The 45,173-nt window shown below is 64.8% G+C and carries 39 protein-coding genes and 1 pseudogene; 16 read left to right on the forward strand and 24 right to left on the reverse strand.

Annotation, left to right across the window (positions count from 1 at the left end; all coding sequences use genetic code 11):
• Positions 1-194 precede the first annotated feature (194 nt).
• The 5 genes from ABWP89_RS14870 to ABWP89_RS14890 all read right to left on the reverse strand — a co-directional run bounded on the left by ABWP89_RS14870 (position 195) and on the right by ABWP89_RS14890 (position 9,610).
• Entirely contained in the window at positions 195-608 is a 414-nt protein-coding gene (locus ABWP89_RS14870; RefSeq protein WP_353230255.1) for a hypothetical protein, read from the reverse strand.
• A gap of 67 nt (positions 609-675) precedes the next feature.
• Positions 676-1,953: a glycosyltransferase gene (locus ABWP89_RS14875; protein WP_353230256.1), complete on the reverse strand. Its 1,278-nt coding sequence runs from the start codon at positions 1,951-1,953 to the stop codon at positions 676-678.
• Positions 1,954-2,077: 124 nt separating this feature from the next.
• Positions 2,078-6,376 (reverse strand): translocation/assembly module TamB domain-containing protein, encoded by a 4,299-nt coding sequence (locus ABWP89_RS14880; protein ID WP_353230257.1) that lies wholly within the window; start codon positions 6,374-6,376, stop codon positions 2,078-2,080.
• Positions 6,376-8,673: an autotransporter assembly complex protein TamA gene (locus tag ABWP89_RS14885; protein WP_353230258.1), complete on the reverse strand. Its 2,298-nt coding sequence runs from the start codon at positions 8,671-8,673 to the stop codon at positions 6,376-6,378. The genes ABWP89_RS14880 and ABWP89_RS14885 overlap by 1 nt, the downstream gene beginning before the upstream one ends.
• A 46-nt stretch (positions 8,674-8,719) precedes the next feature.
• A complete protein-coding gene (locus ABWP89_RS14890; RefSeq protein ID WP_353230259.1) occupies positions 8,720-9,610 on the reverse strand; it encodes an arginyltransferase in 891 nt (296 codons plus the stop codon).
• Between the two features lie 462 nt (positions 9,611-10,072).
• On the opposite strand from ABWP89_RS14890, the gene ABWP89_RS14895 reads away from it, so the two are divergent.
• The 3 genes from ABWP89_RS14895 to ABWP89_RS14905 are packed head-to-tail and all read left to right on the forward strand — an operon-like array spanning position 10,073 to position 14,291.
• Positions 10,073-11,287 (forward strand): hypothetical protein, encoded by a 1,215-nt coding sequence (locus tag ABWP89_RS14895; RefSeq protein ID WP_353230261.1) that lies wholly within the window; start codon positions 10,073-10,075, stop codon positions 11,285-11,287.
• Positions 11,284-11,916 carry a cupredoxin domain-containing protein gene (locus ABWP89_RS14900; RefSeq protein ID WP_353230262.1) on the forward strand — a complete coding sequence of 211 codons (633 nt, stop codon included), beginning with the start codon at positions 11,284-11,286 and terminating at the stop codon, positions 11,914-11,916. Before ABWP89_RS14895 ends, ABWP89_RS14900 begins: the two co-directional genes overlap by 4 nt.
• The gene (locus ABWP89_RS14905; protein WP_353230263.1) at positions 11,916-14,291 is read left to right on the forward strand and encodes a putative bifunctional diguanylate cyclase/phosphodiesterase; all 2,376 of its coding nucleotides are present in this window, start codon (positions 11,916-11,918) and stop codon (positions 14,289-14,291) included. The genes ABWP89_RS14900 and ABWP89_RS14905 overlap by 1 nt, the downstream gene beginning before the upstream one ends.
• Positions 14,292-14,508: 217 nt before the next feature.
• On the opposite strand, the gene ABWP89_RS14910 is transcribed toward ABWP89_RS14905, so the two are convergent.
• The 8 genes from ABWP89_RS14910 to ABWP89_RS14945 all read right to left on the reverse strand — a co-directional run bounded on the left by ABWP89_RS14910 (position 14,509) and on the right by ABWP89_RS14945 (position 21,638).
• Positions 14,509-15,417 carry an OmpA family protein gene (locus ABWP89_RS14910; protein WP_353230297.1) on the reverse strand — a complete coding sequence of 303 codons (909 nt, stop codon included), beginning with the start codon at positions 15,415-15,417 and terminating at the stop codon, positions 14,509-14,511.
• A 369-nt stretch (positions 15,418-15,786) separates the two neighbouring features.
• Complete coding sequence (locus ABWP89_RS14915; protein ID WP_353230264.1) at positions 15,787-16,494, reverse strand: hypothetical protein; 708 nt, start codon at positions 16,492-16,494, stop codon at positions 15,787-15,789.
• Positions 16,495-16,508: 14 nt separating this feature from the next.
• Entirely contained in the window at positions 16,509-17,765 is a 1,257-nt protein-coding gene (locus ABWP89_RS14920) for a hypothetical protein (RefSeq protein WP_353230266.1), read from the reverse strand.
• A gap of 10 nt (positions 17,766-17,775) precedes the next feature.
• Positions 17,776-19,074: a hypothetical protein gene (locus ABWP89_RS14925; RefSeq protein WP_353230267.1), complete on the reverse strand. Its 1,299-nt coding sequence runs from the start codon at positions 19,072-19,074 to the stop codon at positions 17,776-17,778.
• Positions 19,075-19,312: 238 nt separating this feature from the next.
• Positions 19,313-19,606: an addiction module antidote protein gene (locus tag ABWP89_RS14930; protein ID WP_353230269.1), complete on the reverse strand. Its 294-nt coding sequence runs from the start codon at positions 19,604-19,606 to the stop codon at positions 19,313-19,315.
• 5 nt (positions 19,607-19,611) lie between these two features.
• A complete protein-coding gene (locus ABWP89_RS14935) occupies positions 19,612-19,914 on the reverse strand; it encodes a type II toxin-antitoxin system RelE/ParE family toxin (RefSeq protein WP_353230270.1) in 303 nt (100 codons plus the stop codon).
• 53 nt (positions 19,915-19,967) lie between these two features.
• Positions 19,968-21,209, reverse strand: a complete 1,242-nt coding sequence (locus tag ABWP89_RS14940; protein ID WP_353230271.1) for a threonine ammonia-lyase — start codon at positions 21,207-21,209, stop codon at positions 19,968-19,970.
• Between the two features lie 9 nt (positions 21,210-21,218).
• The gene (locus ABWP89_RS14945) at positions 21,219-21,638 is read right to left on the reverse strand and encodes a VanZ family protein (protein ID WP_353230273.1); all 420 of its coding nucleotides are present in this window, start codon (positions 21,636-21,638) and stop codon (positions 21,219-21,221) included.
• Between the two features lie 158 nt (positions 21,639-21,796).
• Between ABWP89_RS14945 and ABWP89_RS14950 the strand changes: the two genes are divergently transcribed.
• Both ABWP89_RS14950 and ABWP89_RS14955 read left to right on the forward strand, forming a co-directional pair.
• Entirely contained in the window at positions 21,797-22,708 is a 912-nt protein-coding gene (locus ABWP89_RS14950; RefSeq protein ID WP_353230274.1) for an NAD(P)-dependent oxidoreductase, read from the forward strand.
• Positions 22,705-24,429, forward strand: a complete 1,725-nt coding sequence (locus ABWP89_RS14955) for an amidohydrolase (protein ID WP_502915301.1) — start codon at positions 22,705-22,707, stop codon at positions 24,427-24,429. Before ABWP89_RS14950 ends, ABWP89_RS14955 begins: the two co-directional genes overlap by 4 nt.
• Positions 24,430-24,603: 174 nt before the next feature.
• On the opposite strand, the gene tatC is transcribed toward ABWP89_RS14955, so the two are convergent.
• The 9 genes from tatC to ABWP89_RS15000 form a co-directional block, all read right to left on the reverse strand.
• Entirely contained in the window at positions 24,604-25,383 is a 780-nt protein-coding gene (tatC, locus tag ABWP89_RS14960; RefSeq protein ID WP_353230275.1) for a twin-arginine translocase subunit TatC, read from the reverse strand.
• A complete protein-coding gene (gene tatB / locus ABWP89_RS14965) occupies positions 25,380-25,826 on the reverse strand; it encodes a Sec-independent protein translocase protein TatB (RefSeq protein ID WP_353230276.1) in 447 nt (148 codons plus the stop codon). Before tatB ends, tatC begins: the two co-directional genes overlap by 4 nt.
• A gap of 35 nt (positions 25,827-25,861) precedes the next feature.
• The gene (locus ABWP89_RS14970; RefSeq protein ID WP_353230277.1) at positions 25,862-26,128 is read right to left on the reverse strand and encodes a Sec-independent protein translocase subunit TatA; all 267 of its coding nucleotides are present in this window, start codon (positions 26,126-26,128) and stop codon (positions 25,862-25,864) included.
• A gap of 95 nt (positions 26,129-26,223) precedes the next feature.
• On the reverse strand, positions 26,224-26,790 hold the full coding sequence (gene scpB / locus ABWP89_RS14975) for an SMC-Scp complex subunit ScpB (RefSeq protein ID WP_353230278.1): 567 nt from the start codon (positions 26,788-26,790) through the stop codon (positions 26,224-26,226).
• The gene (locus ABWP89_RS14980) at positions 26,787-27,560 is read right to left on the reverse strand and encodes a segregation and condensation protein A (RefSeq protein WP_353230300.1); all 774 of its coding nucleotides are present in this window, start codon (positions 27,558-27,560) and stop codon (positions 26,787-26,789) included. Before ABWP89_RS14980 ends, scpB begins: the two co-directional genes overlap by 4 nt.
• 35 nt (positions 27,561-27,595) lie before the next feature.
• The gene (gene nagZ / locus ABWP89_RS14985; protein ID WP_353230279.1) at positions 27,596-28,633 is read right to left on the reverse strand and encodes a beta-N-acetylhexosaminidase; all 1,038 of its coding nucleotides are present in this window, start codon (positions 28,631-28,633) and stop codon (positions 27,596-27,598) included.
• Between the two features lie 25 nt (positions 28,634-28,658).
• A complete protein-coding gene (locus ABWP89_RS14990; RefSeq protein WP_353230280.1) occupies positions 28,659-29,444 on the reverse strand; it encodes an SPOR domain-containing protein in 786 nt (261 codons plus the stop codon).
• A gap of 61 nt (positions 29,445-29,505) precedes the next feature.
• Positions 29,506-31,296 carry an arginine--tRNA ligase gene (gene argS, locus ABWP89_RS14995; RefSeq protein WP_353230301.1) on the reverse strand — a complete coding sequence of 597 codons (1,791 nt, stop codon included), beginning with the start codon at positions 31,294-31,296 and terminating at the stop codon, positions 29,506-29,508.
• A gap of 123 nt (positions 31,297-31,419) precedes the next feature.
• Positions 31,420-32,091 carry a hypothetical protein gene (locus ABWP89_RS15000; RefSeq protein ID WP_353230281.1) on the reverse strand — a complete coding sequence of 224 codons (672 nt, stop codon included), beginning with the start codon at positions 32,089-32,091 and terminating at the stop codon, positions 31,420-31,422.
• Positions 32,092-32,291: 200 nt separating this feature from the next.
• Between ABWP89_RS15000 and ispH the strand changes: the two genes are divergently transcribed.
• The 4 genes from ispH to ABWP89_RS15020 all read left to right on the forward strand — a co-directional run bounded on the left by ispH (position 32,292) and on the right by ABWP89_RS15020 (position 35,037).
• The gene (gene ispH / locus ABWP89_RS15005; protein ID WP_353230282.1) at positions 32,292-33,278 is read left to right on the forward strand and encodes a 4-hydroxy-3-methylbut-2-enyl diphosphate reductase; all 987 of its coding nucleotides are present in this window, start codon (positions 32,292-32,294) and stop codon (positions 33,276-33,278) included.
• A 13-nt stretch (positions 33,279-33,291) separates the two neighbouring features.
• Positions 33,292-34,320: a homoserine kinase gene (gene thrB, locus ABWP89_RS15010; protein WP_353230283.1), complete on the forward strand. Its 1,029-nt coding sequence runs from the start codon at positions 33,292-33,294 to the stop codon at positions 34,318-34,320.
• Positions 34,317-34,748, forward strand: coding sequence for a ribonuclease HI (gene rnhA, locus ABWP89_RS15015; protein ID WP_353230284.1), 432 nt, complete (start codon positions 34,317-34,319; stop codon positions 34,746-34,748). The genes thrB and rnhA overlap by 4 nt, the downstream gene beginning before the upstream one ends.
• An 85-nt stretch (positions 34,749-34,833) precedes the next feature.
• Positions 34,834-35,037 (forward strand): hypothetical protein, encoded by a 204-nt coding sequence (locus ABWP89_RS15020; protein WP_353230285.1) that lies wholly within the window; start codon positions 34,834-34,836, stop codon positions 35,035-35,037.
• Positions 35,038-35,098: 61 nt separating this feature from the next.
• Here ABWP89_RS15020 and ABWP89_RS15025 read toward each other — a convergent pair whose 3' ends face one another.
• On the reverse strand, positions 35,099-36,223 hold the full coding sequence (locus ABWP89_RS15025) for an NAD(P)/FAD-dependent oxidoreductase (protein WP_353230286.1): 1,125 nt from the start codon (positions 36,221-36,223) through the stop codon (positions 35,099-35,101).
• 24 nt (positions 36,224-36,247) lie between these two features.
• Positions 36,248-37,243: an alpha/beta hydrolase gene (locus ABWP89_RS15030; RefSeq protein WP_353230288.1), complete on the reverse strand. Its 996-nt coding sequence runs from the start codon at positions 37,241-37,243 to the stop codon at positions 36,248-36,250.
• An 81-nt stretch (positions 37,244-37,324) separates the two neighbouring features.
• On the opposite strand from ABWP89_RS15030, the pseudogene ABWP89_RS15035 reads away from it, so the two are divergent.
• The 7 genes and pseudogenes from ABWP89_RS15035 to ABWP89_RS15065 all read left to right on the forward strand — a co-directional run.
• Positions 37,325-37,792: pseudogene (locus ABWP89_RS15035) on the forward strand (A24 family peptidase); the annotation flags it as partial.
• A 305-nt stretch (positions 37,793-38,097) separates the two neighbouring features.
• On the forward strand, positions 38,098-39,180 hold the full coding sequence (cpaB, locus tag ABWP89_RS15040; RefSeq protein ID WP_353230289.1) for a Flp pilus assembly protein CpaB: 1,083 nt from the start codon (positions 38,098-38,100) through the stop codon (positions 39,178-39,180).
• Between the two features lies 1 nt (position 39,181).
• Positions 39,182-40,960 (forward strand): type II and III secretion system protein family protein, encoded by a 1,779-nt coding sequence (locus ABWP89_RS15045; RefSeq protein WP_353230291.1) that lies wholly within the window; start codon positions 39,182-39,184, stop codon positions 40,958-40,960.
• A 14-nt stretch (positions 40,961-40,974) separates the two neighbouring features.
• A complete protein-coding gene (locus ABWP89_RS15050; protein WP_353230292.1) occupies positions 40,975-41,646 on the forward strand; it encodes a CpaD family pilus assembly protein in 672 nt (223 codons plus the stop codon).
• 44 nt (positions 41,647-41,690) lie between these two features.
• A complete protein-coding gene (locus tag ABWP89_RS15055) occupies positions 41,691-43,034 on the forward strand; it encodes a pilus assembly protein CpaE (protein ID WP_353230293.1) in 1,344 nt (447 codons plus the stop codon).
• 80 nt (positions 43,035-43,114) lie between these two features.
• Positions 43,115-44,086, forward strand: coding sequence for a type II secretion system F family protein (locus tag ABWP89_RS15060; RefSeq protein WP_353230295.1), 972 nt, complete (start codon positions 43,115-43,117; stop codon positions 44,084-44,086).
• A 10-nt stretch (positions 44,087-44,096) separates the two neighbouring features.
• Entirely contained in the window at positions 44,097-45,119 is a 1,023-nt protein-coding gene (locus tag ABWP89_RS15065) for a type II secretion system F family protein (protein ID WP_353230296.1), read from the forward strand.
• The last annotated feature ends 54 nt before the right edge of the window (positions 45,120-45,173 follow it).

A 45,173-nucleotide genomic window follows, 5' to 3' on the forward strand; every position in this document is an offset into this window, starting at 1 on the left:
ACAAACGACCAGCCTTGGCACGATCCAGCTTGACACCAATACACGGTTGCTGAGCCTGTCGAAGGATGCGCGCAAACGCCCGCTACAGGCGTTGCAAATCCCCCAGACCAACCGTCGCGCGTGTCCTTCGACAGGCTCAGGATGAGCGAGGTTTTTCTCTATCCCTCGCCCCATTGGCCCCAACCCAACGCGCTTCAATACCCCGCCAGCGCCGCTGCGGTGGTCGCCGCCAGCGCCCAATTGATCAGCAGCGCAGCCACCGTGGCGATTTTCCATCCGGTTGCTGCATGGGCCATCCCGGCCGCAAACGCCTTGTTGCCAATCCACAGGCTGACCAGGACGGTGGCGCCGATAGTCACGAGCAGTGGAAAACCCGACAAGACCGCCACCAACGTGACCATGGCAAAGCTGTGCCCGACCCACGCGGCCACCAGCCAGACGATCGGAATCGGCCGGTACGACCCTTCGGGCAGAAACGACCCGAGTGCGGATGCCCGCACACCGATTTGCGGATCGGCACCATGGTTATGCGCCCATTGCGGTGTCGCGACCAACGGCATGGGATCATCGTGGTCATCGTCATCGTCGCTGATGGGTCGCCCGGTCATCCCGGCCACCATATCGGCCGCGCCCGCAATGGCAAAGTGTTTGCCGCAGTTGGCCCAACGGCCGGGTTTACCCCACTCGCTGCCCGGCCAGCACCGGCACCGCGCCGCCACGCCGGAACCACCTGGCGCGGTCCCGACGGCGACGCGATGCAGCGAGCGCGCGGGGATAGACGTCGTTGAACAGCGTGGCGAAGGTCTGGTCCCAGGAAAAATGCGCGGTGACATGGGCGCGGGCGCGTGCGCCAATCGCCGCCGCGCCGCGCTGCCAGACTGATACGACCGCGCGCGCCATGGCCGCCACATCGTCCAGCGCGACCAGTTCGCCCAGGCCCGGCGGCACGCGCTGCACCATCGCGCCGCTGGCAAAGCCGACCACCGGCAGCCCGCAGGCCTGCGCCTCCAGCACTGACAGCCCGAATGTTTCATCGGCCATGGCCGACACATAGATGTCCGCCGATGCCAGCAGACGCGCCAGTTCCACCCGGTCGGCGCAATAGCCGGGCAGCACCACCGGCAGCCCGCGCGCGTCATCCGCCAGCGAATCGCGCAATTTGCCATCACCGATCAGCACCATCGACGCGCCAACGTCCGCCGGCAGCGCGCGGAACATCGCCAGCAGCCGGTCCGCGCGCTTTTCATTGTCCAATCGCCCGGCATACATCAGCAGTGGTCCCGTGCCGGGCAGGCCAAGTTCGGCGCGCAAGCCGGGAACCCGACGCCCGGGATGGAATGTTGCGGCATCCACCCCCAGCGACAGCACATCGACATGCCGCACGCCATAGTCGGTCAGCACGCTGCGCATATCCGGCCCCAGCGTATAGACGCGGTCAAATTCGCGATAGGTCATCTCCGCATAGCTGGCCGACAGCCGGCGCAGGCCGCGCGCGACAAAATCGCCGAACAGCGATGCGCCCACGCGGTAAACGTGCGTGTTGGGAAAATCGGTGTGATACCCGGCCACCAGCGCGGTATCGGGATGCGCGCGGCGATAATTGATCGCGGTCCAGGGCAGCACCCACGGGCATTGCGATTCGATGATCTGCGGCCGGTAGCGTTCCAGCACCTCACGCACTGCCGAGGTGCGCGTGATAAAGCGGTAATTGGGGCTGCCCCGCACTTGTTCGGCGCCGATTTCAACCCACACATGGCGGCCATTTTCAATCACGCGATCGATGGGCCCAGGCACGATCTGCACCAGCCGGCAATCACCATGGGCCAGCACATAGTCACGCTTTTGCCGCAGATAGGTGCCGATGCCACCACCCCCCACCGGCGCATAGCTTTGCGTCAGGTCACACAGGGGGCGCCCGGAATCGGCAAAGTGTGCGGCGTTGATGGCAATCACCGTGACAGTTCAAGCGCACTGCCATGACAGGATGGTGAAACAGTGATGACGCAGATTGTAATTTTTGGTGTCAGGTTAGGCGCTTGGTGACAGGTCCACGCGGTTTCCCCTGCTCCGGCGCCAATCAATAATCCTTGCTGTATTTCAGGCTGATCGATTCGTCATAAACCGTGGAAATCGTGCCCAGCAGCGACAGCCACCGCGTCAGCCGGAATTCGATCGAGCTGGCGCTGTAACCGTGCCCGTCGGTGACCAGTTCGATATAGAATTTGCGCCCGAGGTATTTGCCCACCGCCAGCGCGGTCCCGCGTCCGATCGTCGGATCGGCGCTGAGCACGCGCAACCGGTCCAGCCCGATCGCGCCGCGCAATTTGTTGATCGGGTCCAGCCCGCCACCGCCGCGCAAGGCCGCCAGCGCGGCGGCCAGCTGCACCGCCTCTGGCGCGGAAATCTGCGCGATCGAACTGCCGAACAAAAGCCGGCTGAGCAATTCCTCTTCGGGCAGCGACGGGACCGAGGCAAACGTGATCTGCGGGCGCAGCGCCGATCCGCCGATGCTGATGGTGGCCGAAATATCGTTGGCATCGCCGTTGGCGACAATATCCAGCTGCGGGTCGATCGGCATTTCGCCGTTGAAACGGATACGGCCGCGCGTCAGGTCAAAGCGTTTGCCGGCAAATTCATAACTGCCGCGGATCACATCGGCGCTGCCGAACACTTGCGGATTGGTGGTGTCGCCGCGCACCCGCACATCGGCCTGCCATTCGCTTTCCAGCCCCATCCCGCGCACATCGATCCGGTTGGCCCCGGTGGCGTCGATCAGCAATTTCCACGGGACACCGCGCGCCGGCGGCGGCGCGACATCGGCGGCCAGGTTGCGTTCGGTCACTGCGATCACCGGCAGGCTTTGGCTGGCGCTGGTCCGCCCCAGCACATAACGCGCCTTGTCGATATGCAGCCGCCCGGCGACAGTGCCGCCGTGGCCGTCCGACACGATCCGCATCGGCCCGGTAATGGTCGCGGCCATGTCGGGACGGTTGATCAGTTCGGCGTTGGTCGCGCCCAGCCGCAGGTCGATTTTGGGCAAGGCGCTGGATGCATCGCTGAAATCGATCGTACCACTGCCGGCGATCCGCCCGTTGCCGCTGGTGGTGCCCGAAACATGCGCCAGCGACAGGCGCGCGCCGTTGAAGGTGCCGACCAGATCGACGCCGCGGATGTCCGAGCCACTGATGGCGCTTTGCGCGCGCAACGCATGGCTGACCACCGCCCCGGTCAGCACCGGGCGGTCGATTGATCCCGACATGTCGGCCGCCACGCCGATCGGCCCGGTCAGGTCAAACGCATCGATCGCCGCCAGCCGCCACAGCGCGTCGGCCGGCCCGGCATAGCGCAATTGCCCTTTCAACGCGCCGCCGCGCAACCGTTCGATCAGCGTGCCGCCGCGCGGCAGATCGGTCACCAGCGCCTGCAGCCGCATGCGCGGCCCGCCGCCACCAGCCGCCCCCGGCCCTTCGCGCGCCACCGCGCGCAATTGCAGCGCCGCGGCATCCAGCCCGGCAACCACGGCCAGATCCAGCGGGCGCGAGGTCAGCACCAGGCCAGAACGGGTCAGCCCCAGCACCGACAGTTCGGCATGGCCCTGCGGCGCGCCGCTGTGATCGTTGCGATAATCGATCACGCCAGAGGCAAAGCCGCCCAGCCCCAGATCGGCATAGATGATATCCAGCGCCGACAGCGGCATGCGCGACACCGCCACATGCCATTCGCTGGCCCCGACATCGGCGTTCAGGCCGCCGCTGCCAAACCGGCCGCTGGCGATGATCGCCCCGCTGCCGAAATTGATCTGGCTGGGTTCCAGTTGCCACCCATCGGCGGTGCGGTTCGCAATCGCACGGCGCGGCATGGTGATGGCATTGCCGGCATAATCGCCCGCCACAAACGCGATCACGCGATCGGGGGTAAACGCCGCCGTGCCCTGCAACGCCAGCTGGCTGCCGCGCCGCCCCGCCATCGACGCGGTGATCGATCCTGATCCGTTGACCACCGTCGCATTGGCCAGCAGGCGCCCGATAAACAGCCCGCCCACGCCCACGCCCTGCGCCTGCAGCGCAGCATCGATGGTGGTGTTGGCGCGCGAAAACCGTGCCTTTGCCGTCAGCGTCGCCAGCGCCACCGCAATCGGCCGATCGCCGCCAAACCGCGCGGCGCGGGCGTTGATCGTGCTGTCAATCGCCTGGCCATCGGGCCCGGCGGCCAGGTGGATCGACCCATCCAGGCCCCCGCCCGCCAGCGTCAGATCACCATCCAGCCCCGCCGATCCCAGCGTCAGTGCGCCCGTCAACCGCGTATCATAGACCCGCACATCGGACAGCATGACCCGGGTCGGATCGGCCGTGCCCGCCGGCACCGCAAAATCCACCGTCGCCACGATCGGCCCCAACCGCGAATCCCCCGTCGCGCCCAGCCGATACCCGCCCGGCGTGCTGTCCAGCACCAGTGCCAGCGCCTTTACCCCGATCGCCGGCACCGGGTTTTCGAACAGCGCGGTGGCATGGGTGGCGTTGCGGTCGATATTCGCGGCGGCCGTAAACGCGCCATAATCGGCATGGCGACCGTTGGTGGTCAGGGTAAACCGCCCGTCATGCGCCAGACTGGCCTTTGCCAGCAGCGTGACGCGGTTTGACACGATGCGCATATCGGGCAGATCGAGCGCGCGCAGTGCGCCCCAATGCAGGCTGCCCGATACCCGCGCACTGTCGCCAGCCACATTGACCAACCCGGCATTGGCAAAATGGCCAAGCGTGCCGGCATAATTGACTGCCAGCGTCCACGGCACACCGGCCCCGGTGGCCACCACGCCCTTGGCAGTCATGTCGACCACCCCCAGTTGCGGCACCATGACCTGGTGCGCATCGACCCGCCCGGCCAGCGCGACATCGCCGCGCCACAGATCGCTTTTCAGTGCCAGGTTGCCGGTCAGGCCTTTGCCGGTTACGCGCCAGCCATCGCCCGACAGATGCGTGCCGACCAGCCGCAGACCACCGGTCAGCCGCGCGCCGTTCAGCCGCTGGTCCAGCCAGGGCGTGGCAGTATCAACACGCACGACGCTGGCGTTCAGCGGCACATCGACCCGCCCGTCGTGCCAGTGTGCCAGGCCCGCGGTATGCAGCCCGTCAAACCGCGCGCCCGTGGTGGCCAGCCGGGTGAGCGCGAGATCATGGCGGATCGCCAGATCGGCAAACGCCCCGTCGATCTGAGCGGTCAGCACCCCCGGCCCCGGCTGCACCACCGCGCGCCATTGGGCGGGCAGGAATTCCGGCCGCACCAGCCGCAGCGTGGCGGTGACCCCATCAGCGCGGTTGCGCGCCAGATCGATTGCACCTGTGGCATCGAGCGACGCCATCGCATTGGCCAGGTGATAGCGCCCGTCGATCACGCTGTTGGCAAAGGTGCCAGCGTAGGTCACCGCCAGCCGATCGCCCAGCAGTTGCGCCGGCAGGTTGGCCGACAGCGGGCCGGTAAAGGCGCCAGCGGGCCGCAGCAGCGCCGCCACGCGGTATTGCCCGGCCGCCAGATCGATCAGCCCGCCCGCCACCCGGCGCCCGTCGGCGCTGGCCAGCAACCAGCCATGCCACCCGGAAAACCGCCCTGCCCCGCCAATCTGCGCCAACACACTGCGGCGGATGCCGGTCAGGCCGGACAACAGCCCGCCCGCTGGCGCGCGGTAATCCAGATCGAGCGCAAAACGGTCGCGGTCGGGTGCGCTGTCAAGATGCAGCGACAGCTTGTCGCGCCCACCCAGCCGCCCGTCACAAGACAGCACCACCCGGCCCTGATGCACCAGGGCATGTGCGGTCAGGTCGATGCGCCGCCGTGCGCCCGCCAGACCCGGCGCCACGGTCAGGCCATCAACCGCCAGACGATCCAGCCGGATATCGAAATCGGGCAGGATCGGCGCACGCGGATCACCGGGGTTAAGGTGGGGCGCGCGCAGCAACAGCCCGCGGTGCAGCGCCAGATTGCGGATATCCAGCCCGCCGCCACTGCGCCCGGACGCGTCGAACAACAGCCGCCACGACGCCATCGGCCGCCAGTCCAGATCGACATCGGGCACATTCATAAACCGGCCGGCCGGATCGGACAGCACGACATCGTGCAGTTGCGCCCCTGTAAACAGCGATCCATCGATCCGCCCGATCGTGATCACCAGCCCGCTTTGCAATTTCAGCGCGGCGATGCGGTCGGTCACCAGCCGATGACCCAGCGACGAATCGAGCACCATGACCGCGACCGCCAGCAGCAGCGCCAGCCCCAGCGCGGCCAGCGCGGCCATCCGCAACAGCGGCGCAACCGCCATGCCCCTTGCGCGCGGTGCTGGCGGCACTGGCGGCACTGCCGGATTGGTGACCGGATCGGGCATCAGAATGCCTGCCCCAGCGCGATATAGACACCGATGCGGCTATCGCCCGGCGACCGGTTGAGCGGTGTGCCGATGTCGAACCTGATCGGACCAAAGTTGGTTTTGTACCGTATGCCGATGCCCGCGCCGATTTTTGCGCCGCGCATGGTCGGGTTGGGGGTGGTGCCGACCATCCCCGCATCGACAAACGGCACCACGCTCAATCCACCATCAAACAGCCCGGTGCGTACGCGCGCCTCCAGCGAAAATTCAGCCAGCGATCGCCCGCCGATCGGGGTGTTGGTGGCATCGCGCGGGCCAACCCCCTGATAGGCAAAGCCGCGGATCGACGCGCCACCGCCCGCGTACAGCCGCTGCGACGGCGCAATATTGCCGATGGTGGTACCGCTGATCGATGCCAGCCGCAGCCGCCCGGCCACGACCACCGCATCCCCGATCGGGCGATAGGCGCTGGCATCCAGTTGCGTGGTCACATAGGATGATCGCGGCCCGCCCTGGATCGATATTGCCGGCGATACCGCCACGCCGATGCGAAAGCCACGGACCGGATCAAGCAGATTGTTGCTGCCATCAAAGGCCAGTTTCAGCGGCAGCGCGCCGATAAAATAGGTGGTGAACGGTGTGCCCGGCGCAGCGCTGGCCAGCAATTCACGCGTGGCGATAATCTGCACCCCGAACGAATAGGCCCATTTTTTCTGGAACAGCAGCGTGCTTTGCTTGTCCAGGCTGGCGATGGCCGACAGCGTGCGCGCCGAATAGGCATCGGTGGTCTTGCTTTGCGCATAAAGATCGGCGTTGGCCGCCTGGTCGCGCGCCAGAAAATTGCTGCGGCGAAAGGTCGTGCCGATCAGCTGCTGACGCGTGCCCAGCGCGGCGCGCACGCGTACCATCCCTTCGGGCGGGAAAAAGTTGCGGTCTTCCCAACTGCCGTCGATTTCAAAGCCCTGCCCGGCCGATTGGCCGATTTGCGCGGTCAGGTTATGTTGCGGGCCTTTGGTCAGCCGCACATCCAGATCGGCCACCCCGGGCGCGGTGGCAGTGGGCGCGCGCACTTCGCGCGGGGTGATCACCACCCCGCCGATGATCCCGGTCGACAGCACCGCCTGGCGGAAATCATCGACCAGCCAGCGGTCAAACAGTTTCCCGCTGCGAAACCGCGCCATCCGTTGCAGATGGCGCGCGTTGAGGAATTTGGGCAGCGAGCTGGTGACCTGCCCGAACAGATAGGTGCCGCCGGTGGTCACCGGCAGCGCCAGATCGGCACCGTGGGTGTCATGATCGATCGCCAGCGCGGGATCACCCACCGTGGCAAAGGCATGGCCGATCGCGCCCAGTTGATCCGCCAGCCGGCCGCGCGCCGCCAGAATCGAATCGGTATTGGCCGGGTCGCCCACTTTCAGCGCAAATGCGGTCATCAGCGCGGCATGATCGGGGCTTTGCGCGACATCGCCCAGCGCCATGGTGGCAATCCGGTACCGCGTGCCGGGGATGATTTCAAACCGCACCGGCCCCGCGCGCGGCGCTGCGCCCGTGCCGGTGCCGGCGCCCGTAGCGGATGCAGCGGCCGCGGCAGTCGACAGCATGATCAGGTTCTGGCTGACCTCTGCATCGTAATAGCCGTAAAGCCGCAGGATCTGTTGCAGCACCGCCACATCGTCATGCGCGCGGCGCGACAGCTGCGCCAGGTTGTCATCACCCCGCCCCAGCGCGCGCAGCGACGACAGGCCTTCAAACCGGTCGGCCAGATCCTCGCTTTCGGGAAAGGCGGCGTCGGGGGGCAGCACCAGATCGATACCGCTGCCAACATGCCGCACCACCACATCCGGGCCCAGCAGTCGCGCCGCGCCGCCGCGCGGCATTGCCACATCCAGTGCCGTGCCGGCATCGCGCGCGGCGCTGGCCACCCCGGCGATATCGGGATCGGGGGTGAGCGGCGTGATCGGCGGTATATCGAACTGGTCGGGCCACGCGATGGTCAGCCCGCGCCAGCCCGCTGGCGCGGCATCACCCGCCGTTGCGCCCGCGACTGCCCACGCAACCAGGCCGGCAGGCGGATCAAGCGTGGTGACATCGGGCAGGCCCTGTGCCGGCGGCGCTGACCGCGCGGCATCGGTATCCAGCGCCCAGTGTTCGGGATCGGCCAGCGCGCTGTCGGGAATCAGATCACTCAACCCCGGTTCGGTCGCGCGGGGGGGCGCAGGCGCGGTTACCGGCACGGTTGCCGGCGGGGGCGCTGTGCCGGTCTGCTGCTGTGCCAGCACCGGCGCGGGCAGCAACAGCAGGCCGGCCATAACCATGCCCAATCCATCACTCCACCACCGGCCATGACCGTTCAGACGCGGATCACCCGGGCAGATAGACCGCGTTGGCCAGCCCGTCCTTGCCGCTGTCGCCGGGTCCGGCCACGACGACGCCGTCATCCCCCACCGCAGCGCCACCGCCAAACATGGCGCGGGTGCCGGGCATGGCAACGGTGCGGTCGATGGCAGTGGCCTGTTCGGCGGGGTCAAAACGTTCCCAGCCAGCCGCGCCCAGCCGTTCCAGCGGGCGGAAGCGCACCTTGTATTGCATGCACGCCGATCCTTCGACCCAATAGCCCAGATAGACATGGGGCAGGCCGATGCGCGTTGCATGCGCGATGTGATCCAGAATGATAGACGTGCCAAGCCCGGTCCGTGTCGGATGGTGGGGATCATAGAAACTGTAAACCATCGACAACCCGTCACCCTGATGGTCGGTCAGGCATGCGCCGACCAGCCGCCCCGGTGTGCCATCGGCATTGGGTTCACGATATTCAACCACATAGCTCTTAACCGGGGTATGTTCCACCATGTCGGCAAAATCGATTTCATCCATCGATGCCATGCCGCCGCCGGGGTGCCGATCGGCCAGATAGGTCTGCAACAATTCGTACTGTTCGGGCGTCGACCACGGTTTGCACACCGATACGATCAGATCGGCATTGCGCTTTGCAGTGCGGCGCTGGCTGGCCGAAATGCGGAATTCGTGCGCCACCACGCGCACCGACACGCACGCGGTGCAGCCCAGGCAGCTGGGGCGATAGGCCACCGTCTGGCTGCGGCGAAACCCGATCCGGCTGAGCGCATCGTTCAGCTCATCCGCGTTGGTGCCCTTCAGCTCGGTAAACACCTTGCGTTCGGTCCGCCCCGGCAAATAGGGGCACGGGCCGGGGCTGGTGACGAAAAAGCGGGGGAAACGAACCGGTGCGCTCACGAGACGACCACTGCCCTTTGTTGCGGCCGGTTGCCCGACCTGACCATATGCGATGACCACCACACGCCATGATCATGCCGCAACGCCCGAACCGGTAAAAGCGGATTAACCACGATTTTCCGACAAAGACAAATTTTGTCGCACCACGCGGGCCTGGCGCATGCGCAGGTGTCCCGCATCAGGACCGCGCCGGCGCAAAAGTTAACGGCATGCCGGACCATTGGCAACGTGCCGCCACCAGCATGGGCGCTGACGGTGGTGGTCCGGCTGGACAGTGCGATCATGGGCGCGCAACATCCTCGCCCCAAATCGCTGGGGTAGTCCCGCCGACATGACCTTTCGGGCAGAATCGATCGGGCGAATTTGCCGGAAAATTAACCACTTCCGGGGTATGTTTGCGTGATGGCGCTGGGGTGTGGATACAATCGCAGACGGGCGGTTTGCGGGCTGGTGGCGGCGACGATGATCGCCGCCGCGCCCGCGTGCGCACGCGATATTGACCTGCTGTCACCCGCGACGATCTCTGCCTCGGCCGATCTGCGCATGGTCGCCACCAGTGGCGAACAACCGTGGAGCACCGGCCAGTTCGGCAAGCTGCGTTATGGTGACGAGGTTGGCCCGCGCGTGGGCAATGCGGATCTGGTGTGGCGGCCGCAGTTCGGCTGGGCGGCGTCGGCAACGGTCGTGGCGTCATACGTGGGGGGGCCGCACGGCGAACCGGGGATCAGCGAGGCATTCTTTACAATCCGGCCGCGGCTGGCCGGCACCACCCGCGCCGTGGCCCGGATCGGGCTGATGTGGGCACCGTCAAGCCTGGAACATACCGGCGCAGACTGGCATGTGGCGGATACCATCACGCCGTCGGCCATCAACAGCTGGATCGGGGAGGAAGTGCGGCCGCTCGCCGCCGAAGCAAAGCTCTCGTTCGATCTGGCCGGCGGACGCATCGAAACCACCGCCGCGCTGTTTACCGCCAACGACACCGCCGGTACGCTGCTGGCGTTGCGCGGCTGGGCGCTGCACGATCGCAAGACGCTGGTCGGCCGCGGGCAATTGCTGCCCCCGCTGTCGGCGGATGTGAGCTTGATCCAGCCAGAGTACACGCATCCGACAGCCTATCTGAGCCAGGGTTTTGCCCGGCACCCCGGCACGTATCTGAAGCTCGGCTGGGCGCCGGCAGCGCCGGTGCGGTTCGAAGTGTTCCATTACGAAAACCACGGCAATCCAGACGACGCCAACGCCGAACGCGAATGGGGCTGGCGCACCCGGTTCGACCAGATCGCGTTCGAAGCGCGGATCGGCGATGCCACGCGCCTGCGGGCGCAGGCGTTGACGGGGCGCACCCGGATGGGATTCGCCGATGATAGCGGGCGCCGCTGGGTCGATTGCTATTTTCGTTCGGCCTTCGGGTTGTTGAGCCACGATTTCAAACATGGCGGTATCGCCCTGCGGGGTGAGGCCTTTGCGACGCGACAGGCGGGCACGCTGGTCTTGGCCGACGATGGCGAAACCGGCTGGGCAACCACCTTCGCTGCGCACCGCACTCTTAACAGCCACGTGTCGCTGTGGGTTGAGGCGCTGCATGTCGACAGCGATCGGGCAGCGCGGCAGCGCGCGGGGCAGGACCCGCATCAGCATCAGGACCAGTTGCAACTGGTAATGCGGGGGACCTGGTGAAAAATACAAGGACTGTGCTGGCGTGCGCGACCGCACTGGTTGCCATGGCGGTGGCCACACACGCCCGCGCCGGGACGCTGGCGGTTACCGTGGTGGACAGCGGCGGCCATCCCGTGCGCGATGCGGTGGTGGTGGCCGAATTGCCCGGCAAACACGCGCCCGTGGTGCAGCACAGCTATACCATGTTGCAAAAGGACATCGCCTTTCATCCGTTTGTGCTGGTGGTGCCGGTGGGGGCCACCGTCAGCTTTCCCAATGCCGATAACACCCGCCACCAGGTCTATTCTTTTTCGGCGCCCAGACCGTTTGAATTAAAGCTGTTTGCGCGCGACGAAACGCGTTCGGTGCGGTTTGACCGGCCCGGCGTGGTCGCACTGGGGTGCAATATCCATGATGCGATGAGCGCGTTCGTGTTCGTGGCCGACAATGCCTGGACCGCGCGCACCGATGATGCGGGTGTGGCAATGCTGCCCGACCTGCCGAATGTCGCCGGGCACATCACGGTCTGGCACCCCTATCAACGCAGCCCCGACAACCGCGTCGATATCGCCATCGCCGCCGGTGCGCGCACCGCAACGACGACGCTGCACCTGCGTATGCCACCCATGCATACGATGGGCGGATATTGATGGGGTCGCGTCCCGCCATCCAGGTCCGCCACCTTGTCGCGCGCGGCGAAGCGGTGTTGCGCGGGCTGACCCGGTCACTGGGCACGCGGCTGGCGCTGCAATTCGCAGCACTGTTCACGGCGGCGATGGTGGCGGTGGCAGTGGCATTGTCGCTGCTGGTGGCCAGTTCGCTGTCGCAACAGGTGGAACGCGACCTGGCGACATCGGGCGCGGTGTTTGACCGGCTGTGGCAACAGCGCGCCGACGAACTTTCCGCCACCGGCGCCACGCTGGCGCGCGATTTCGGGTTCCGTTCCGCGGTGGCCACCGGCGATGAGGCGACGCTCCATTCCGCGCTCGACAACGTGCGCCTGCGCGCGCGCGTGTCGGATGCGTTTATCGTCGGCACCGACGCCCGCGTTCATGGCCTGCGCGATGGCGCCATGCGCGATGATGCCGCACGTTTGTGGAACGCGCTTGACGAAGGGCATACCGGTGGCGTGGCGGTGCTGGGCGGGCGGATGCGGCAGCTGGTGGTGGCGCCCATTCTGTCGCCACAGCTGACCGGCTGGCTGGTGCTGGCATCCGATATCGACCAGCGCCGGATGGAAGGGCTGGAACAATTGTCGGCCATCCCGCTGAAGGCCGGCGTGATGGTGCGCCATGCCGGGCGCTGGAATGCCGTCGCCGGCCGCGCACTGATGGCCGCATCGGCCGGCACCATGCCCGAACCGGGCCGCCTGTTCACGCTGCCCGGCGCCGATGGCGGCGCGCTGGCGCTGGCGCGGCCGATCCCCACGCTGGGCGATGATCAACAGGCGATGCTGCTGCTGGCCTATCCCAAACGCCTGGCCTATGCGCAGCAGGACCGGCTGGTGGCCGCGCTGATCGTGCTCACACTGGTGGGGCTGCTGGCGGTGGCGCTGGTCACCTGGCGGTCGGCCGGGCGCATCATTCGGCCGCTGGTCCAGCTCGACCTGGCCGCCGCGCGCATTGCCGAAGGGGCGAATGAGCGTGTTGCGGTGGCCGGCGATGATGAACTGGCCCGGCTGGGCCGCACGTTCAACCGCATGGCCGGCGAGATCGAGGAACGCGAACGGCGGATCACGCACCTGGCGTTCAACGATCCGCTGACCGGCCTGCCCAACCGGGCGATGTTCCACGAACAGCTGGCACGGCAACTGGGCAGCCGCGATGGCGGGATGATCGCCGTCCACTGCCTCGATCTCGACAATTTCAAATCGGTCAACGACACGCTGGGGCACCCCGCAGGCGACGAACTGCTGGTGATGACCGCACAACGGCTGACGGTGGCGGCGCATGGCCATTTCGTCGCGCGGCTCAGCGGTGATGAATTCGTGGTGATCCAGCAGCTCGATGCCGATTCCGCCGCGGTCGACCGGCTGGCGCGCGGGCTGGTCGCGGCGCTGTCACACGCGGTGACGATCGCCAGCCAGCCGGTGCAGACCTCCACCAGCCTGGGCATCGCCATCTATCCGCAGGACGGCGCCGAAACCAGCACGCTGATGCGCAACGCCGATCTGGCACTGTACCGCGCCAAGGAAAATGGCCGCGGCACCTTCGCCTATTTCGAAGAGGCGCTGAACGAGCGTGCGCAATTGCGCAGCCGGCTGGAGGCCGATCTGCGCGTGGCCATCCGCGATGGGCAGTTCGTGCTGTATTACCAGCCGCTGTTCGACCTTGCCACCGGCGCGATTGCGTCGTTCGAAGCGCTGATCCGCTGGCAACACCCGACCCGCGGCATGGTCCCGCCGATCGAATTCATCCCGTTCGCCGAAGAAACCGGTCTGATCGTGCCAATCGGGGAATGGGCGATGCGCGACGCGTGCCGCCAGGCCGTGCACTGGCCCGACGGCGTGCGCGTGGCGGTCAATGTGTCGTCAATCCAGTTTCGCCATCCATCGCTGGTGGACATGGTGTTGAGCGCACTGGCGCACAGCGGCCTGCAGCCCGACCGGCTGGAAATCGAGCTGACCGAATCGATCTTCCTGGAATCAGAAGAAACCACGCTGGCCAACCTTTACCGCCTGCGCAGCCTGGGCGTGCGCATCGCGCTCGACGATTTCGGCACCGGCTATTCCTCGCTCAGCTATCTGCAAAGCTTTCCGTTCGACAAGCTGAAGATCGACCAGAGCTTTATCCGCAACCTGTTCGCCCGCCAGGGCGCCAGCGCAGTGGTGCGCGCGATCATCGATCTGGCCGCCGCACTGGGCATGGAAACCACCGCCGAAGGCGTCGAGGATTTCGCCCAGCTGGAAGAACTGAAACTGCAAGGCTGTTCCACGGTGCAGGGATATCTGTTCTCACGACCCATTGATGCAGCGGCGGCGCAGGCGTTGCTGAACACCAACACGGGCCTGCGCAACTACGCCTGAACCATCCTTTTCGTGCCTGGCAGATGTGGCCCGGTTTTGCCGACAACGCGTCGCGCCTTTGGCAGCTTATGCCGCTGGCACGACACCGCCCGCGGTGCCACTCAATTTGGTGGTCTCACGCAAGGATGCAGTCCAGCAGCGTCACCGTAATCGACCGTAATCGCATATCTATGACCTAATCAGGGCAAATTCGGGGTACCTTGATTGGGTTTGAATTCTAGTGTTCGATGGACTCGACCCGGACTCGGCGCTCGTTGAGACGTATGGCAATGCGATCGTTGATCTCTGACGTAACCTTGCTCCGATTCGCATCCACTGTCGGAGTCTGGCTCTTCGATCCCGGATCGGCGCTTCCCTTGGTGCGATCGACCCTGGTCGAGATGTGAACGCGTGGAACCCGCTCGGCCACGAACTCTTTCTGTTCGGTCTGGAACCCCCGCATACAGCGTACCCGCGCTGCAGCATCGGACGTACGGCAAACATCGACCACCTGATCCTGCAGCCAGTATGCAATGGCATCCGGCCGAGAGGCGAGCAGGAACTCGACACGCCGGTTCCAGCCCATGTTAGTGTCGCTTGTGTTGGGATAGAGCGGCACACTCTTGCCGAAACCTATCGTCCACAGCGGCGTTGGTCTCGTCTTGGCATTCTCTAGGATGCGGGCCACGGCGCGCGCTCGCTCGATTGACAGGTTGTGATTGTAGACCTCGCCGCCACGGCTGTCTGCGTGACCTGCAATAAACATGCTGACGTCGGGCACGTCCCCATCAACCATCGCCGCCATGGCCTGAATGATCGGGATCGCCGATGGTTTGACTTCGCTCGAGGCCGTATCGAAGAAGGTATTTTCGGGGAACACGATCCGCAGCACGGGGATATCGTAATTGAAATCGGACGGCATGAATCGCCTTGGAACGACGTAGCTGTGGAACTCAGGCTCGGGGTAGATCCCGAACGACTGTGCAAGTCGCTTAAGGCGCGAAAAACGCGTCTGGTGTTCGAGTGCGAGCGCTTCCTCGTCTGACAGGTAGCGGATGTTCTGCGCTGATGCGGAGATCGTAGGCAGCAGCACCAGCAGGCATGCCGCCACGAGCCGCAGTCTGGCATAGCCTTCAGCTAGCCACATATGCACTGCGCACTTCCTGCCTGAGCATTTGTACTTCCGACGACTCGGCATTGAGCAGTTCGATCACGTACCAGCCTTGCACTCCTTCGGATTGCGTCACCTTGTACGTCACGCTTGCTCGCGTTGTAGGTCCGGTAACCTGCACGCTGCAAGTCCGCGCGTTGTAGCCTGTCCCAAGCTCTTCGAACCCGCTAACCGACATGATCCTTGCTAGTCGGGCAGGGTCGGGCCGGACATCTGCTGGTACGGCCAGTTGACGCATAATACCGGGCCCGGTTTGCTCGCACGGCGGGGTCATGTTGAATTGCGAGCATCCGCATAGCAGCAATGCTGCGCCACCACCAACAACCAGCAAGCCGGGCCGCAACATCATATCACAACGTGGTCCGAATTGATTTTCTGCTTCTTGAAGGCATCGCTGGTCACCCAGGTATCGCCATCGAGGCAAGCGATATCCGTTCCGTCGGACACGACCTGCCTATCCACGCCATAGACCACTCGGCTGCGGCGGCAGACCAGTTCGCGCGAAGATTCGAATGATGCTTTGACGACCTTTGGCGCGTCGGCAGCGGCCTGACGCGACAGTATCTGTTCTTTCGGATACCAACTGTCACCCACTCGGCACTGGTTGTCGCGGCGGCATTCGAGCGATCCCTTGTCCGTCATCAGCACGCTCCCGTCGCCCGCTGGCATGACTGCCAGTTGCGCGCTCGCGCCCTGATCGGTTGACCAGCTGGATTCCTGGAGCTTGTTTGTATTAAGCGCGGCAAGCTGGGCGTCACGGATGCGTGCCTTGTCCTTGTCGCTCGCCCCCTTCATGATCAGGGCACAAACGACACCACCTGCCGCAAGCCCGACGAGCGCACCATCCCTGCCCTTGATCGCCGCGCCAAGTCCTCCACCAATGAGCATCGCGATTAGGCATTTGCCGATCGCCTTCTCGACATGAGTCTTGCCCGACAGCTTCTGGCCCTGGGCATTGTATGTCGCCTGAGCAAGCGCATGCTGGGACGCGATCGGGTTGAGTAATGTAGCGCTGATGACGAGCGCGCCCGCCAACTTCCATTTCTGCAGCATGGTATCCCCCTGACCTAGTTCGAACGCTTGGCGGTAAAACTGATGTCGCCGCTGTCGCCGACGTAGATGATCGGATCGTAGATCCGGGCCTTTAGCGTCTGACCATCGTCCTTGCCGGAGATCAGGCGCATCCCGCCAAACGGTCCGTCGATCAGTGGCTGAGGCTGCATTCCCGGTGCCGTGCGCCAGCGCTGTCCCAACGAGCCTTCAGGATCGCCGGTCAGTTCGCAGCCGTCGGAAGAGCAGGCGAACTGCCCAGCAATCGGCGTGCGGCGGATGCCCTTGGAACCCGTGTAGGAAATCCATGCACCAACCAGCGAACCATCGGCTGCGGTCGGCAGCCGCAGTTCCATCGGGCTCATAACCTCGCGCGAAAGCGGGAGCTGGCCAGTGTAGTTGGTGATCCGCACCGGAGCCTTTGACAGCGAATCCGGCGTAAATGCACCGACGTGGCGCAGGTCCGCACCGCTGCTCAGGAACCAGGCGTCAAGGAACGCACGCTGGGTATCGCCGATGGTGCGTCCAGCCGGCACGAGATAAAGTTCCGACATCCCCAGATTGGTCTGCGCCGTCTGCGCCTGTTCAAAGCCCGCCTTGCGAGCTTGCGCGTAATCCTCGGGGACCGTCGCAAAAGCGCCACCCGGATCGGCAAAGACGATCAGCCTGCGAATGTGGTCCGTGGCCGCTGCGCCCGAGCCAATCACCTTGAACGTGCGCGCAAATCCCGAGTTGTTGAAGCTGTCGCCACCCTTGCCTGCGCCATTGCCTGCCACTTGGGCGACCATGAGAACCGCCTTGGTGATGAAGTTTCTGCTCGCCTCCTTCAGTTTGGATGCCATGTCCGACCCGAAGTAGGCCTCGGTCACGCCGTCCTTGCTCTTGCGATCTGCCAGCTCATCCTTCGACATCGCAGGAAGGCATCCCGAGAAAATCGGATTGAGCCCCCCGGTCTGCGCATTGGCAACCGCGATAGTCAGATGCTCGCGCGGGGCCATCGCACCAGACCCCAACGCACGTTCCGCATCGGCAAGTCCGATCACGGCGGCAAACAGGTCGGCATTCTCGGTCCTGAAGCTCTCGGGTTTGGACGGTTTGATCGAATTCTGGTCGATCACCAGCACTGTCTCACGCAACGCGGGCTTCAGACCGGAAATGGCGCAGAAGTCGTCGAGCTTCACGGCCTGGCCCGCACCGCCTCCCTCGGTGATTGGCGCGGTATCGGTGCAGGCACCCAGCAGCGCCACGGCTGCAACAATCAACAGTTTGCGCATGTCCATTACCTCAAATGTCGTATCCAAGCGCGATCTGGAGCGAGGCATATTCATCCCCGGTCAGCATGATATGATCCGATATCGGAAGCAAAATGTCATGCGCACCGCCAGGATAGCGGAATATCCGACCCTTTGCCCGCGACCCCATTTCCTGCAAGAGTGCCTGACGGTACTCGATCAGCACGCCCACCATCTCCTGATCCTTGTTCACGATCCGGTCAGCCCACTCGCGAAGTTCACCGAAGCGCGGGCCGCGCGCCGATGCATCCTGGTTCACCGCAGCCTTGATGTCTGCGCTCAGGCCATGGGCCAGATCCTGCTGGACAAGCGTGCGCTGCTTCTTGAGCGCTTCCATCCGCTCGCTTGTCTTGCGCAGCTTTTGGTCCTGTTCTGCGAACGTCGGATTTGGGTCGTGCATCACATAGGCAACCAGCAGGCCGACGATGTAGGCAACGACATTGCCGAGCAGCATGAAGATAATGCCGCCAAACATTGACGGCGCGGCCACGCCGAGGATCGACGCTTCCACAATGTATTCGCGCAGGTAGTAGTATCTCGCGCCTCCAACCATCAGGAGTGCAATTGACAGGAGCACGGACCCGATGGCCAGGCGACGTAGCGCATCGTTGCGACGATTCTCCACTCCAGACTCAGCGCTCTCCTGCGGTCGAAACAAGAAGGCCCACTGGCGGAAGACCACGCCATGGATGTGCGCCGAAAAGCCCACTGCCAGACCGACCGCCACAGTCGCACCCGTCGCCAGAAACGGGCTTGTAATGTATGGAACCTTCATGAAGCTTTCGAAGTTGATGAAGGCTTCAAGCAGAACGATGCCCAGAAGCGCAAAAACATAGAGCCATTTTTTCGTACGGACCGGTTCGCGCCCCATCTTGCTGCGCAGGCTCTTATAACTCTCAAGCGTCTGCTCGTGGTCAACGACTTCGGCCTTGTGCTTGTCGCTGAAGGCTGCCGCCTTTTCGATCGAGGCGTTTACTGTCTTCTGCCGCGCAGAATCGCACACGTTTTCGAGATAGATGCCCGAAGCATTGCCATTGTCACGGCTGTCCGCCTCGAAGGCATTCTTCATTTCCGCAATGGCCGCCACTCGCGAAGCGGCAATGCTCTTAGCGAACCAGGCCGCCATTCCCTGGGTCAACAGACCGGGTTGACGTGCGTTATAGAGATTGCCGGCACCGGTAAGCCCGATCACTTCGGCCGTCGCTTCCGCCTTGGCAGATCCGAGAAGAGCCGTCAGCAGGGGGCTGCCGTCGGATACGTTCAGATTTACATAATCCACAACCGTTTTCATTGCCGCCCAATCTCGAATCGTGCGCGTCGACCGCATTCACAACCATTGCGGAAGATTTTGCTTTTGTGAATACATTCCGAAATTTAAGTGTTGCCGCTCATTTGCCTCGCTTGCGCGCCTTATGCGGAGCGAACTCAGGTCCCTAATTTGCTCCAATTTGGAATTAAAGTGATGGTGTGGACGGCGCTCCAACCGGAAATTACAGTGCCACCGCACGTAAACCCACCTTAATGCCAGCCTAAGCCGCCAGCTTCGGCTTTACGCTGAGCGTGACATTGAGCGCGTCCAGCACAGACAGCAGCGTGGAAAGCGTGGGATTGGCGCCAGCTCCCACCGCTTTGTAAAGGGAGCCCCGCGACAGCCCCGCGCTCTTTGCAGTTTCCGTCATTCCCTTGGCACGGGCTATCGTCGCGAGCGCGTGCGTTACATCCCCAACCTCGCCCGTTTCAAATGCAGCCGCAAGATATTCGACAATATCCGCGTCGGTAACAAGATGGGCGGCAATGTCAAAATCCATGATTTTCTCTGCCATGGCCTTTACTCCGCTTTCTTTGCCAGTTCTTTTGCCATTGCGATGTCGCGGGACTGGCTGTCCTTATCACCCCCGCACAGCAACAGGACCAATTCCTGCCCGCGCACGCTGTAATAAAGCCGATACCCAGGCCCATGGGGGATGCGTAAATCGCTAACCCCGTCCCCGACTGGTTTCGCATCGCCAAAATTGCCAAGCTTAAGCCGCCCCAGCCGGATCAATATCCGCTTTTGCGCCATGCTGTCGCGCAAACCGGAAAACCACTTGTTGAAGGTTTCGGTCTGCCTGAGCTTTATCACATGTCCCATATATGGGACATGTTTCGGACTGTCAACGCGCAACTGTGATTTCGGCGCGCCCCCTACCCCAGCTCAACCTGTTCCACCGCATACCCGCGCGCGCGCAGCGCCTCCACCAGCCGGTCGATCTGTTCGCGGTCGCGGGCTTCGCATTCGATTTCCGCGGTCAGGCCTTTGGCCGGCAGCGAGGTGAAGATGCGCTGGTGCCATACCTCCAGGATGTTGACCTGGTGGCGGTTGAATTCCTCCACCACCTTGAACAGCGCGCCGGGGCGGTCCTGCAGCACGATGCGCAACCGGCCCAGCCGGCCCGATCGTGCCAGATCGCGCAGCAGCACATTGGCCAGCAGGCGCGTATCGATATTGCCGCCGCACAGCACCACGCCGACTTTGCGCCCGGCAAACAGATCGCGGTTGGCCATCACCGCGGCCAGGCCGGCGGCGCCGGCGCCCTCCACCACGGTCTTTTCGATCTGCAGCAGCAGCGATACCGCCTGTTCCAGCGCGGCTTCATCCACCAGCACGATATCATCGATTAGCCCGGCCAGCGCGGCAGAGGTAAATACGCCAGGTTCGCGCACGGCGATGCCCTCGGCCAGGGTATCGCCGCCGCAGGGCAGATCCTGGTGTTTCAGCTTGTTGTACATCGATGGGTACAGCAGCGCTTCCACCCCGATCAGGCCGATCGCGGGGTTGATCCCGCGTGCCGCGGTGCCCATCCCGGTCAGCAGCCCGCCGCCGCCGATCGGCACCACCAGCATATCCAGATCGGGCACATCCTCCAGCATTTCCAGCGCCACGGTGCCCTGGCCGGCGGCCACCAGCGGATCATCAAACGGGTGAACGAAGGTCAGCCCCAGGTCCGTTTCCAGCATGCGGGCATGGGCATAAGCCTCATCAAAACTTTCACCCTCCAGCACCACTTTGCCGCCGACGCTTTCGGTCTGGGTGATCTTGATGGTCGGCGTGGTCTTTGGCATCACGATGGTGACCGGCACGCCCAGCCGCGTGCCGTGATACGACAGGCCCTGCGCATGGTTGCCGGCCGACGCCGCAATCACGCCGCGTGCGCGCTGTTCATCCGACAGGTGCAGCAATGCGTTCAACGCTCCGCGTTCTTTGTACGCCGCGGTGAATTGCAGGTTTTCGAATTTCAGCCAGATTTCGGCGCCGGTAATCGCGCTCAACGTCTTGCTGTGCAGCGTGGGTGTGCGCACGACATGGCCGGCAATCCGCGCGGCCGCGCCGCGCACATCGTCAAGGGTCAGACCCGGGGTGGTGGCCGAAAGGGCAGATGTTGTCATGGCAGGGCCCTAATCGAAAGTTGTGGCAAAGCAAACGCCCTTCGCCGTGATCACAAGCTGGTCACCCCGCCACCACCGCAACAGCAGCGTGACCGCCACGATCGCCAGCGTATCTGCGATCCAGTCGCGGATGTCGCAATCGCGATGCAGCGCGGGGATCGATTGCGCCACCTCGATCAGCGCGCCGAGAAACGACAGGCGTTCGGCAATGCGCCAGGCGGGCGTGCCGGGAAAGGCAAATTTGGCCAGCACGGTCAGCGTGGCAAACGCCAGCATATGTGCAAACTTGTCGCCAAGCCAGTCGATCGGCAGCGCCGGCGGATGCTGCAACAGCGCCATGGTCAGCGCAAGCGCCAGTGTCAGCCAGAACAGCGCGCTGAAAACCGTGGCCCGCGCGGCTGACCGGGGGGTGGATCGGGTTTGTATCATGCCGTCGGCGCTAGCGCCCCAACCCGCTGCGAACAAGCCCGCTTCAGCCCATCGAAACAGGCTGGCAGAGACCGGCAAACCGGAAGTTTTTTGTTGTCGCATCGCTTTTGCAAAAAACCGGTTCCCACTTTTTAGCGCGATGCTCTAGACCCGGTGCCATGACACAACCACAATCCGTATCGTTTATCGGCCTTGGCGTGATGGGATCACAAATGGCGCGCCATCTGGGCCGCGCCGGCCACCGCCTGACCATTTACAACCGCACGCGCGCGCGCGCCGATGCCTGGCAGGCCGCCAATCCCGGGCTGGCCACCCGCGTCGCCGCCAGTCCGGCCGAAGCTGCGGAGGGCGCCGATGTGGTGATCACCTGCGTCGGCAACGATGATGATCTGGCCGAAGTCGTGCTGGGCCCCAATGGCGCGTTTGCCACGCTGCGCCGCGGCGGGGTGTATATCGATCACACCACGGTATCGGCGCGGATTGCCCGCCAGATCGCGGTCGAGGGCCGCGACAAGGAACTGTTGTGCGTCGATGCCCCGGTCACCGGCGGGCAATCGGGGGCAGAGGCCGGCACGTTGTCGATCATGTGCGGCGGCAGCGAAGCGGCGGTAGAGGCCGCGCGCGCGATCCTGGGCGCCTATGCCAAACGGGTGGTGCATGTCGGCAAATCGGGCGCCGGGCAAACCGCCAAGATGGCCAACCAGATGTGCATCGCCGGAACGCTGGCGGGCCTGTCCGAAGCGATCCGCTTTGCCCAGACCGCGCGGCTCGATCTTGACAAGCTGTTCGATGCGATCAGCGGCGGTGCCGCGCAATCGTGGCAGCTGGACAATCGCTTTGCCACGATGGCCCGCGACGAATTCGATTTCGGCTTTGCGGTGGACTGGATGCGCAAGGATCTGGGGCTGGCCATCGATGAGGCGCGCGGGATCGGCGCCAGCGTGCCAGTGACCGCGCTGGTCGACCAGTTCTATGCGGATATTCAGGCACTGGGTGGCGGCCGCCAGGACACCAGCGCGCTGATCCGCCGGCTACCCAAACGCAATGGGCCCGACCGGGGCGACATGTGATCGTGCCCCGGCTGGCGGGCGCGGTACTGGCGCTGGCGCTAATCGCCGGCGCCGGGTCGGCGCAGGCCGATACGCTGGTTGACAATATCCGCGGCGAAACGATCGGCGCCGATGGCACGCTGCAAACTTTTACCGCGCTGTTGTTTGACGATTCCGGCGTGATCAGGGCGGTCTACCGGCCGGGCGACAGTGTGCCGCGCCAGGGCCGCAAGGGATACCAGTACCACATCGACGGCAAGGGCCACGTGCTGTTGCCGGGGCTGATCGATGCGCATGTCCACATTGTGAAGACCGGCTTTGCGCTGCTGACGCTCGATTTGTCCGACACAAATTCGCTGGATGAAGCGCTGGCGAAAATTGCCGCTTACGCGCGCGCGCATCCCGATCGGCCGTGGATCACCGGGCGCGGCTGGAATCAGGAACGCTGGCAGCTGGGCCGGTTTCCGACTGCGGCAGAACTGGACCGCGCGGTGCCCGATCGCCCGGTCTGGCTGGTGCGCGTCGATGGTCACGCCGGCTGGGCCAACAGCGCCGCGCTCAATCTGGCCAAAGTCACCGCGGCGACACCCACCCCTGATGGCGGCGTGATCGAACGGCTGGCCGGTGGCGCCCCCGCCGGAGTGTTGGTCGACCGCGCCACTGCGCTGGTGGCCAATGCCGTGCCCGCCCCCAACCCGCGCGACATCGATCTGGCGCTGATGACCGCCGAACGCGGTTTTGCGCGGGCGGGGATCACCGCCGTGGCCGACATGGGCACCACGCTGAACGATTGGCTGGCGTTTCGCCGCGCGGGCGATGCCAACCGGCTGTATGTGCGGATCATGTCCTATGCCATGGGCACAGAGGCGATGGCGGCCATCTGCGGGTCCGGCCCGACCCCGTGGCTCTATACCGACCGGCTGCGGATGGGTGGGGTCAAACTGTATATGGACGGCGCGCTGGGGTCGCGCGGCGCCTGGCTGAAGGCTCCCTACACCGATCAGCCCGACAGCCGCGGCACGCCGCTGTTGACCGAAACGCAGCTGGGCAATCTGATGAGCCGGGCGGCCATGGATGGCTATCAGGTGGCGGTCCACGCGCTGGGCGACAAGGCCGGCGCGACCGTGCTGACCACCATCACCGACCTTACCCATACCTATACCGGCGACCGGCGCTGGCGAATCGAACATGCCCAGGTGGTCGATCCCGCCGATTGGCCACTGGTGGCCGGGATTGCCGCGCATGGCGGCGTGGTGGCATCGATGCAGCCCGTGCATCAGCCATCGGACCGCACGATGGCAGAGGCGCGGCTGGGCCCGGCCCGGTTGGCCGGCGCCTATGCCTGGGCCAGCCTGAAGCGGCAGGGCGCCGTGCTGGCATTCGGATCGGATTCGCCGGTGGAACGCCCCGATCCGTGGGCCGGCATCGCCGCCGCGCTGACCCGGCAGGATGCCAGCGGCGCGCCGGAGGGTGGCTGGCAACCGCAGGAACGCGTGGACCGGGTGACCGCACTGGCCGGCTATACCAGCGCCGCGGCTTATGCCGGCTTTGCCGAAGCGCGTTTTGGCCGCATCGCGCCGGGCCTGCGCGCCGATTTCGTGCTGGTCGATACCGACCCGATGACCGCCACCCCCGACGCCATTCGCCACACCAAAGTGTGGCAGACCTGGGTCGGCGGCGGCAAGACCTGGGATGCCGACCATCCCGATGGTGAGGTTGCAGCGGTGGTCAAAAGGCCGTGATTTCAATCAGAAATCTGACATCCCCAGCTTACCATATCCGTTCGTGCTGAGCCTGTCGAAGCACACGCGCTGACCCATGTTCTGGATGCTCATCGACCGTTCAATGGGCAAATGTCGCGCGTGTGCTTCGACAGACTCAGCATGAGCGGGAGTGGTTTGGTTCCCGCGACAAAATCAGGCCGTCGCCGCATCCACTAGCTTGGCGCGTTCATCGGCGGCCTCGGCAAAGCGCATGACCACCAGCGTGCCTTCGAACAGGATCAGCAGCGGCACCGCCAGCATCAGTTGTGACACCACGTCGGGCGGCGTGATCAGCGCGGCCAGCGCAACAATGCCGACAATCACATAGCGGCGCGCGGAGACCAGTTGCGCGCGCGACACGATGCCCGCGCGGTTGAGCAGCATCAGCAGCACCGGCAGCAGAAAACTGCCGCCAAACGCCAGGATGAACTGCATCACCAGGTTGAGGTATTCCTCCACCCCCGGCAAAGCCTCCAACTGCAGACCACCGTGCATGCCCTGAAAGCCGATGAACCAGCGAAACGCCGTCGGCATCACCACGAAATACGCCAGGCTTGTGCCCAGCCCGAACAGCACCGGGGTGGCCACCAGAAACGGCAGGAACGCCTTTTTTTCGCGCGCATACAGCCCGGGTGCGATGAACATCCACAACTGGTTGGCAATCACCGGAAAGCTGACGAAAATGGCAGCGAACAGTGCGACCTTTACTTCGACGAAAAACGCGCCGTACAGCTTGGTATAGATCAGCTTGCCCGTCCCTTGGGGAAACGCGCGCGCCAGCGGCCAGATCAGGATGTCCAGAATATTGCTGGCAAAATACATGCACACCGCAAACGCCACCACCAGCGCATAGATCGTGCGCAACAGCCGGGTGCGCAGTTCCATCAGGTGGTCCAGCAGCGGCGCCTGGCTTTGGTCGATATCGTCGATCATGCCGGGCGATCGGTCTGCGCAACGGTGGCCACGGCCTCGGCCGTTACCGCGTGATGCGGATCGGTCAGGCCATGCGCAGCCACCAGCGGGTCGATCGGCGCGTGATCAGCATGCGGCGTCGCCAGCGGCATCATCACCGGCGCATGATCGGCGTGCAGCGGCGGATCGTTGGCGGTTGCTGTGGCGGTTTCGGTGGCAATTTCAGGGTTGGGATTCGCGGCCATGATCGCCGCATTCTGTTCGCGCCACTTGCGTTCCATCTCTTCCATTTCCGCTTCGCGGATCATGGTTTCGATACCCGATTTGAAATGGTTCGACACGCGTCGCACGCGCGCAATCCACCGACCGGCGGCGCGCAAAGCCATCGGCAGGTCCTTTGGCCCGATCACGACGATGGCCACGATCGCGATCAGCAGGAATTCGGATGGGGCGATATCAAACATGGTTCAACCGGCGCGGCGGGCTTGAGCCTGCGGGCTCAGGCCGCGCCGGTTGGGCCCTGGTGATCGGCCGGCACGGGCGCTGGTGCAGCCTGGGGCACGGGCGCCACCGGCGGTTGCACCGTCTGCTGGATCTGTGACGGGGGCGGCGTCACCGGACGATTGGTTTCGTCGGCCATGCCTTCTTTGAAGCTTTTGATTCCCTTGCCGAAATCGCCCATCATATCGGAAATCCGGCCACGGCCGAACAGGATCAGGACCACCAGCGCCAGAACAATCAGGTGCGGTAGAGACAGACCACCCATCACAATTCTCCTTTGTCGCAGCCTAGATAGGCGCTTTTTGTGCCATCCGCCAGACGCAAGCGGAGCAAATGATGCGCTTTGTTGATGATGCCCGCTTACTCATCGGATTGTTCGCCGGTCAGCGCGGCATAAGCAGCATCGATCGGGTCGAGCATGCCGGCCGCGCGCAGTTCATCGATCCCCGGCAGATCGCGCCGCGATGCCAGGCCGAAATGCGCCAGAAACGCCGGCGTCGTGGCATAAATGGTCGGCCGCCCGGGTGCCTCACGCCGCCCGGCAATGCGCACCCAGCCCGCCTCCATCAGCACATCCAGCGTGCCGCGCGCGGTCTGGACCCCGCGAATCGCTTCAATCTCTGCGCGGCTGACCGGTTCGTGATAGGCGACGATGGCCATGACCTCGATCGCTGCGCGTGACAGGCGCCGCGGTTCTTCCCGTTCGCGGCGCAACAGGTGCGCCAGATCGGGCGCGGTCTGAAAATGCCAGTGCCCGCCGCGAGTCACCAGTTCGATCCCGCGCCCGGCATAGTGCTGCACCAGCGTTTCCAGCGCCGCCGCCACGCTGGCACCACCCAGATGCTGCGCGATCTGTTCGGCGGTCAGCGGGGATTCCGCCGCGAACAGCGTGGCCTCTACCGCGCGGACCAGATCGTCATCGATCATGACGCGGTTCCTGCCGCGCGCAGCCGCAATGGGCCAAACACTTCGTCCTGCATCAGTTCGGCGCGGCCCTGTTTGGCCAGTTCCAGCGCGGCGGCAAAGCTTGATGCTAGCGCCGACCGGGTCAGGCGCGGATCGGCATCGGGCTCGGCGCGCGGCAACAGCGCCCGCAGATCGACCCAGTCACGCGCCACCCCCAGCATCCGCGACAGCCGTTCCAGCGCAAATTCCAGCGTAATTACCGGGCGTGCGCGCACCATATGCACCACCGGCGTGTTGCGCGCCTTGATCGTGCCATAGGCCTGGATCAGATCGAACAGGCTGGCGGTCCATTGCGGTTTGCGCGACAGGCTGATGCCTTCGGGCGCGCCGCGGGCAAACACGTCGCGGTCCAGCCGGTCGCGCGCCATCAGCCGCGACGCCGCTTCTCGCATCGCGCCCAGCCGTTGCAGCCGCAATTGCAGCCGCAGCGCCAGTTCTTCGGGACCGGGCTGCATTTCCGGGTCGCGCGGCAGCAGCAGCAGCGATTTGAGATAGGCCAGCCATGCCGCCATCACCAGGTAATCGGCCGCAAGTTCCAGCTGGATCGCGCGCGCGCGGGCGATATAGCCCAGGTACTGATCGACCAGATCGAGGATGGAAATCCGCAGCAGATCAACCTTTTGCCGCCGCGCCAGATCGAGCAGCAGATCCAGCGGCCCTTCCCACCCGTCAAGCTCAAGATACAGCGCGTCCGACCCGCGCGCGGTAAGCGGGTCTGCGCCAAGCGGCATCCAGTCGGCATCATCGTCCGCCGGTGCCGGATCGGTCATGGTGCCAGCGCCAGCAGCGCATCGCGCCGCGCCACCAGATCGGCCCGCCGGCCCGCGGCATCGACAGGATCGATATCGGTCGCCGCCAGCGCATCGGCCAGCCGGGCAGCGCCATCCGCAGTTATCGGCCCCAAAGCGGCGGCGATCGCCACCATATCGGGCATCCGCGCCCAGCAATTGAGCGCCAGGTCACACCCCGCGCCCACCGCGCGCGCGGCGCGCTGTGCAATCGAACCGCTCAGCGCGTCCATATCCAGATCGTCGGACAACAACAGACCCTGAAAACCGATTGCGCCGCGCACCACGTCACCGATCACCCGCGCCGACAGCGTCGCCGGCGCGCTGTCATCCCACGCGGTGTAGCAAACATGCGCGGTCATCGCGATTTTGGCGGGTGCCAGCGCCTCTCCATGGTGCGCAAGCGCGATAAACGGTGCGAGGTCGGTTGCCAGTTCGGTGGCGTTGGCGGTGACGGTCGGCAGGTGTTTGTGGCTGTCGGCGGTGGCGCGGCCGTGGCCCGGCACATGCTTCACCACCCCGGTCACCCCGCCACGCGCCAGGCCATCCAGCACCGCGCGGCCCAGCGCCGCCACGCGCATCGGTTCCGCCCCCAGCGCACGATCGCCAATCACGTCATCGGCGCCGGGCTGGCGCACATCGAGCAGCGGCAGGCAATCAACCGTGATCCCGGCCTCTGCCAGATCGAGCGCGATTGCCTCGGCATTGGCGCGCGCGGCCTCGATCGCGCTGACCGGGGCAATATCGTACAACTGGTCAAAGCGCCCCTGCGCCGGATAAGTGCCCCAATGCGGCGGTTTCATGCGCGCCACGCGCCCGCCTTCCTGATCGATGCACACCAGCAGCCGGTCGCGGCCGTGCAACGCACGCAGATCGTCGGTCAACGCGCGCAACTGCGCCGGATCGACCACGTTGCGGCCGAACAGGATATACCCCGCCGGATCGGCATCGCGGAAAAATGCGCGCTCCTCCGGGCTCAGTGCCGGGCCGGACAGACCGAATATCGCCGGAATCATGATCGGTCAGCGCGGCCGCGTGGCGTCAATGCTTCACCTGGCACTTCACGCCATCGGCCTGCAGCCGGTTGCACAGGCTGTTGGCGGCACTGGTGTCGCTGGCCAGCGCCTGCAGGCGATAGACCGTGCCGATATCCGCCTTGCCCTCAACCACCCGGTGGCCCTGCCCGTTCAGCACATCGTGCGCCGCGACCAGATGCGTCCAGGCCGATTCGGCCAACGCGTTGGTCGAAAACGCGCCGACCTGCACGGCCACGCCGCCACCCGCCGGTGCGGGCGAAGCAGCTGCGGGCTTTGCCGCCGCCACAGCATGCGGCGCATCATGCGCGGCCGGCTTTGCCGCCGGCGTCGCCGTTGCGGATGACCCTGCCGCCGGCGGTGATGGCGTCGCTGCCGGCGATGCAGCAGCCGGCGCGCCGGTGCCCAGGCTGGCCTCAGGGTGTTCGCCCTGGCTGACCTTGAAACTGGTATCGCCGGTGCCGGCAAAGGTCTTGCCACCCGGATCGGCCGGCGCGACTTTATAGGGGTCCTTGCTTGCCTCGATCAGGCTGCCATCGGCCGGGCGCGAAGACCCGCCACGGTGGGTGAACCAGTATACGCCGCCAACCAGCGTCCCCAGCAGCAGCAGTGCCGCCGCCGCCAGCCCGATCAGCCGGCCAGAACCGCCGCCCGTGCGTTCGTCCTCGACATCATCGGCGCTTTCCAGCCAGGGCAGGCGCTCGTCCTCGCCCAGGTCGAGCGAGGGCGCATGCACGGTTTCGTCATGACCGGCCCCATCATGGCTGGCGGCATCGTGTTCATCAGCATGCATTGACCCTGCTCCGCTTGTTGCGTGGCGCTGCCCTGCGGCGGCGCAGTACCATCACTTCGGATTACAATTCTTCGGCTGCCGCCACCCCCAGAATGGCCAGCCCATTGCGGATAACCTGCCCGATTTGCGCGGCCAGGAAAAGCCGTGCCGCGGTCAGTTCGGGATCGCCCGCCACGATATAGCGTTTTTCCGGCCGATCGTTGCCGATATTCCAATAGGCATGGAACCCGGCTGCCAGATCGTACAGGAAAAACGCCAGCCGGTGCGGTTCACGCGCCTGCGCCGCCGCCTCTATCACGCGCGGGAATTGCGCCGCCAGCCGCACCAGCGCCAGTTCTTCATCACCCAGCCGGTCCAGCGCATCGGCACCGGGGGCCAGATGTTCCGCCGCCGCCTTGCGCAGCGTCGAACAGACCCGCGCATGGCAGTACTGCACATAGAACACCGGGTTGTCTTTCGATGCTTCGACCACTTTGGCGAAATCGAAATCCATCTGCGCATCGGGTTTGCGGGTCAGCATGGTGAACCGCACGACATCCTTGCCGACCTCGCCCACCACATCGGCCAGCGTGACAAACGTGCCGGCGCGCTTTGACATTTTCACCGGCACGCCATCGCGCAGCAGCTGGACCATCTGCACCAGTTTCACTTCAAACGGCTTGGGCTTGCCCGCCGCCCCGGTCAGCGCGGCGACCGCGGCACGGATACGCTTGACCGTGCCGGCATGATCGGCGCCCCAGATATCGACCAGTTCGTCGGATGTTTGTGTCTTCTGGAAATGATAGGCCAGATCCGCACCAAAATAGGTCCAGCTGCCATCCGATTTGCGAATCGGCCGGTCCTGGTCATCGCCAAACCGGGTGGAGCGGAACAGCGGCAGCTCCACCGCTTCCCAATCTTCGGCCAGCTTGCCCTTCGGCGCCTCCAGCACGCCATCGTAAACCAGATCGTGTGCGCGCAGCCACGCCTCTGCCGCGGCCGGCTTGCCCGCCGCCTGCAATTCCGCCTCGGAACTGAACACGTCGTGGTGAATGCCCAGCAGCGCCAGATCTTCGCGGATCATCGCCATCATCGCCGCCACCGCACGGGTGCGGAACGGCACCAGCCAATCGGCTTCGGGTGCGTCGGCATAGGCATGCCCGAATTCCGCCGCCAGCGCGGTGGCGACCGGGATCAGGTAATCGCCGGGGTACAACCCTTCGGGAATGGCGCCCACGTCATGCCCCAGCGCCTCACGATAGCGCAAGTGCACCGACCGGGCGAGCACATCGACCTGGCCGCCGGCATCGTTGATGTAATATTCGCGGATCACCCGATGCCCGGCAAACGCCAGCAGCGTGGCCAGCGCATCGCCCACCACCGCGCCCCGGCAATGCCCCATGTGCATCGGCCCGGTCGGGTTGGCGGACACATATTCCACATTGACCGTGCTGCCACCGCCAAAGGTGGAACGGCCATAGTCGTCCCCCGCCTGCGCGATCAGCCGCAATTCGCCCAGCCACGCCGCCGGGGTCAGCCGCAGGTTGATGAACCCCGGCCCGGCGATGTCGGCCGACACCACGCGCGGGTCGCGCACCAGTTCGGCGATCAGCAGTGCCGCCAGCGCGCGCGGGTTGGTGCCCGCCGGTTTGGCCAGCACCATCGCCGCGTTGGTCGAAATGTCGCCATGCGCGGGATCGCGCGGCGGTTCGGTGGTGACCGCAACGCGCGGCAGCCCGGCGGGCAGTGTGCCGGCGCTTTCCAGCGCGACAATCGCGGCATCGATCACGTGCGCGAATTCGGCAAACAGCGCGCGCGGGGCATCATGCGCGGCGGGAACGGATGCAGCGGGGTGGGGCAAAGTCTGGATCATGGTGTCAGTCATAGGGACAGCGATAGCGCAAGACGGCGCAACAGGCAAAAGCCCGTCGCGCCGGTCGGCCACTGCCATTGTTCAGGATCTGGACCGGTGTGGCGTACACACCGGGGCGAAAGGTTATTTGGTGGCGTTGTAGGCCAGCTGCTGATCGGACAGCTGAAACCCGACCAGCAATTCAAACGTCGCGCGCGACAGCGCCGCCTTCACATCGGGCTGCGACAGCGGATCGACCGCCGCATCGTTATCGCCGGCCTTGCGCTTGCGCGTCAGGCGCGAACGGATCGCGGCGGTCAGCGATGCCTCTGCCCGATCAACCAGCGAACTGGCCACACCATGGCCCTGCGCCCGATCCTGCCCATCGGCGAAATCGATGGCGACGGTGCCCACCTTTTTGGCGACAATGGTGGTGCCGCCACGTTCGACCAGCGAAAAATAGGGCAGATCGATATGGCGCGCGCCGGCGGTCTGCGTGCGCCGCGCGACCACGTCGAAATCGACCCGCGTGGCCAGTTTCGACTGGTTCGCGGCATCATTGCAGGTGCTGCGCACATTGGTCATGGCCGCAACCACGTCGATCGCGCCGGAATCGCTGCGGCCAGGGGCCAGCAGCGTCAGATCACCGGTCAATTCCGGCACGCCGACGATCGGGCACGGGCTGCGCAACGCGGTCACGCCGACCGTGTCGTCCACCACCAGTTCCCCCTTGTTCCTGGCGCAGCCGGACAAGACCAGCGCGGGCAGGCACGCAAGAACACTGATCCGGGCGGCACGGGTGATAAATGCTGACATTGCGGCGCGGGGTCCTTTTGGCAATCAGTGCTGCTGCCGATCAGGCATGGGCATCCGTTCCTTTAGCCAGCCCCGCCGCATTGGGCAATGGATGCATTCCGGGCATGCATACCTGGCACGCATTCCGGCGCATGCGTTCGGGGGATTGTCGGCCGCACAGGGTTTGTCGGAACCCGCACGCACTGCTAAAGGCGTTGGTTATGACCGAACCAACCCTCTCTGCCGCCCTGCCCCAGGACAGTCTTGCCGAAAAACGCCCGTTGCGCGTGCTGATCGCGGCACCGCGCGGATTTTGCGCCGGGGTCGACCGCGCCATCGAAATCGTCGAACGTGCGATCGACCGCTATGGCGCGCCGGTTTATGTGCGCCACGAAATCGTGCACAACCGCTTTGTGGTCGAAGGGCTGAAGGCCAAGGGCGCCGTATTCGTCGAAGAGCTGAACGCGGTTCCGGATGGCGCGCCGGTGGTGTTTTCCGCGCATGGCGTGCCCAAATCGATCCCGGCAGAGGCGACCACGCGCGGGCTCGACTGGCTGGATGCGACCTGTCCGCTGGTCAGCAAAGTGCACCGCCAGGCCGAACGCCATTACGAAGCGGGGCGCCACATCCTGTTCGTCGGCCATCGCGGCCATCCCGAGGTGATCGGCACGATGGGCCAGGTGCCTGCGGGCACGATCACGCTGGTCGAAACGGTGGAGGATGTGGGCGCCATCGCCATTGCGCCCGATGTGCAACTGGCGTTTCTGACCCAGACCACGCTGTCGGTGGATGATACCGCCGCGATTGTCGCCGCCTTGCGCGAAAAATTCCCGACGATCGCCGGGCCAAAGGCCGAAGACATCTGCTATGCCACGTCCAACCGGCAGGAATCGGTCAAGGCGATTGCCGGCGATTGCGATCTGGTGCTGGTGATCGGCGCGCCCAACAGTTCCAATTCGCTGCGCCTGGTCGAAGTCGCCGAACGCAGCGGCACCCGCGCCCGGCTGATCCAGCGCGCCAGCGAAATTGCGCCCGAATGGCTGAATACGGTCGAAACCATCGGCGTGACCGCCGGCGCCTCCGCACCCGAAGTGCTGGTGCGCGAAGTGGTCGACCGGCTGGGCGAATGGCGCGCGATCAGCAGCGAAACGGTGACCACCGCCGAAGAACACATGGTGTTCAAACTGCCGCGCCAGCTGACCGAATAAGGGGCGCATTGCTGTGGCGGTTTACACCCACCTCGGCGCCGAGGACATGGCGGCGCTGATCGCGGAATATCGCGTTGGCACGCTGGTTTCGGCCAAGGGCATTGCCGAAGGGGTGTCGAACAGCAACTGGCTGATCGAAACCACCGGCCCCGCAAACGCCACCGGCGCCGAAAATCCGGCCGCGGCTGCGCGCTATATCCTGACGATGTACGAATTCCGCATCGATCTGGGCGATCTGCCCTATTTCCTGTCGCTGCTTGATCACCTGGCGGCGCGCGGCTGCCCGGTGCCGCGCACCATCCACGATGCCGATGGCGCGCTGTTTCGCATGGTGCCTGGGCCAGACCGCGCCGTCGAAAAGGCGATCGCGCTGATTGAATTTCTGCCCGGCGTTTCGGTATCCGCACCCACCGCGGCGCAGGCGCACAGCGTGGGGGCGGAACTGGCGCGGCTGCATCTGGCAGCCGCGGATTTTCCCGGCGCCCGCGCCAATGGCATGGGCATTGCCGAATGGCACCGGCTGGCAGCGGAATGTGGCCCCGATGCGCTGGCGGCGATCGACCCCGCACTGGCCACGCTGGTGGCGCACGATCTGCCGCGCATTGCGCAAGGCTGGCCCGATGATTTGCCCCGGGGCGTGATCCACGCCGACCTGTTTCCCGACAATGTGCTGGTGCTGGGCGATGCCATAACCGGGATGATCGATTTCTATTTCGCGTGCAACGATCTGATTGCCTATGATCTGGCGATCACCCACCTGGCGTGGTGCTGGGACGCGCAGGACGGCACATTCCGCGATGACCTGTCGCGCGCGCTGATCGCCGGATATGATGCGGTGCGCCCGCTGGCCCCGGCCGAACGCGCGGCGCTGCCATTGCTGGCGCAGGGCGCGGCAATGCGCTTCATGATGAGCCGCGCCTATGACTGGATCAACACGCCGGCCGACGCGCTGGTCACGCGCAAGGACCCGCTGCCGATGGCCCGCCGGCTGGAATTTTATCGTGAAAACCCGGATATCTTCGGGCCAGGAGCTGTTGCGTGAAAGCGATCGACATTTTTACCGACGGCGCGTGCAAGGGCAATCCGGGCAAAGGCGGCTGGGGGGCGTTGCTGCGCGCCGATGGCCATGAAAAGGAACTGTCCGGGTCAGACCCCGCCACCACCAACAACCGCATGGAAATGACCGCGGTGCTGCGCGCGCTGGAGGCGTTGCGCGGCCCCAGCGCGGTACGCCTGCACACCGACAGCCGCTATGTTATCGACGGCATGACCAAATGGATGCCCGGCTGGGTGCGCAAGGGCTGGAAAACCGCTGACAACAAGCCGGTGAAAAACGAAGACCTGTGGCGCGCGCTGACCATCGCGGCAAAACCCCACAAAATCGAATGGATCTGGGTCAAAGGCCACGACGGCCATGTGGAAAACGAACGCGTGGACAAACTGGCCAGCGATGCGGCGATCGCCGCATAACAAACTGGGGGTTTTCCGAGGGCACCTTTTGTCTGCGCCAACGTCTATCTTGGACAAGCAGAATGTTTCGCCAAAGGAGAAGTCTATGTTGAAAGCAATCGTCGCCGCCGCATTGGTGTGTGTGAGTTTCGCAGCCGTTGATACCGCAGAGGCGCGGGTGTGTCGCAACCGCCATGGCCAGCCCTATCGTTGCCACAAGGTGTTTGCCCCGCGCATCAATTTCAAGGCGCACCATCCGATCAAGGTCACGCGTTGCCGCAGCCACAACGGGAAGCTCGGCCACTGCTGATCGCGCCACTGGCCCCTCCATATCCTCCCCGAATCGGGGGGGATATGGCAAGGCCCGTCGTTTAAAGCCGTGTGGGCGCGTACCAGGCGGCGTTGAGCGGATCGGTCATGGCATCGCGTGGCCGGCCCAACAGCAGTTGCGCGCCGAGTCGCGCGGCGGCGGGCGCGGTCTGAATGCCGAACCCGCCCTGCCCGGCAAACCAGAACAGGCCAGGCACGTGCGCGTCAAACCCATAGACCGGCAGGCGATCGGGGGCAAAACTGCGCAGGCCCGCCCAGCGGCGTTCGACCGCGGCAATGCGCCAGTCCAGCACGTGTTCCATGCGGTCGATGGCGATCGCCACGTCCAGCTCTTCGGGCGCGACATCGTGCGCGACATCGGGGATTTCGTCGTGGGGACTTACCAGCAGGCGGCCCGATTGCGCTTTGAAATAGAAATCTTCGTCGATGCCAAAGGTCAGCGGCATGTTTGCAGGTGGCAGCGGATCGGTGCGCACCTGCACGATCGTGCGCCGCAATGGGGCAATCCCCAGCGGCGCCGCGCCTGCCAGTGCGGCAACCTGGTCGGCCCAGGCCCCGGCGGCATTGACGACGATCGCCGCCGATACCACGCCGCCCGCCCACACCACGTGCCAACCAGCGCCAACGCGTTCCAGCGCGGTCACCCCTGCGCGCAGCCGCAGCACGGTGCCGGCGCGGCGCGCCTGCGCCAGATAATGCTGATGCAGCCCGGCCACATCGATATCCGCGCCCTTTGCCTCATAGGCGCCATGGCACCATTCGGGGCGCAGGCCGGGCACCTCTGCCACGATAGCAGCGCGGTCCATCAACCGCACATCGACGCCCAGCCCGGCAAACCGGTCAACATGGCCGGCGACGCGGTCACGGTCTTCGGCACGCCCGATGATCAGCGCGGCGCGCGGTGACAACAGACCCAGATCGGTCAGAAAACTGTGGCTGGCGGCGGTCAGCGGCACGACACCCGGTCCGCCATAGCTTTCCTCCCAAAACGCAGCCGAACGCCCGGTGGTGTGATAGCCGGGCACCGCTTCCGCCTCCACCATCAGCACGCGCGCGTGGGCGGCGCATTCGGCGGCCAGGCTGGCGCCCGCCATGCCGGCGCCAATAATGACAATGTCAAACGGCGTGGCCAGGTCGTGGTCCGTGGCGGCAGGAAGATCGGTCATCGCAAACTTTCCAAAGATGCAGGATCAGGCGGGTTCGTCCGGCGGCGCCACCCGGTCGCAGAACGCGGCGATGGCGGCCAGCACGCGGTTGCGCACCGGGTCTGCCTCTCGCAGCAGTTCGTGCGCCGCCTCACGCCCGAAATCGACCAGTTCGGCACCGGGCAGGCGCGCGGCGGCGCGTGCGATCGCCGGCCAGGCCACCAGCAGGTCGTAACGCGCGGCCAGGATCTGCACCGGCACCGCAACCGATTCGAGCAGACCGGGCCGATCCAGCACCGCAATCGATTCGCCGGCCTTGCGCACCCAGTCCCAACTGGCCGGGCCAAGATCGAGTTCGGGGCGCTGTTTGCGCCACCACCCCTCATCGGCATAGCGGTCGGCATCATGGGTCAGCGTCTTGCCCCGCGTGGCGGCGCTGTCCCCCGGGCGTTCGCCATCACCCCAAGCCATGCGATCGGGATTGGCGATCGTGCACATCGCCCAGGCAAAGCCGGGTTGCAGCCATTTGGGGATCGGCGTGACAAAACCCAGCATCGGCGCGGTCAGCACCAGGGCATCGGGCCGCACCGCGCGCGTCGCCACCGCGCGCAGCGCCAAATGGCCGCCCATCGAATGCGCGATCAGCACATGCGGCCCCGGGGTGGCCGCCGCCCAGGGGCCCCAAAAATCACCCAGATCCTTGATCCAGCTGGCAAAATCATCCACGCCCCCGACACGCGGATGGTCATGATAGCGCCCCGATCCCGCCTGCCAGCGCCAATCGAGCGCGGTTACCCGCCACCCGGCCGCGTGCCAGCCATCCAGCGTTTCGAGGTACTTTTCGTAAAAATCGGCGCGTCCGGGCAGAAACAAAATCGACCCGCGCGGGGGCTGGCTATCACCCCGCCGACCGGCCCAGTCGATCCGCCGGATGGCGGCCCCGTCGGGTGCCCGCCAGCGCGATTCGGACGCCTGTGGCGGAATGGCGCGGCGCGCGGGGTTGGTCTGGTCCGCCGGGGAATGCGAATCGGGACTGTCCACCAATGCACGCGCCTTTTTGCCAGAACCTGAGGTTGTTCTTGGTTACCGTTTGGTAAGTGATTGTCCCGCATAAGGCCAGTCATGCAAGGGACATGGATCATTTACGGATTGGTCGGGGCATTGGCAATCGCGCTGCTGATTGCCGCCTTTACCGATATCCGCCGCCGCCAGATCGACAACTGGCTGAACGCTGTCGTGGCGCTGATGGCGCCGGTATTCTGGTGGGCCAGCGGGCTGACTTTGTGGCCGGGTGTGGCGATCCAGCTGGCCATTGCGGTGGCTGCGTTTGCCGTACTGGCCGGGCTGTTTGCGCTGCGCGCGATGGGCGGCGGTGATGTCAAACTGCTGACCGCGCTGGCGCTGTGGCTGCCGGGTGTGCTGTTTCTGAAACTGTTGATCGTGATGGCGCTGCTGGGCGGCGTGCTGACCATCGCCCTTGGCATGTGGCACATCAGCCGGCGTCGCAAGGACCGGCTGAAAATTCCTTATGGCGTGGCGATTGCGCTGGCCGGTTTGTGGACGCTGGGCAGTACCGATGCGGTGCACTGGCACGACCGCGCCGATCTCAACGCCGGTGCGCCGCATTTCGCCGTTGCGGTTCATGCCCCGGGGGTTGCGCCGCAACTGCCGGCCGGCATGCCGCCGCTGCCGGCACCGGCAACGGCGCCAACTACGGGCAAAACCCCGGCGACGGGCCAATGACGAAATCAACCATATTCAAACGGGCACGCGGCTGCGGCGTCCTAGGTCAAATTTAACCAATTTGGGCGATTGTTACGGGGTGGTGCGTTCACAGTGACGCAATTCGCGGGTGGCCTGGACCACCGGTGAAGTTAGGGCAGGAAAAGTAAGCCATGGACAGGAAGAAACTGTTTTTGTTGCTCGGAGCCTTGGTGGTGGCGCTTGTCACGAGCCTGGGGGCACGCGCGCTTCTGTCCGGCGGCTCTGCGCCGCAGGCGGTCGCGGCCAAAATGCTGGACGGGCCAAAGGTGCTGGTGTCGCAACGCGCGCTGCCGATCGGCACGATCATCACCGCCGATGCACTGGCATTCCAGCCCTGGCCCAAGGATCTCGTGCAGGATGCCTATTTCCTGCAGGACAAGACCGACATGGCGAAACTGCTGGGCACCGTGGTCAAAAATCCGATCACTGCCGGCCAGCCGGTTACCACCGGATCGCTGGTGGCGCCGGGCGACCGCGGCTTTCTGGCCGCAGCGCTGGGTGCCGGGATGCGCGCCGTAACCATTCCGGTCAGCAGCCGCACCGGGGTTGCCGGGTTTGTGTTCCCGGGTGACCACATCGATCTGTTGCTGACCCAGTCGGTCAAGGGTGAAGGCGAATCACAGCCGCTGCGCGCGACCGAAACCATCATGAAAAACCTGCGCGTGCTGGCCACCGACCAATCGACCGATCAGGAAACCGTCGATGGCCATACCCGCGTCAAGGGGTTCAGCCTGGTCACCGTCGAAGCCACGCCCAAAATCGCCGAAGAGCTGTCGGTGGCCGAATCGATCGGCACGATCAGCCTTTCGCTGCGTTCGATTGCCGACAACTCGGCCGAACTGGAACAGGTCATCGCTTCTGGCCAGATCAAAGTGCCGCATGGCGCCAGCAAGCAGGAAGAAGATCGCCTGCTGAAAACCGCGCTGACCAAGCCGGTGGACAAGACCAACACGTATGTAACCGGCGGCGATGTGTCGCGGTTCCAGCGCAAGACGATGCCGACCGCCAATGCCATCAACGGCGTGACATCGGGCGACATGGTGCAGTCTGCGCACAGCGGCGGCCGGGCACGCCTGGGTGTCGCACCGGCCGACACGCTGCAGCAAATTCGTCGCACCCCGACGGTGCGCGTGACCCGCGGCAAGGAAACGGTCGAAGTGCCGATCGCCCCGATGCCGACGATCGTGCCCGTTGGCCCGATGGGAGTGTTCTGAGATGCGTTCCGACAAAACCGGCGCTGCCGCCACTGCTGGCGCGAAAGGCAAGACGATGAAAGTGCGTTTGGTAACCCGTGCCCGTTTGGCAACGTCCGCATTGGGCCTGGTGGCGATCGCCGCAGTGCCGATGCTGTCCTCTCCGCTGCTGGCGGCCAGGGCCCACCGCCATGCTGCCGCCCATGCGGTCACCCACGCCAAGCTGCCGCAACGCCACGTCGGCAGCGGTGAACCGGCCGGGATGCGCGTCATGCCCGGGATTTCCGCACCGGCGCGGTCGCTGGCGCTGGGTATCGGCCATGGCCAGCTGGTCACGCTGCCATCGGCGATGTCGGATGTGTTTGTCGCCAATGATGCGATTGCCGATGTGCAGGTGAAAACCGGCAACCAGTTGTATGTGTTTGGCAAGTCCGGCGGTGAAACCACCGTCTATGCCAGCAACGCGCGCGGCGAAGTGGTGTGGTCGGCCAACGTGCGGGTCGGCCAGAATCTCGACAGCATCGAACAGATGCTGCACATGGCAATGCCCGATGCACATATTACGTCATCGACCATGAACAACACCGTGCTGCTGACCGGCACCGTCGCCGCGCCCGAAGACGCGGCCGAGGCGGAACGGTTGGTCAAGGCGTTTGTCGCGGACAAGACCACGGTCATCAGCCGCCTGAAAATGGCGACGCCGCTGCAGGTGAACCTGAGCGTGAAAATCGCCGAAGTCAGCCGGTCGCTGACACGTAATATCAGCTCCAACCTGACCAGCGTGTCCACCGCCAACGGGTTCAAATACGGCATTGGCCAGGGCACCGGCTTTTTCCAGAGCGGCAGCAGTGCTTCGTTGGGCGTGGGCAACGTGCCCAGCACGTTTACGTATGACCCGACCGCAGTAACCGCGCTCAATCCCACCGGGCAGGTGCTGACAAAGGGCGTATCGGTCAATTCCCCGCTGGTCGGCACCGCGCTGGCCGGCATGGGCCATCTGTTCGGGATGGACCTGCTGGGCGCGCTGGACCTGGGCGAACAGATCGGGCTGGTCACCACGCTGGCAGAACCGAACCTGACCGCGCTGTCGGGCGAAACCGCAGACTTTCTGGCGGGGGGCGAATATCCCATTCCGGTCAACACCGGGCTGGGCGCGACCTCGATCGAATTCAAGAAATACGGCGTCAGCCTGTCCTATACGCCGACCGTGCTGGCCAATGGCCGGATTTCGCTGCGCGTGCGGCCCGAAGTGTCGGAACTGACCAGCGAAGGATCGGTCACGATCAATGGCCTGTCAGTACCGGGCCTGACCGTGCGGCGCGCCGAAACGACGGTGGAACTGGGATCAGGGCAAAGCTTCATGATCGCCGGCCTGCTGAAGAACAACAGCCAGGACAGCATTTCGAAACTGCCGGGCGCGGGCGATATCCCGGTGCTGGGTTCGCTGTTCCGGTCCACCGCGTTCAAAAAGGGTGAAACCGAACTGGTGATCGTGGTCACGCCATACCTGGTCAATCCGGTCGATGCCAACCAGATCCATCTGCCCACCGACGGGTTCAAGAGCGCGGATGCGCTGCAGCAATTGCTGGGCAATGTGGAAAGCGACAACGTGAAGGGCGAAAAGAGCCCGAAACCGACCGAAAAGCCGGCCACCCAGCAATCGGCCATGCCCGCCGGCCAGCAGGGTGCGCGACCCGCGATCGGCCCGGTGGGTGACGCATCGGGCACCACGGCTGATCGCCCGCGCAAACGCACCAAACAGGCCAGTGCTGATACCCAGCCCGGCTTCAGCATTCAGTGAAAGGGGACACCGTCATGACGCATAGCCAAAATCGCGCAGGCCTGCGTGGCCCCCGCCCGGTTCGCCTGGCCGCCTCTGCGCTCGCGCTGGGGTTGGGCCTGATGCTGGCCGGGTGCGGCGGCATGCCCACCAACCGCACGCTGGACAACATTCACCAGCCGGTGGTCGAACACACCAATTTCACCTTTGACCTGACCACCCAGCCCGAAGGCGGCTTTGACGCCGTCCAGGCCCGCCGTTTGGGCGAATGGTTTGGTGCGCTCGGGCTGAAATATGGCGATCACCTGTCGGTTGACGATCCCGCCGATACGCTGGCCACCCGCGCCGCGGTCGAAGTGGTGGCGGCAAAATACGGCCTGGTGGTCGACGGCGTGGCCCCGGTAACCGAAGGCGCGCTGCCCGCCGGCATGGCGCGCGTGGTCATTTCGCGCGCGTTTGCCAGCGTGCCGGGCTGCCCCGACTGGACCGGGCGTTCCGATGCCAATTACCGCAACGCCACGTCGCGCAACTATGGCTGCGCCACCAGCAGCAACATGGCGGCGATGATCGCCAACAAGGAAGACCTGATCCACGGCCAGGATGGCACCGGCAACACGGTCGTGGCGACCAATGCCAAGGCGATCGAGGCGTTCCGTACCAAGGCCCCGACCGGTGCGGCCAGTCTGAAACAGCAATCAACCAATTAAGCCATCAGGCCAGCAAGCACAGCAGCACATAAGGAAGTCACGCGATGAACGCGCCCTGGAAATCCGGCAATCGTGACATGTTCGCAGCCTATGTCTGCGACGATGTCACGCTCGATACACTTCGTTCGGTTGCCATCGAAATGGGTTGGCCGCCGGAAAAGGTGATGAAGGGCGGCCTGCGCAACGCGACCCAGTCGCTGGCCATCACCGCCAGCCCGGCAATCCTGATGGTGGACCTGTCGGAAAGCGGCGACCCGCTGAACGACATCAACGCGCTGGCCGAAGTGTGCGAACCCGGCACGGTGGTGATCGCGGTGGGCCAGGTCAACGATGTGCGGCTGTACCGTGATCTGGTGTCGTCGGGCATCAACGATTATCTGCTGAAACCGCTGTCGCCGGGCCATCTGCGCGACACGCTGGTGCAGGCGCAGGCCATCTTTGCCGCGCCGCGCGGGGCTGATGGCGGTGCCGCCGGCAAACGCCACATCGCCACCGCCGTGGTGGGCACGCGCGGCGGGGTCGGCGCATCGACGCTGGCCACATCGCTGGCCTGGATGCTGAGCGCCGATCACAAGATGCCGACCGCGCTGCTCGATCTCGATGTCCATTTTGGCACCGGCGCGCTTACGCTCGATCTGGAACCCGGCCGCGGGCTGACCGATGCGATCGACAACCCCAGCCGCATCGACGGTCTGTTTATCGAACGCGCGATGATCCGCGCCAACGACAACCTGGCGATCCTGTCGGCAGAGGCGCCGATCAGTGCGCCGCTGCTGACCGACGGTACCGCGTTCAACCAGCTGATCGACGAATTTCGCCACGCGTTCGAAGCGACGGTGGTCGATCTGCCGCGCAACATGCTGATCAATTTTCCGCAATTGCTGGCCAACATGCAGGTCGTGCTGGTGGTGACCGAACTGACGCTGGCCGGGGCGCGCGATGGCATCCGCATCCTGTCGTGGCTGAAATCCAACGCCCCGCACACGCAAGTGCTGATGGTCGCCAACAAGGCGATGTCGGGCGTCGGCGAAATCAGCCGCAGCGATTTTGAAACCTCGATCGAGCGCAAGCTGAACTTTGTCGTGCCCTATGATGCCAAGGCGGCGACCAATGCTGCGAAGCTGGGCCAGACCTTTATCGGCGCCAACCGCACGTCAAAGGCGGCCGTGGCACTGCGCAGCATGACCGAGGCGATCATCGCTACCGATGGCGAGCGTGAAGCCCCCGCCACGGGCAAGGGATCAAAGATCGGCAAGGGCGCCAAGGCCGGCAAGGCCGGACGCCCGGCCGGCGAGCCTGCGCCGTCCGGTGGATCGGGATCGCTGCTGGGCCGGTTCGATCTGAAGAAACTGCTGCCGTCAAAGTCAAAATCGGGCGCGTCGGCGTGATGCGCACGGTCTGAAACACACAAGGGGCCCCTCGCGGCCCGGTTCACCCGTCCCTGATACAACACCTGGTGGTTTTCGCGATGCAGCCCTTGCCCCTGATGATCCTGGTCTTTGGCGTGACCTTCATGCTGGGTCTGGTGATGATCCTGTTGTCGGGGCCGAGCGCGTCGCGCGAAGGATCGCGCCGGTTGCAGGCGGTGCGCCTGCGCCATTCCGACAACGCGGTCGACAAGGTGGAGGCGCAATACCGCAAGGCCGTTGCCGCGCGCAAACCCGGTACCTACAAAAGCTCCGGTTCGCAGACGCGGATAGAGGCGCTGACGCTGCGGCTGCACCGCACCGGCAAAAAGTGGACCGTGGCGCAATACTTTTACGCGACCTTCGGTCTGATCGTCGGCATCACCCTGCTGGTCTGGCTGAAAAGCGGGTCGCTGCCACTGGGTCTGGCGGTTGGCGTGATGCTGGGCGCAGGGGTGCCGCACATGGTGGTCAACATGGCCATCAACAAGCGCACCAAGAATTTCATCACCCGGTTTCCCGACGCGCTGGAACTGCTGGTGCGCGGGCTGCGGTCCGGGCTGCCGATCAGCGAAACGCTGGGTGTGGTGGCCAGCGAACTGCCAGGGCCGGTGGCCGAGGAATTCAAACTGGTCAACGACCGTATCCGGCTGGGCCGGACGATGGATGAATCGCTGACCGACACGGCCGAACGGCTCAACCTGGCGGAATTCAGCTTTTTCTGCATCACACTGGCGATCCAGCGCGAAACCGGGGGCAACCTGGCCGAAACGCTGGGCAACCTGGCGGATGTTTTGCGCAAACGCGCGGCGATGAAGCTGAAGATCAGCGCGATGAGCTCTGAATCTAAGGCATCGGCCTATATCATCGGGTCACTGCCATTCATCGTGTTCTTTCTGATCTATTCGATCAATCCCTATTACATGGGCGCATTTTTTCACGACGAACGCTGCATCATTGCGTTGGTCGGTGCGGCTGTCTGGCTGTCGATCGGGGCATTCATCATGCGCCAAATGATCAACTTCGAAATTTGAGCCCGCAATCATGAGCGATTTTTCCTCCGTTCCGGCCACCCCCCACCCCACCCTGATGGGCGTCGATGTGCTGTTTGTCGGGTCGCTGCTGGCCGGGCTGGCCGCGCTGGCGGTGATCATGGCGATCTATGCCGCGGTCACCGTGCGCGATCCGATGGCCAAACGGGTCAAGGCGCTGAACGAGCGGCGCGAACAGTTGAAGGCGGGGATTGTCGTCGCCGCCAGCCGCAAACGCGCCAGCATCATCCGCCGCAACGACACCACCGACCGCATCCGCACCTTTCTGCAATCGCTCAGCGTGCTGCAGGACAGCCAGCTGAAAGTGGCGCAGCAAAAACTCGCACAGGCCGGCATCCGCAAAAAGGAATGGGGCGTTGCGATCATTCTGGGGCGGATGATCTGCCCGATCGTGATCGGTGGCCTGGCCGCGTCGCTGATCTATGGCGCGAACTATTTCCCGACCTGGCCCGATTACAAAAAGTTTGGCGCGTTCGCCGCAATGCTGTTTTTCGGGTACAAATTGCCCGACATCTGGGTGTCGAACCTGGTCAGCAAACGCACCAAGGAACTGCGCAAGGGCCTGCCAGACGCGCTCGACCTGCTGGTCATCTGCGCCGAAGCCGGGTTGACCATCGACGCCGCATTTGGCCGCGTGGCACGCGAACTGGGCCGCGCCTATCCCGAACTGGGCGACGAATTCGCGCTGACCGCGATCGAGCTGTCATTCCTGACCGAGCGGCGCATGGCATTTGAAAACCTGGCCTATCGCGTAAAGCTGGAGGCGATGCGCGGCGTGACCACGACGATGATCCAGACCGAACGCTATGGTACGCCGCTGGCATCGGCGCTGCGCGTGCTATCGGCCGAATTCCGCAACGAACGCATGATGCGCGCCGAAGAAAAAGCCGCGCGGCTGCCCGCGATCATGACCGTGCCGCTGATCCTGTTCATCCTGCCCACGCTGTTCGTGGTCATTCTGGCCCCGGCCGCCTGTTCAATCTCCGACAACTTCCTGCATCGCAAGATGTCGTAATACCAACTCGCGCAAAGCGCGACTCATACCGCCCGCCCCGCCTCCCCACCCGAC

The sequence above is a fragment of the Novosphingobium sp. genome (assembly GCF_040398825.1).
GTDB lineage: Bacteria > Pseudomonadota > Alphaproteobacteria > Sphingomonadales > Sphingomonadaceae > Novosphingobium.

What these genes read in the sequence shown, in the direction of transcription:
- ABWP89_RS14870 (WP_353230255.1), bottom strand. Translation starts at nt 608, where the DNA reads ATGACCGGGCGACCCATCAGCGACGATGACGATGACCACGATGATCCC.
- ABWP89_RS14880 (WP_353230257.1), bottom strand. Translation starts at nt 6,376, where the DNA reads ATGCCCGATCCGGTCACCAATCCGGCAGTGCCGCCAGTGCCGCCAGCA.
- ABWP89_RS14885 (WP_353230258.1), bottom strand. Translation starts at nt 8,673, where the DNA reads ATGGTTATGGCCGGCCTGCTGTTGCTGCCCGCGCCGGTGCTGGCACAG.
- ABWP89_RS14895 (WP_353230261.1), top strand. Translation starts at nt 10,073, where the DNA reads ATGATCGCCGCCGCGCCCGCGTGCGCACGCGATATTGACCTGCTGTCA.
- ABWP89_RS14905 (WP_353230263.1), top strand. Translation starts at nt 11,916, where the DNA reads ATGGGGTCGCGTCCCGCCATCCAGGTCCGCCACCTTGTCGCGCGCGGC.
- ABWP89_RS14910 (WP_353230297.1), bottom strand. Translation starts at nt 15,417, where the DNA reads ATGTGGCTAGCTGAAGGCTATGCCAGACTGCGGCTCGTGGCGGCATGC.
- ABWP89_RS14915 (WP_353230264.1), bottom strand. Translation starts at nt 16,494, where the DNA reads ATGCTGCAGAAATGGAAGTTGGCGGGCGCGCTCGTCATCAGCGCTACA.
- ABWP89_RS14920 (WP_353230266.1), bottom strand. Translation starts at nt 17,765, where the DNA reads ATGCGCAAACTGTTGATTGTTGCAGCCGTGGCGCTGCTGGGTGCCTGC.
- ABWP89_RS14925 (WP_353230267.1), bottom strand. Translation starts at nt 19,074, where the DNA reads ATGAAAACGGTTGTGGATTATGTAAATCTGAACGTATCCGACGGCAGC.
- ABWP89_RS14930 (WP_353230269.1), bottom strand. Translation starts at nt 19,606, where the DNA reads ATGGCAGAGAAAATCATGGATTTTGACATTGCCGCCCATCTTGTTACC.
- ABWP89_RS14935 (WP_353230270.1), bottom strand. Translation starts at nt 19,914, where the DNA reads ATGGGACATGTGATAAAGCTCAGGCAGACCGAAACCTTCAACAAGTGG.
- ABWP89_RS14940 (WP_353230271.1), bottom strand. Translation starts at nt 21,209, where the DNA reads ATGACAACATCTGCCCTTTCGGCCACCACCCCGGGTCTGACCCTTGAC.
- ABWP89_RS14945 (WP_353230273.1), bottom strand. Translation starts at nt 21,638, where the DNA reads ATGATACAAACCCGATCCACCCCCCGGTCAGCCGCGCGGGCCACGGTT.
- ABWP89_RS14950 (WP_353230274.1), top strand. Translation starts at nt 21,797, where the DNA reads ATGACACAACCACAATCCGTATCGTTTATCGGCCTTGGCGTGATGGGA.
- tatC (WP_353230275.1), bottom strand. Translation starts at nt 25,383, where the DNA reads ATGATCGACGATATCGACCAAAGCCAGGCGCCGCTGCTGGACCACCTG.
- tatB (WP_353230276.1), bottom strand. Translation starts at nt 25,826, where the DNA reads ATGTTTGATATCGCCCCATCCGAATTCCTGCTGATCGCGATCGTGGCC.
- ABWP89_RS14970 (WP_353230277.1), bottom strand. Translation starts at nt 26,128, where the DNA reads ATGGGTGGTCTGTCTCTACCGCACCTGATTGTTCTGGCGCTGGTGGTC.
- scpB (WP_353230278.1), bottom strand. Translation starts at nt 26,790, where the DNA reads ATGATCGATGACGATCTGGTCCGCGCGGTAGAGGCCACGCTGTTCGCG.
- ABWP89_RS14980 (WP_353230300.1), bottom strand. Translation starts at nt 27,560, where the DNA reads ATGCCGCTTGGCGCAGACCCGCTTACCGCGCGCGGGTCGGACGCGCTG.
- nagZ (WP_353230279.1), bottom strand. Translation starts at nt 28,633, where the DNA reads ATGATTCCGGCGATATTCGGTCTGTCCGGCCCGGCACTGAGCCCGGAG.
- ABWP89_RS14990 (WP_353230280.1), bottom strand. Translation starts at nt 29,444, where the DNA reads ATGCATGCTGATGAACACGATGCCGCCAGCCATGATGGGGCCGGTCAT.
- argS (WP_353230301.1), bottom strand. Translation starts at nt 31,296, where the DNA reads ATGATCCAGACTTTGCCCCACCCCGCTGCATCCGTTCCCGCCGCGCAT.
- ABWP89_RS15000 (WP_353230281.1), bottom strand. Translation starts at nt 32,091, where the DNA reads ATGTCAGCATTTATCACCCGTGCCGCCCGGATCAGTGTTCTTGCGTGC.
- ispH (WP_353230282.1), top strand. Translation starts at nt 32,292, where the DNA reads ATGACCGAACCAACCCTCTCTGCCGCCCTGCCCCAGGACAGTCTTGCC.
- ABWP89_RS15020 (WP_353230285.1), top strand. Translation starts at nt 34,834, where the DNA reads ATGTTGAAAGCAATCGTCGCCGCCGCATTGGTGTGTGTGAGTTTCGCA.
- ABWP89_RS15025 (WP_353230286.1), bottom strand. Translation starts at nt 36,223, where the DNA reads ATGACCGATCTTCCTGCCGCCACGGACCACGACCTGGCCACGCCGTTT.
- cpaB (WP_353230289.1), top strand. Translation starts at nt 38,098, where the DNA reads ATGGACAGGAAGAAACTGTTTTTGTTGCTCGGAGCCTTGGTGGTGGCG.
- ABWP89_RS15045 (WP_353230291.1), top strand. Translation starts at nt 39,182, where the DNA reads ATGCGTTCCGACAAAACCGGCGCTGCCGCCACTGCTGGCGCGAAAGGC.
- ABWP89_RS15050 (WP_353230292.1), top strand. Translation starts at nt 40,975, where the DNA reads ATGACGCATAGCCAAAATCGCGCAGGCCTGCGTGGCCCCCGCCCGGTT.
- ABWP89_RS15055 (WP_353230293.1), top strand. Translation starts at nt 41,691, where the DNA reads ATGAACGCGCCCTGGAAATCCGGCAATCGTGACATGTTCGCAGCCTAT.
- ABWP89_RS15060 (WP_353230295.1), top strand. Translation starts at nt 43,115, where the DNA reads ATGCAGCCCTTGCCCCTGATGATCCTGGTCTTTGGCGTGACCTTCATG.
- ABWP89_RS15065 (WP_353230296.1), top strand. Translation starts at nt 44,097, where the DNA reads ATGAGCGATTTTTCCTCCGTTCCGGCCACCCCCCACCCCACCCTGATG.